Origin of the sequence: Reyranella sp., from assembly GCF_050185545.1 — a bacterium.
In the GTDB taxonomy this organism is placed as follows: domain Bacteria; phylum Pseudomonadota; class Alphaproteobacteria; order Reyranellales; family Reyranellaceae; genus Reyranella.
The window spans coordinates 1-55,600 of sequence record NZ_JBFWZI010000018.1 but is presented as its reverse complement, the minus strand read 5'-3'; the positions used below and the strand labels follow the sequence as shown (position 1 = coordinate 55,600).

Sequence of the window (55,600 nt, the reverse complement as noted above, 5' to 3'; positions counted from 1 at the left end):
TGCCAGCGCGCTGCGATCAAGTGGCGATTCTCGCCGGTGCCTTCGTAGATGTCGAAGATTCGGGCGCCATCGAGCTTCGAGACGCGGCAGCCGATCGTTCGTGGCGCATTCATATACGCCGCTCAGGAGCGCATCACGTCGCCGCCATGGCCGGCAGCCATTGGGCGATTTCCGGCCACACCGACAGCACCACCAGCATCAGCATCATGGTGAGGACGAAGGGCGCGGCGCCGATGATCACGTCGTCGATGCGGCCGCGCTTGCGCAGTCCCTGGACGACGTAGAGGTTGATGCCGACCGGCGGCGTGATCATCGCCAGCTCCATGAGGATGATGATGACGATGCCGAACCACACCGGGTCGTAGCCGGCCTTGAACATGATCGGGGCGATGATCGGCACGGTCGCCACCATCATCGACAGCGTTTCCATGAACATGCCGAGGATGAAATAGAAGATCACCACGACGACCAGCAGCTCGAGCTTGCCGAGTCCGAGGCTGGTGATGAAGCCGTTGACACGGCCGGTGAGGCCGATCGAGGTGATGACGAAGTTGAGGAAATACGCGGCGAGCAGGATCGCCATGATCATGGCGGTCGTGCGCATCGTGCCCTCGAAGGCGTTGAGCAGGGTATGCAGGGTGAGCCGACGGTGCCAGGCGGCAATGGCGACGGCAGCGATGACGCCAAGCGCTGCCGACTCCGTGGCGGTCGCCCATCCGGCATAGATCGAGCCGATCACTGCCAGGAAGATGATGAGAGGCGGCAACAGATCCGGCAAAGCGGCCAGGCGCTGCTGCCAAGTCGCCGACGTTGGCGCGCCGCCGAGCCTGGGCCGCGCCACGCAGATCACCACCACCGTCAGGCTGAACAGCGCAGCGAGGACGAGGCCGGGAACGAAACCCGCGAGATAGAGCTTGGGGATCGAGGTGTCCGTCAGCACGCCGTAGACGATCATGTTGATCGACGGCGGGATGAGGATGCCGAGCGTGCCGCCGGCGGCGATGGTGCCGAGGAACAGCCGTTCGGAATAGCCGCGCTTCTCCACCTCGCCGAGCGCCACGGTGCCGATGGTCGCCGCGGTCGCCACACTCGAGCCCGAGGTCGCGGCGAACATGGCGCAGGCGGCGATGTTGGAATGCATCAGCCCGCCGGGCAGCCACGGCACCCACAGCACCAGGGCGTTGTACATGCGCTCGGCCATACCCGAGCGCAGCAGGATCTCGCCCAGCAGCACGAAGAACGGGATCGCCACCAGCAGGAAGTTGTTCGACGTCCCCCAGGCGATCTCGCCCATGGCCAGCGACAGCGGCAGCTTCGAGTAGATCGCCGACAGCGTGAGGCCGAGCACGCCCAGCCCGGCGGCCACCGGCACGGCGAGGGCGAGCAGGCCGATCAGGATCGCGAGCGTGATGCCGAGCACGGGGTTAGCCGCCGCTCTCGCGGGCCTGGCGCTGCTGGAGGTCGCGGATCTCGTCCTCGACCTCTTCCTCCGCCGACCGGGTGCTGATCAGGCGGGCGGCGCCCGACAGGTCCCCGGCCGCCATCAGCCGGAACGCCTGCACCAGTAGCGCAACACCCACGGCGATGAACGCCACGAGACCCGCGATCCACAGGCTGAGCGGAATCACCGTCGGCGTCTCCAATGCCGACTGGCTGCGCGAGTCAGAGGTCCAGGATTGCGCCAGGACGCCCCAGCCGTGCCACAGCACCAGGGCGAAGAAGCCGAGCAGCATGACCATGGCCGCGAGGTCGAGGGACAAGCGAACCTTCTGGGCGAACAGCACGTACAGCGAATCGATGCGGATGTGCGCCCGGTCGAGCAGAGCCGCACCCAGTCCCCACGCTGTGCCGATCGCCAGGGCGTAGCCCGCCAACTCGTCCGCGCCACCGATCGACAGGGCGAGGAACTTGCGCAGGAGCACGTCGATGCCGATCAGGAACGCGGACAACAGGACCAGCGAGCCGCCGAACCACAGACCCCACCGGGCGATGCGCCGCACGCCGCTCACGGTCGTTCGTTCCCTGGCGACACGGTCAACTGCTGTTTCGCTTCCAAAGCGAGGCTAGGGCGTCGGCGCCTTGAGATCGAGTGCCTTGCCGACCGTGTCGTTCCACTCCTTGGCGCAGGCAGCGCCGCAGCGCTTGGCCCAGCCGGCCAGCACGGCGCCCTCGACCAGCTTCTTGTGGGTGGCCGCTTCCTCGGTCTTGACCGGCACGATGGTGGTCTTGGCGAGCTTGCCCATCGTGCAGGGCTGCTTGCCGGTGTTGCAGTTCTCGGCCTCGGCCGTGGTGGTCTTGATGGTCCGCCACATCTTGTCTTCGTAGGTCTTGAACTGCTCGAGCAGGAAAGCCTGAGTCTTGGGATCGAGGCGCTTCCAGCTGGCGAGGTTGACCGCCAGCACGTTGATGCTCCAGCCGAGCGACATCGGGTAGATCGACTTCGTCACCTCAGTCCAGCCGGCGGTGTTGCCCGACAGGCTGCCGGTGACGCCGCAATCGACGACGCCGTTGTTCAGGGCCGGCACGACCTCGGCGAAGGCCATGCTGACGGATGTCGCGCCGAGGCCGGCCAGGAAATCGCGCATGGTGTTGTTGAACACGCGCACCTTCTTGCCCTTCAGGGAGTCGAGCCCGCCTATCACGTCGCGGCACCAGAACACCTGGGGCGTGTTGCCGCCGTATGCGAGCAGCTTGGCATTCCAGTTCTTCTGCATCTGGCGATCGATAACGTCGCGATAGGCGGCACAGGCGGCGCGCGCCTTGTCGGGATCGAGCGTCAGGCCAGCGAGGTCGCAGGCTTCGAAGCGCGGGTCGTCGCCGGCCATCTTGGAGATGTCCATCGCCGCGAAGTCCATGACGCCGAGCTTCAGCAGGCGCAGCATGGTCTTGTCGTCGATGCCCATCTGGTCGAGCGGCGTGATGTCGGCGGTGATCGCGCCCCTCGACGCCTCGGGAATGGTCTTGCGCCAGAATGGTATCTCGTCGTGGATCGACACCGGCGTCGGGCTGTTGAGGCCAATCACCTTGAATTGGCTTTTGGGCAGATCCTGCGCGATGGCTGCGGATGCAATCGCCGTCGCCAACGCGACCCCCGTCAGTAAGCGCTGCAGCATGACCCTTCGCCTTCCCCTGTTGGCTCTGGAATGCTCGATGCAGGATGCATGCCGCGAGCAATCGTGTCCAGTCACCCAACGCCTGGTTCGGCGTATGCCGACCATGGCTTCTGGAGCACGTTCTGCTCGGCTGCAATCGCGCGAGTGGATCGTCGTGCTCCAGACACTGAAAATTCTAGAGCAGCCTGGGCGGAGGCGGTCGTGGGGCGCCGGCGCAGCGCGCGGCTCATGAGTTCGGCTTGGGCAGTGCCGTCGGGACGATCCGCAGGATCTTGTAGCCACGTTCGCCGAGCTTCACGGCCTCCGCTTGTGCCTCTGCCAGGCTCGAATAGCCCAAGCCCACCTCCGCCGTACCGCCGGGAGCGACCGTCCAGACCATGTGCTTGCCGAAAACCTGCTGTGCCATGACCACCTTATAGCGATTTCGTGGCCCGGCGCGAGCATTGGTTCTCGGAGTTGCCTAAACCGTGATCGATTTCCAGTCGTGGCTCGTCTCGAAGGCGTCGGCGGCGCGGTAGATCGTCGACTCGTTCCAGTGCTTGCCGACCAGCATCATGCCGGCGGGCAGACCCTCGCTCATGCCGCAGGGCAGGGTGATCGCCGGATGGCCGGTGACGTCGAACGGCGCTGTGTTGGGCAGCATCTCGAAGGCGCGACTGATGGCGTCCATGCGCGGGCCGGCCGGATCGGGAATCTTTGTGGCACGCAGCGGCAGGGTCGGCATCAGCAGCAGGTCGTAGTTGGCGAGAGCCGTGTCGTAGGCGGCGCGCAGCCTGCGCGCCAGGTTCTGCGCCTTGGCATAGTAGTGGCCGCGATACTTGTCGAGTGCGTACTTGCCGAACAGGATCGTGGTCTTGAGCGTGTCCGACAGCTCGTCGGCGCGCTGGCGCCAGGCCGAATGCGCGTCGACCAGGCTGGTGACATAGAGGCCCTTCCAGTTGAAGCCGTAGCCGTTGCCCAGCATCATCTGCCAAGTGGCGCCCTCGAGGGCGATTGCCGACCACACCGCCATGCCGGTGAGATGCCACGGGATCGAGATCTCCTCGACCGTGGCGCCGAGCTTGGTGAAGCGTGCAGCCGCTCCCTTCACCAGGTCGTCGACCACCTTCTCCGATTGCGGATGACCGAAGCCTTCCTTGACGATGCCGATCTTGAGTCCGGCGGCGCTGCCGCCCAGCGCTTTGGTGTAGGCATCGACGGTGCAGCCCATCTGCCGCGGGTCGAGCCCGTCGGGCCCGGCGATGACCTCGAGCATCAGCGCGTTGTCGGCGACCGTGCCGGTCATCGGCCCAGTGTGATCGAGTGTGAGCTCGATCGGCATGATGCCGGTGTAGGGCACCAGGCCCCAGGTCGGCTTCAGCCCGACGATGCCGCAATAGGCCGACGGGATGCGGATCGAGCCGCCCTGGTCGCCGCCGATCGCCAGGTCGGCCTCGCCGGCGACGATGGCGGCGGCGCTGCCCGACGACGAACCGCCGGCCGAGTAGCCGGGCTTGCGCGGATTGTGGACTGGTCCCGGCGAGGAGGTGTGGCTGCCGCCCGAGAAGCAGAAATACTCGCAATGGACCTTGCCCAGCACGGTGGCGCCGGCGTCGAGCAGGCGGGTCACCACGGTGGCATCGACGTCGGGCACGTAGCCTTCGAGCGTCGAGGCGCCGTTCATCATCGGCAGGCCGGCGACGCAGACATTGTCCTTGAGGACGGCACGCTTGCCCTTGAGCTTGCCGCGCGAGGCACCCTTGATCTCGCTCTTGCAGGACCAGAGATTGTACTTGTTCTCCTCGCCCTCCGGCCGGTAGCCGGGCGTGCGCGGGTACTTCACCAGGGGCAGATTGTCGGGCAGCGATTCGAGCAGGTTGTAGGCCGCGACGTTGCCGCCCATCGTCTCGAGGAAGAACGCGACGTCTGCCTCGGACAGGTTCATGCCGAGATCGGCGCCGACCTTGGACAGCTCGGCGGGTGTCGGCAGTTTGACGCTTGCCATGGGACTCCTCCCTCCTGGGTGTTGAGGCTAGCGGGTGCTCATGCCGACGAACTCGGCGACGAGTGCATCATCGCCCAGATGGTCGGGCGGGATCTCGCCGGTCATGCGGCCCTTCTGGATGATCAGCACGCGGTCGGACAGCCGGCGGATGAACTCGAGGTTCTGCTCGACCAGCACGATGGTGAGGCCGCGCTTGCCCTTGAGGCTCAGCAGGATGTCGATGATCTCGTCGATGATCGAGGGTTGGATGCCCTCGGTCGGCTCGTCGAGCAGGATGAGCTTTGGTTGGCCGCACAGGCAGCGGGCGAGCGCCAGGATCTGCTGCTCGCCGCCCGACAGCACGCCGCCGGCGCGGCCCAGGATCGGCTTCAGGCGCGGCAGCGCCTCGATCACCTCGTCGAGCCCCTCGTCGCCCAGGCCGGCGCTGGCCGCGCCTATGCGCAGGTTGTCGAGCGCCGACAGCCCGGGAAAGATCTGCCGCCCTTGCGGCACGTAGCCGATGCCGAGCCGGGCGCGGCGATGCGACGGCAGGCCCTCGATCGCCTGGCCGTCGAAGCGGATCGTGCCGGCAGTCGCCGGAATCTGCCCGACCACGGTCCGGAGCAGCGTGGTCTTGCCCATGCCGTTGTGCCCCAGGATGCCGACGAACTCGCCGGCCGCGACCTCGAGGCTGACGCCCTGGATGATCGGGATCTTCTGATAGCCCGAAGCGAGGCCGTGGATTTCCAAGAGGGCGGTCATGGGCGTCTCTTCTCCTGCCCAGCTCCGCTGGGGAGGTGCCCCGTCATACGGGGCGGAGGGGTCATGAGTCTCATGGCTGGGAGCGCGCCACTCCCGTGGCGCTCATGGGGTGTGTGATCCACAAGAAGAGCGCCACTGGAGTGGCGCGCTTAGTGGCGCGCTCCCAGCCATGACCCCTCCGTCGCCGTATGACGGCGACGCCTCCCCACGCGAAGCGTGGGGAGGAGCGCTTGAGTGATGACGTCGACGCCATCACGCCGCCTGCTTGCCCAGATACACGTCGCGCACGCGCTCGTCGGTCATGATCCGCGCGACGTCGCCTTCGATCAGGACGGCGCCCTGGTGGAACACGGTGACGGTGCGAGCGATGCGGCGGATGAACTGCATGTCGTGCTCGACCACGACCAGGGCATGGCGCCGGTTGAGCTCGCCGATCAGGCCGACCAGGCGGTCGACCTCCTCGTCGGTCATGCCGGCGGCGGGCTCGTCGAGCAGGATCAGGTCGGGCTCGGGCGCGATCACCATGGCAAGCTCGACCAGCTGGCGCTGGCCGTGGGCGAGCTGGCCGACGATGCGGTCGGCGATGCCCGCGATGCCGACCCGCTCCATGGCCTGATCGGTGCGCTGGTCGGCGATGCGGCCGGGCGCCACCCGCGCCGCCGCCGTCCATATGTTGTCGCGCGCCGAGAGACCATCGAACACGTTGGGCACCTGGGTCTTGATGCCGACTCCCAGGCGGGCGATGGCATGGCTGCCGATGCCGGCGATCGGCGCGCCGCGGAACAGCACGTCGCCGGCGCTCGGCCGCAGCTGGCCGGTCAGGCACTTGAAGAAAGTGCTCTTGCCCGCGCCGTTGGGGCCGATGACGCAGCGCAGCTCGGCTTCCTGCAGGGCGAAGTCGACGCCGTCGACAGCGACCACGCCACCGAAGCGCATGGTGAGGCCGCGAGTCTGCAGGAGCGGCTCGCTCATGGGTTGGAGGCCCGTTCCTGCGCCGGCTGCGCCGCCGGCGGCGGCTGGCGCCCGGCGAGGCCGGCCAGGCGCCGCCAGGCGTCGGTGGCGAGCCCGGTCAGGCCGCGCGGCACCAGCAGCACGAAGACAACCAGCAGGACGCCCAGCACCAGGTTGGGATCGACCCAGGCGAAGCCCTTCACCTGGTTCAAGGTGCCGAGCTGGTTGGTCAGGACCTGCATCAGGATGCAGCCGATCAGCGGGCCGATCAGCGTGCCCAGCCCGCCGATGATCACCCAGATGATGATCTGCCCGCTCACCGGCAGGCTGAACATGGTCGGGCTGACGAACACCGAGTTGGCGAACAGCAGGCCCGACAGGGCGGCGAGCGCGCCGCCGACCATGAAGACGGCGAGCTTGTAGAGCCGCACGTCGTAGCCCAGCAGCTCGGCCCGCGTCTCGTTCTCGCGGATCGCCACGATGATGCGGCCGAAGCGCGTGGCGAGCAGGATCTTGCAGGCGAAATAGGCGATCAGCAGCATGCCGACCGTCAGGCTGAAGATGTCCTCGGGGGCGAGCTGGTCGCCCGGCCGACCCGGCCAGTTGAGGATCGGCGTCGCCGGGATGCCGTTGAACCCGCCGAGCGGCGCGTCGCCGATGTTCCACTGCTCGCCCGCCGTCTGGTTGACGAAGCGGTAGAGGATCAATGACACGGTCAGCGTGATGACGCCGAGATAGACGTCGCTGATCCGGCCCCAGAACATGAAGTAACCGAGCAGCGCGGCGAAGATGGTGGGCAGCAGCACGGCCAGCGCCGCCGCCGCGGTGGTTTCGCCGAAATTGATGGCGGCGACGGCGTAGGTGTAGCCGCCCAGGCCGAAGAAGGCGGCCTGGCCGAAGCACAGGATGCCGGCATAGCCCCAGATCAGCGCCAGCGAGAGGGCGAGGATGGCGAAGGCGGCGAAGATCGTCGCGTTGATGATCAGGTAGGTCTCGGCAAGGGCCGGCAGGCCGAACAGCACGCCGAGCCCCGCGATCAGCACGGCGAGGTTGCCGAGATGGGAGGCCCAGCGCTTCACGCGCTCCTCCGACTCATGGGCCCCTTCGGGATCACAGCAGAGCATTCGCATATGGCAAGAGACTGCGTCATCCCGACCGGAGCCGAGCGAAGCGAGGCGTAGTGGAGGGACCTTTCTTCTTGCAGCATTGGCAAGAAAGGTCCCCCGACTGCGCCGCCCTTCGGGCGGCTCCGCTCGGGATGACGGCATTTTTTTCCATATGCGAATGCCCTGCGATTCACAGGGCTCTCCGGAAGAAGCGGCCGGTGATGCCCTGCGGCAGCAGGCGCAGCAGCACCACGGCGGCGGCGAGCAGGGCCACCTCGCCCAGCACCGAGGTGAAGGCGAAGGTGGTGAGCGTGTTGATCGCGCCGAGCAGCGCCGAGGCGATGGCCGTGCCCGACAGGATGGCGGCGCCGCCGCTGATCACCGTGATAAAGGCCTTGGCGATGTAGGCCGCGCCGATCGTCGGCACCACGCCCGACAGCGGCGCCAGCAGGCCGCCGGCGAGGCCGGTGAGCGCCGATCCGACGGCGAAGGTCACGGCATAGACGGCCGAGGGATTGGTTCCCAGCGCCGCCGCCATGGCGGCGTTCTGCATGGTGCCACGGGCGATCAGGCCGAGCCGCGTGTAGCGCAGAACCAGCCAGCCCGCGACCAGCAGCAGCGCCGCGACGCCGATCAGGAAAACCTCGTAGCGGCCGGTGCGGTAGCCGCCGATCGACAGGCTGCCGAGCGGCGCGGAGATGCCCGACACCGTGTTGCCGAACACCACGGTGACGAAGCCGATCATGGCGAGGCTCAGCCCCCAGGTTGCCAGCATGGTGTCGATCAGTCGGCCGTAGAGGTGACGAATCACCAGCCGCTCGACCAGCGCGCCGAAGAGGCCGACGGTGAGCGGCGCCACCACCAGCATCGCGATCCAGAGGTTGACGCCCTTGTTGTGCGCGGTGATGGCGGCATAGCCGCCCAGCATCAGGAACTCGCCATGCGCGAGGTTGATCACCCGCATCATGCCGAAGATCACCGCGAGCCCGATGCTGAGCAGCACCAGGCCCGCGATGGCGCTGCCGATCTGCAGCAGGAGGATGACGACGTAGTCCAATGGGTGCGCCTGTTGCGAATTGAACCTTCTTCCCCAGCTCTGCTGGGGAGGTGTCGCCGTCATACGGCGACGGAGGGGTCATGAGCTATGCGGACCGCGGGCGTCCCGCCCGCTCATGCTCATGATCTCGAGCGGGCGACACGCCCGCGCGATCCAGGATGAGCATGACCCCTCCGTCCGCGATGACGCGGACACTTCCCCTTCGCGATGACGCGAAGGGGAGGAAGTGAACTTTACGTCTTGACGTCGATCACATACTGCTTGTTCTCGTTCGGGTTCTTCTTGAGATCGCACACCGCCGCCGTGTCGGCCGGCGTCTGCTGCAGGAACTTCTCGACGACCACGAACTTCTTGTCCCTCGCCTCGCCGATATAGACGTCGAGGACGGTGTGATGGGTCTTGGGATCGATCGTCGTCTTGCCGGCCGGTCCGTCGTAGGAAGCGCCGCCCTCGAGCGCCTCGATCACCTTCATGCGGTCGAGGCTGTTCGCCTTCTTCACCGCGTCGGCCCACAGGTGCACGCCGTGATAGGTCATGGTGGCGAGCTCGGTCATGTGCGGGATGCCGTACTTGCCGTGCACGATCTCGACGAACTTCTTGTTGGCCGGCGTCTCGATGCCCTCGAGATAGCCGAACGCCACGATGTAGCCGTTGTGCTCCTCGGGCGTGGTGATGACGATCTCGTTGCCGAACGTCGTCGAGGCGAGGGGGATCTGCTTGTTCATGCCGGCCGCCGCCCATTGCCGGTAGAACGAGATGTGCGCCGCGCCGACCAGCGCCGACATTACGAGATCGGGCTTGGCCGTCTGGATCTTCTTGATGGTCGGCCCGAAGTCGGTGACGTCGAGCGGGAAGAAGTCGGTCTGCACGACCTCGCCGCCATTGTCCTGGGCGTACTTCTTGACCCACTTGGCGGTTATCTGGCCGTAATTGTAGTCGGCCGCGATGGTGTAGATCTTCTTGCCCCACTTCTTCTGCACGTAGGGCACCAGCTTCTCGACCGTCTGCGCCGGCGTCGAGCCGGTGCAGAAGATGTTGCGGTCGCACACGCCGCCCTCGTAGAGCGTGTTGTAGAAGTAGAGTGTGTTGAAGCGCTTGAGCAGCGGCCGGATCGCCTCACGAGAGGCCGACGTGATGCCGCCATGCACCACCGCGACCTTCTCCTTGGTCGCCGCCTCGGTGGCGTACTGGGTGTAGAATTGGATGTTCGACTGCGGATCGTAGTTGATCAGCTGGATCTTGCGGCCGAGCACGCCGCCCTGGGCGTTGATCTCGTTGATTGCCAGATCCATCGTGGCGACCATCTGTTTGCCGTAGATGTCGAGACCGCCCGACGTGTCGTGGATGCCGGCAACCTTGACGACGGCCTGCGCATGAAGATCGCGAATGACGAACGGCCCGGCCGCGCCCGCAACGGCGCCCGCGGCCGTCGAGGCAAGAAGCTTGCGACGATTGAGGAACATGCGAACACCCCTCTGCTGCTGGAGAAGAACGCAGCAAGAAAAGTGCCAGAGATGGCGCTTGTGCGAAAGCGAGCGGCGCCGGATTATTTGCGACGGCCCTGGCCGCTCTTCATTGCCTGCTCGCGATGCGTGTAGGCGCGTGCGAGCCGCACCACGCGCTCCTCCGACGAAGTGAAGAGATCGGGGGTTCCATCGCCGCTGCTCTCGAGCAGGATCTCCTCGATCGAATTGTGGGACATCTGCCCGCCGTCGGCCAGCAGGTGGTCGATGGCCACGCCGCGCTCGGCCAGGCGGCGCGAGACCAGGACGGTGCGATGGCAATCGAGCGGATCCTTCTCGGCGCACATCAGGCCGAGCGTGGTGTCGGCCGCAGCCGCGATCAGGCGCGACAGTGCGTCCGTGAACTCCGGCCTGGCGGCGAGCGCCGCGTAGTTCTCGCCGCCTTTCGGCTTGCCGCCGAGTGCAGCGCCCTCGTAGCGATAGAGGATGCCACGGCTCGCCAGGCTCTGCGTCAGCCGCTCGCGCCCGAACTGCGGGAAGCGGCGGGAATAGGGAACCGAGCGGACATCGACCACCGCTTCGACGGCGCCGCCCTCGAGCAGCTCGAGGAAGCGCTCGATGGGATGATTGGAATGACCGATCGTCTTGATCCGGCGCATCGGGATGCACTCCTCGGTTTTCCTCCCCAGCTTCGCTGTCAGCTTCGCTGGGGAGGTGTCGCCGTCTTACGGCGACGGAGGGGTCATTGTCTTCCGGACCGCGGGCGTCCCGCCCGCTCATGCTTGAGTCTTCTGGACCGCGAGCGTCTCGCTCGTTCAGAGTCATGAGCGAGCGAGACGCTCGCGGTCTGGAAGAACACGATCATGAGCGGGCGGGACGCCCGCGGTCCGCATGAGCCATGACCCCTCCGTCCGTGAGGACGCGGACACCTCCTCAGCAAAGCTTGGGAGGAGCATGAGAAATGCTACGCCATCCGGCGCACGAGATCGACAAAGCCCAGCGTCGCCGCCGAGCGTTCGTCGGCGCGGCAGGCCAGGTTGAGCGGCACCTTGAGGGCGGGCTTGCCGACCAGCGGGCGGTAGCGCACGCCTTCAAGCGGCAGGCGGCTCAACGAGGCCGGAACGATGGTGATGCCGAGCCCGGCGGCGACGAGATTGAGTGTCGACACGATGCGCGGGGCGTCCTGGCCGACCTGCGGGCTGAAGCCCGCCTCGGCGCAGGCGGCGATGATCACGTCGTAGAGGCCGCGCCCATCCGGCCGGCGATAGAGGATGAAGGTCTCCTCCGCCAGGTCCCTGAGCACGAGTCGCGGGCGGCGCGCCAGGCGATGGCGCACCGGCAGGGCTGCCATCATGTCCTCCTGCAGCAGCGCGTGGACGGCGAGGCCGGCCGGATCGGCGAGGCCGGAGCGGATGAAGGCGACGTCCAGTCGCTCGCTGCGCAGGCCGGCCACGAGATCGCCCGAGCTGCTTTCCTCGAGCACGAAGGAGACGTTCGGCCGGCTGGCGCGGAACTCGCGGATGGCGCGCGCCACCAGGGGATGGAACGGCGCCGAGGTGGTGAAGCCGACGGCGATGCGCCCGCTCTCGCCCCGCGCCGTTCGCCGTGCGTGATCGGCGGCGCGAGCCACCGAGGCCAGCACCGCCTCGGCGTCGGCGAGGAAGGCGCGCCCGGCGTCGGTCAGCGTCACGCCGCGCGGATGGCGGACGAGCAGCGCCGCGCCGATCTCGCGCTCGAGGTCCTTGATCTGCTGCGACAGCGGTGGCTGGGCGATGTGCAGCCGCTCGGCTGCCCGCGTGATGTGGCCCTCCTGGGCGACCGCGACGAAGTAACGGAGGTGGCGCAGTTCCAAGGGGTGGCTCCCTCATGCTCTTCCGGACCGCGGGCGTCTCGCGCGCTCATGATCATGATCATGAGCATGAGCATGAGCGGGCGAGACGCCCGCGGTCCGGAAGAGCACGAGCTCGCGGTCAGAGTCATATTCAGAAGATATCATATTGCCATCTATCATATATTTGAAGTGTCGATAGCAGAGTCCGATGGTGAGCCACCTTTCGGGGGATACCACCATGTCCGTCGCGCTCGCTCTCAGCCTTTCCCTTCTCATGATCTGCACGTCGCTGCTGTCGGGGGTCTTCGGCATGGCCGGCGGCCTGATCCTGGTCGGCGTGTTACTGGTCGTCATGCCGCTGCCGCAGGCCATGGTCCTGCATGCGGTGACGCAGATGGCGTCCAACGGCTGGCGCGCCCTGTTGTGGCGCCAGCACATCGTCTGGAAGCTGACGCTCGCCAACCTCGTCGGCAGCGTGCTCTCGGTCGGCTTGTGGTCGATCTGGCTCTACGTCCCGGACAAGGCGGTGGCGCTGCTGTTGCTCGGCCTCTCGCCGTTCGTCGTCCGGACGATCCCCGAGAGTGTCCTGCCGCGCCGGCTCGATACCGGCCAGATGCTGGGCGGCAGTGCGGTGTGCATGATGCTGATGCTGACCAGCGGCGTCACCGGCCCGCTGCTCGACACGCTGTTTCTGAGGTCAAACCTCGGCCGGAAGGAGATCATCGCCACCAAGGCCGCCTGCCAGCTGTTCAACCACGGCCTGAAGCTGGTCTATTTCGGCTTGCTAGTCGAGCAGTCGGGGTCGGTCGAGCCGTGGTTCCTCGGCGTGGCGATCGCAGCATCGATGCTCGGCACGTCGCTCGGCAAGCTGCTGCTCGAGCGGCTCTCCGACACCCAGTTCCGGGCCTGGTCGAACCGCATCATCACGGTGCTCGCCACCTACTATGTCGGCTACGGCCTGGCGCTGCTGACGAACCTCGCGTGAAGACTGATCGAAGGTCGGTCGCTGTGCTCGGGATGGTCCTCTGGCAATCTCGTGCCCAGCGACCAACTGTCTCGCCATACGAGGGCCCGCCATACGAGGCCCCGCCATACGAGGGCCCGCCATGCGAGGGCCCGTCATAGGAGGGAGATTCCCGTCATTTCTCCCGGACCAGCAGCCCGCACGCCACGGCCCGGTCGGTCGGAGTCACATGGGTATAGCAATAGTCCAATGTGTCGGCGTTAACCACGGTGCCATTGAACGTCCCGTCCTGGTCCGCGATAACGAAGCGCTTGCCATCCACCGATATGGCCCCGATGAACTTCTCGGACACTTTGGCCGACGACAGGACTCCCCAGAATTTGCGGCCTTCTTGCCCCTCGAAACGGAAGACGAACTTCGAGCTGTGCGTTCGATGCGTGTCGACACCCCCCGCGGCCGCGGTGGTTCCGCTGTCGCGATGTCGACTCGGTCCGTCGACGATGTGAACGCCCTGAGTAGGGATCCACGTTCCCTTCAAGTTCACGATCTCCTGCGCCATGGCGGCTTCCGCTCCAGCCAACAGGATCACGAGTCCGCCGATTGCATGTAGATGTCGCATTCCCAGGTCCTCACTCTCTACGCCTTCTGCTCGACTATAGTGTCGACGCTGGATGGCTGTATACGGCCGCGCTGGAAAGCATCCCTCTGCCGACGGTGACGCATGGTGGAGACTCGTTTCACGACGTGTCTCGAGGTTGTCAGCTGGAGACGATCGCGGAGAGTCCGAGGATTCGCCCTGCGCGCAAGATTTCCCGCTGGTCCTCGGGAAGGGACCAGTCGAGAATTCGCGGGCATGGCTGACGCTGCGCGATGGAGGGTGCCGAGCTCGATGCGTGAAAGAACGTCCGGTCCGCCCGACGGTTTTCGCCAGTTGACCGAAGCCACCGGCTTCGCTGCCGTCAACGGACCATGGTTCGAGAAGATCGAGGATGGTCGCCTGGTGCGCGGCTTCCTGCCGGGGCCGCAGCACGCCAATGCGCTGGGCATCGTGCATGGCGGCATGCTGGCGGCGTTTCTCGATTCGGCGATGGGCTCGACGGTGATGCATGTCCTGCAACGGCGCGCCGTCACCGCCCGCCTGTCGATCGATTATCTCGGGCCGGGCCGCGTCGGCGACTGGCTGCAGGCCGAGGCCGAGGTGATCGGCCACGACGAGCATGTGGCGCAGGTGCGGGGCCGTCTCTATGGTCCGCGCCACGATGTGCTGGCGGGGCTCGGCGCCTTCGCCCTGCTGAGCCGCCAGCGACCGCTCAAGACCCGGAGTTAGATTTGCCCGACCACAGCCAGGCTCGCGACAACCCGCCGGAGGGATTCCGGCGCATCGACTTCGACCGCGACCGCCCCGACCCCACCTTCAACAGCCATATCGGCAACCTCTACGCCAAGCGTGGCGCCAAGGGCACGCGCGACGAATTCGTGCTGGGCTTTCGCGTCCACCAGCACATGTGCAACCCGGCCGGTGGCCTGCACGGCGGCATGATGATGACGGTGGCGGATCTCGTGGGCACGATGGGAGGCGGCACGCTCGTCGGCCTGCGCAAGTTCCTTCCCACCGTCAGCATGACGTTCGACTTCGTGGCCCCCGCCAGGGTCGGCGACTGGGTCGAGGGCAGGGCCGAGGTGGTGCGACAGACGCGCTCCCTGCTGTTCACCGACATCTCCCTGACGGTCGGCGAGGAACGATTCCTGCGCGCCTCGCAGATCGCCAAGATCCCCTCCGGCGACGGGCTCGCCTTCGGCAAGGCGCGGCTGGTGCGCGACGAGAAGGCGGCGGTCGCTTCATCACCGCCGCCACAAGGCTGACCTCAGTGCCGGACGCGACGCCTCGCGCCGGGCCGCTCGCCGCCCTCCTCGCCGAGGGGCCCGGCCATCGCTTCGTCGTCTACGGCGATTCGTGCTCCGGCATTGCCGGGGCGCCGCACGAGCGGACCTTCGCCTCGGTCAACGGCATCGTCCGCCGCCTCGAACCGGCACCGGAGTTCGTGCTGTTCCTCGGCGACGAGATTGCCGGCCTCAGCGCCGATCCGGACGAGCTGCGCACCCAATGGCGCTACTGGCTGGAGCACGAGATGGGCTGGCTCGACCGCAGCGCCATTCCGCTGTGGAACTGCACCAGCAATCACACGACCTACGACACGATGAGCGAGGCCGTGTTCCGCGAGATGCTGGGCCATCTGCCGCGCAACGGACCGCCTGGCCAGGAAGGTCTCTCCTACTGGGTGCGACGCGGCGATCTGTTGCTGGTCTTCGTCCACACGCAATGGTCCGGCCTGGGCGGCGAGGGCCGTGTCGAGACGGCGTGGCTCAGCGACGTGCTCGGCCGGCACACCGATGCGCGGCACAAGCTGGTGATCGGCCATCATCCCGTGCATCCGGTCAACGGCTTCTCCGGCGCCTATCAGCGCGAGATCGGCCCCGAGCATGCCGGCGACTTCTGGGACGCGCTGGTCGACAACGGCGTGCTTGCCTACCTGTGCAGCCACATCCTGGCCTTCGACGTGCAGGTCCATCGCGGCGTGCTGCAGGTCTGCACGGCCGGTGCGGGGACGGCCCATCGCATGCCCGAGGGCATCGAGTATCTCCATTGCGTGCAGGCCGCGCTCGATGCCGGCGGGCTGCGTTACCAGGTGCTCGATACCGAAGGCCATGTGCGCGAACGATTGCATTGGCCGTTGCGCCTGCCCGGGATCGAGCGATGGCAGGATCTCGCGACCGGCGAGCAAGCAGCGCCTTTCGGCGGCGCGCCCTGCGCGAATCGGATCGCCGCACTTCGGTTCGTCGGCCGCGCCGCGCCGGCGGGCGACGGCGCGCCGCAAACGCTGATGTCGGCATTCCAGCCCGGCCTCCTGCCGGCGCTGTGGATCGGCCTCGGCGGTCCCGAGCAGCTTCTGACCGTGATCATCGGACGCGAGCCGCGGCGCAGCCCGTACTACTGGCACGGTCCCGCGCTCGCGCCGGATGCGGTCTTCGATGTGCGGCTTGTCCTGCACGCCGGCATGGGACCCGGCGGAGTGATCTCCTGCACCGGCGCTGACGCGCGCTGGTCGTCGCTCGGTGCCGCATCGCCATGGGGCGCCGAGCGCCTTCACTGGCCGGCGCGCTGGTCGATCGGCCAGGCGCCGCGCGGTAGCGGCGACCAACCGTTCCGCGGATCGGCGCTGCAGGCTTCGTTCTGCCTGGTCGATGTCGGCTCGTCAGAGCGCCGCGCCGAAATGGCTGCCGAGGGCGCGTCGTCCTGAATCTGTGAGCCGCACGGTACGGCTGCGCCGCAATCGCTCGGCCCAGCCGCGTCGAAAGAAGGTATCGGCGATGGCCGCGCCGAGGGCGCCCGAGATGTGTGGCCGCCGTTCGCTCCAGTCGAGGCACTGACGCGCGAAGTGACGGCTGCCGGCGCGTCGGGCGCCGGCGACATCGACGCCGATGCGCCGGCAGAACAGGTCGCCACCTTCGGTGAGCTTCCAGTCGCGCGCGCCCTGCGGCTCGATGTGGCCGGCCCGCGTCAGCGCGTCGGTCACGGCAATGCCGACCTGGCCCGCGAGATGATCGTAGCAGGTGCGGCAGAAGCGCAGGTCGGGATCGCGCCGCCACGCGGCGTTGGCCGAGGCCGGCGGCGCGCGCATGCCGGCGACGTTCATCAGCGATTCGATGGCATGCGCGACCTCGGGCGAGGCCAGGCGATAGAAGCGGTTGCGGCCCTGCGCGCGGGCGGCGAGCAGGTTGCCGGCGATCATGCGCGACAGGTGTCCGCTCGCGGTCTGGGCGGTGATGCCGGCAGTGAGCGCGAGCTCCGACGCGGTATGGGCGCGGCCGTCCATCAGCAGCGACAGCATGGCGGCACGCGCCGGGTCGCCCATCAGGGCGGCCACCTCGGACATGGCATTGATGGTTGTCATGCGGAGACTCTAGTCGCGCGCGCGAGGCCTCGCCATAGTCAATAGTTCGGTGACAACCGAAGGATCATGCTCTTCCGGACCGCGGGCGGGACGCCCGCTCATCAGGCTTCACTAGCGATACGCTCGCGGTCGAGAAGGGCGTGATCATGAGCGGGCGGGACGCCCGCGGTCCGGAAGAGCATGACGTCGCCTCGCTACCGCCACTTCGGATTGGCGATGGCGATCTTGTCGGCGATCGTCGCCTCCAGGTGCGCCATCAGCTCCGTGTCGCGCTCGTCGCGCTCGCCGGTACGCAGTTGGCGGGCGAGCTCGCGGTTGAGGTCCTCGAGCGCGCCGTCGCGCTGCAGCAGCGTCCTGAGGCGGGCATGCTCGCGCGCGTCGGCGGCGCCGCCGAGACGCGCCTCGCGTTCGAGAATGGCGAGCGAGTTGGCGGCGACGCGCATCTGGAAGCCGAGCCGCGGCTCGGCGCGGTCGAGCGCCGGCGTTGCCTCCTCCCTGAGGAAGTCGGCGACGGCGGCCAGCAGCTCGGCGGCGGTTGGACGATCTTGCGCCATGTCAGGCCTGCACCATGTCACGCGCCTTCCTTCATGAGTTGCAGCAGATCGACTTCGGTCTCGACGGCGCGGCGGCCGATCGAGGCGAGCTCCATCGATTTCACCGCGCCGGAAAGATGGCGCCACGCCTGGTTGTGGCAGATGATACCCCAGCGCGCCGTGCCCAGGACTTCCCACCAATGGGCACGCGCCGGGTCGACCGTGGCGCCGCCGGCACGCTCGTAGGCGGCCCACAGCTCGGCACGGCTGCCGAAGCCGCCGGCCGGCTTGTCGACCGCGCCGAAGCGCCAGCTCTTGACGCACAGCCAGCCGAGATCCTCGACCGGATCGCCGAGATGGGCGCCCTCCCAATCGAGGATCGCCGTCACGCCGGTCTCGTCGACCAGATAGTTGCCGGTGCGGTAGTCGCCATGCACCAGCAGCGGCCGGTCGATCGGCGCAGGCTTGCGCCGGTCGAGCCACGACAGCGCCAGCTCGAACACCGGCTGCGGCGTGCCCAGCTGGTCGAGCGACTGGCGCAGGCTGGCGACCTGGTCGGCGGCCTGGCGCGCGACCAGCGGCGGCAGGGTCGCGAGGTCGGTGGCATGGATGCGCGCCAGGATTTCGCCCAGCTGGCCGGTGATGCGGCCGCGCGCCGCGGCGTAGGGCGGATCGCGCAGAAGCTTGCGGGCGATCGCCGTGCCGCCGACCCGGCGCATGACATAGGCCTCGCCCAGCCCGTCCTCGGGCTGCATCTCGAACAGCACCTCGGGCGCGCGCACGCCGGCCTTCCAGGCGGCGGCGATGACGCGGAACTCGGTGGCGCGGTCGAGCGAGCTCGAGCGCTCGCCGCCGGGCCGGCCGCGCAGCGGCGGATCGCGCCGCAGGATCAGGCCATGGCGTTCGCCGTTCACGCGGGCGTCGAAGCTCCAGGTCTGGCGCGAGGCTCCGCCCGATTCCTGGCCGAGATTGTCGATGGTCGCTTCGCCGCCAAAGTGTCGACCGGCGGCCCGGGCGAGGGCGGCCGCGACGATTTGAGGCTCGGACGTCATATGAACGGTCATTCAGCGGACTGTGGCACAGGCCTCGCTGCGTGGTAAGAGGGCGCCCGCCATTGGGGGAGATCGAGCGACTGTGAGCAAAGCCTTCGCGGCCATGAACGGCCTTTTCCTCGAAGATCTGAAGCCGGGCATGTCGGCGATGTTCGGCAAGACGGTAACCGAGGCCGACATCATGGCGTTCGCCGGTGTGTCCGGCGACACCAACCCGATCCATCTGCACGACGGCTTCGCCCGCACCACGCGCTTCGGCCAGCGCATCGCCCACGGCATGCTGAGCTCGAGCTTCATCTCGACGGTGATCGGCACCAAGCTGCCCGGCCCGGGCGCGGTCTACATCTCGCAGAGTCTCAGCTTCATGGCGCCGGTGCTGATCGGCGAGACCATCACGGCCATCGCCACCATCACCGCCATCGACACCACCCGACGGCGGGTGACGCTCAAGACCCAGTGCCTGAACGGCGACAAGGTGGTGATCGACGGCGAGGCGGTGGTGCTGGTGCCACGGCGCGACGCGGCATGATCCCGGCGTTCGACGACTGGCGCAGCCTGCCCGCCGCCTGGCAAGGCGGCGTCGTGGCCTTGGGCAATTTCGACGGCGTGCATCGCGGCCACCAGGCCCTGCTGGCGCATGCCGGCGAGCACGCGCGCCGACTCGGCGTGCCGCTTGTGGTGCTCACCTTCGAGCCGCATCCGCGTCGTTTCTTCGTGCCCGACACCGGCCCGTTCCGCCTGACCCTGCTGCCGGCCAAGCTGCGCCTGCTCGGAGGGTGCGGCGTCGAGGCCGTGCTGGCGCAGCGCTTCGACCAGGCGTTCGCCGCGCTGTCCTCCGATGCCTTCATCGACGAGGTTCTGCTGCAGGGCATGGGCGCGCGCCATGTGGTGTGCGGCTACGATTTCACCTTCGGCGCGCGGCGCAGCGGCAATGTCGAGAAGCTGCGCAAGCAGGGCATGGCCAAGGGCTTCGGCGTCAGCGTGCTCGATCCGGTGATGCGCGAGGGCGAGATCTACTCCTCGACGCGCATCCGCGAGTCGCTGCGCGCCGGTTGGGTGAGCGAGGCAACCGAGCTGCTGGGCCATGACTGGGAGATCGAGGGCGCGGTCGAGCTGGGCGACCAGCGCGGCCGCACCATCGGCTTTCCGACCGCCAACGTGGCGCTGGGCGAGCATCTCAGGCCGCGCTTCGGCGTCTATGCCGTCCGTGCGTTGGTCGACGGGACGTGGCGCGACGCCGTGGCCAATCTCGGCCGCCGCCCCACGTTCGGCAAGATCCAGGAGAATTTCGAGGCCCACCTGTTCGACTTCGCGGGCGACCTCTACGGCAGGACGCTGCGCGTGGCCTTGGTCGATTTCATCCGCCCCGAGATGAAGTTCGCCGGCCTCGACCAGCTCAAGGCGCAGATTGCCGCCGACGGCGAATCGGCGCGGCGGATATTGCGGAACGGTCGTGGGTAGCAGCGTTCGAGTGGCCCCTGTGAGATGCGCCGGAGTGCGCCACTTATAGGCGCTGACATTCCCGTCGACATCGCCTCTTTGCTGGGAGCGCGCCACTCCGATGGCGCTCATGGGATATGTACTCATCAAGAAGAACGCCGTCGGAGTGGCGCACTCCCAGCGCGTGACGCCCACTCTCAACAAAGTGGCGCTCATGTTCTTCCGGACCGCGGGCCTCCCGCCCGCTCATGAAATTTCATGGATGACTCATGAGCGGACGGGACGCCCGCGGTCCGCATGAGCGCCGTGTTGTACCGCATGGGACCTCGGCCGGGCTTACGCGCGCACCAGCGCCGCGCCACGTTGCAACACCGCTGCCGCGTCGTCGATGATGCGCTCGATCAGATCGCGTGCGGAAGGGATGTCACGCACCAGGTCGACGCTCTCTCCGGCCCAGACGACGCGCTGGCTGAGATCATCGGGTGCGGTGGCCGAGTAGCGGGCGTCGATCTCCTTCTGCCGCTCAGTCAATGCCTCTTCCTTGCCGTGCCACCGCTCGAAGAAGTCGTTGCGCAACGCGCGCCCGGGATAGATCGCGGGCCACGCAGCGGCGCGCACGATGTCGAAGACGCGGGTCTGCGCGGTCTGATCGCCGCCCGATGCGACCGTCTTGTCCTTCATGGCCTGACTCCACAGCGATTCGCGGGTCGCGGTGAAGCGTGTCCCCATCGACACGCCGGCGGCACCCAGCGACAGGGCGGCGGCCAGGCCTCGACCGTCGGCGATACCGCCCGCCGCGACCACGGGGATCGGCCCGACGGCATCGACCACGGCGGGAACGAGCCCGATGGTGCCGCGCGTCGTCCCGGAATGTCCGCCGGCGTCGCGCCCCTGGGCGATGATCACGTCGGCACCGGCGTCGGCGGCTTGTCTCGCTTGGTCGAGTGTCTGCACCTGGCAGATGATCTTGCAGCCGGTCGCGTGTATGCGACCGGTGTAGGGCGCGGGGTCGCCGAACGACAGCATGATCGCCGCCGGCCTGGCATCCAGCGCCACGTCAAGGGCCGCCGGGTTCTTGTCGAGCGCCCACAAGATGAAGCCGATGCCGACGCGTGCATTGCCTGCTTCGGAGAGCTCGCGTCGGATGGCGTTTTCGTCGGCATAGCCCGATCCGAGCAAGCCGAGTCCGCCAGCGTGGGTCACGGCCGCCGCCAGCTTGCCGCCGGCGGCTGAGCCCATCGGGGCGAGCAGGATCGGATGTCGAATCCCCAGGAGGCGGGTCAGCGCGGTTTCGATTGTTGCCACGAGTTCCTCTTCTGGACCGCGGGTGCCTGTCTCGAGCTTGTCGAACGATCTCGCCCGCTCATCATGGCATCATGAGCGGGCGAGACGGCCACGGTCCAGAAGAGCATGAAAGTGCCGGCGCTCCTACATCGGGCGGTGATCCTCGGCGTCGATGTAGGTGATCGGCGGCGTGTGCTTCTTGAAGAGCTTGCGGGTGTCGGGCTGCAGGCTGCGGAACACCGCCGGGGTCACGGCGAGGCCGGTGCTGGGCAGCGCGGCGGCGATATTCACCGTGCGGCCGTACACGTCGATGATCTCCTCGCCCGGGCTGCCGACGCGGCCGACTGCGACAGGTCCGATGTGCAGCTTGGCGAGAATGGCCGTCTTGAAGCCGCGCTCGCCCAGCCAGTCGCGGCCGATTGCCTGCAGCGCGCGTACCGCCTGGATGCCAGCGTCGGTGTGGTCGGCGGGGAAGGCGACCAGGCCGGCATCGCCCAATGTCTTGATCAGCCGGCCGCCGGCGTCGGCGACAATCTTCCCGGTGCAGGCGAAATAGCCGGTCATGAGATCGAGCAGCGGCCGCGGCTCGGTCGCTTCGGCGTAGCGCATATAGCCGCGCACATCATAGAAGCCTACGAGGAGCTCGTGCTCCGACGGCAGGCGCAGGTCCGTCCAGAAGGACATGGCTGTCTTCGTGTTGTTGCCGTGTGCGCAGGCGGCCTGGGTTCGCCCGGAGGCGGTCCGCCAGTGAGAGGAGAAAATCGCCGGCCCGATGTCCGGCAGTGGCGGAATTATCGGGAGTCGGGCCGGAGCCGGTCAAGGTCGGCCCCGGGACGATGGTACTGACGATGGCGGCTTGGCTCCGGGTCCGGCTCCGGCTGGCCGGCTCGGCCTCGAACCGGGCCGCCTTGACCCTCCGCACCCCCGTCCCTAGATTGCCGGCCCTATGTCTACCGGGGCCCTGCAGGAGCGAATTATCCGCCCGGTCCGCTGACGGCGGCCGGGTCGTCCAGCCTTCCTGTGACTGCCTTCCGGCGGTCGCTCCACGCTCCTCTTCCGTAATCGAGTTGCCCGTGACAACCGACTATAAATCCAGCGTTTTCCTGCCCAAGACCGACTTTCCCATGCGCGCCGGCCTGCCCAAGAAGGAGCCGGAGCTGCTGAAGCGGTGGGCCGAGATGGGTCTTTATGACCGGCTGCGCGCCGAGAGCAAGGGGCGGCCGAAGTTCGTGCTGCACGACGGACCGCCCTATGCCAACGGCAACCTCCATATCGGCCATGCGCTCAACAAGATCCTCAAGGACCTGGTGAGCCGCACCCAGCAGATGCTGGGCAAGGACAGCCATTACGTCCCCGGTTGGGACTGCCACGGCCTGCCGATCGAATGGAAGATCGAGGAGGAGTACCGCGCCCGCAAGCAGGACAAGGACACGGTGCCGGTCGGCGAGTTCCGCCGCCAGTGCCGCGCCTTCGCCGACCATTGGATCACCGTGCAGCGCGAGGAGTTCAAGCGGCTCGGCGTCGACGGCGACTGGGACAAGTACTACTCGACCATGGCCTACGATTCCGAGGCCACCATCGTGGGCGAGCTCGGCAAGTTCCTGATGAATGGCGGCCTCTACAAGGGCTCCAAGGCGGTGCTTTGGTCGGTGGTCGAGAAGACCGCCCTGGCCGAGGCCGAGATCGAGTATCACGACCATACGTCGGATACCGTGCATGTCCGCTTCCCGGTGGTGACGTCGAAGGGCGGCGCGCTGGACGGCGCGGCCGTGGTGATCTGGACGACCACGCCGTGGACCATCCCTGGCAATCGCGCGCTCGCCTACGGGCCGGACATCGCCTACGCGCTGATTGAGGTCGCCGCGGTGGGCGAAGGCAGCCGTGCCATCGCCGGCGAGAAGCTGATCGTGGCGCGCGAGCTGGTCGGCGCCGTGGCGGAAGAGTGCAAGTTCACGCCGCGCCTGGTGCGCGATGTCGGGGCCGACGAATTCGACGGCCTCCTCGCCAGCCACCCGCTGCGCGGCCAGGGCTACGAGTTCGACGTGCGCCTGCTGCCCGGCGGCTTCGTCACCGCCGACGCGGGCACGGGCTACGTGCACATCGCGCCCGGTCATGGCGCCGACGACTACGACCTCGGCGTGGCGCACGGCGTCGAGGTCCCCGACACGGTCGCCGAGGACGGCAGCTACTATCCGCACGTGCCGCTGTTCGCCGGCCTGCAGGTCTATACCTCGGTGGGCAAGAAGGGCCCGGCCAACAAGGCGGTGATCGAGGCGCTCGACAAGGCCGGCAAGCTCCTGGCGTCGGGGCGCATCACCCATTCCTATCCGCATTCGTGGCGCTCCAAGGCGCCGGTGATCTTCCGCAACGCTCCGCAATGGTTCATCGCCATGGACCAGCCGATCGCCGAGATCGGCGGCACGCTCCGCGAGAAGGCGCTGGCGGCGATCGACGCCACCCGGTTCGTGCCGCGCGCCGGCTACAACCGACTGCGCAGCATGATCGAGCAGCGTCCCGACTGGTGCGTGTCGCGCCAGCGCGCCTGGGGCGTGCCGATCGCGGTGTTCGTCGACAAGCAGACCGGCGAGCCGTTGCGCGATCCCGAGGTGATGGGGCGCGTCGTCGAGGCGTTCCGGAGCGAGGGCGCCGATGCCTGGTTCGAGAGCCCGCCCGAGCGTTTCCTCGGCAACAAGTACAAGGCGCAGGATTTCGAGCAGGTGAAGGACATCCTCGATGTCTGGTTCGATTCAGGCTCGACCCACGTCTTCACGCTCGAGGGCAATCCCGACCTCAAATGGCCGGCCGACCTTTATCTCGAGGGCTCCGACCAGCATCGCGGCTGGTTCCATTCATCGCTGCTCGAGAGCTGCGGCACGCGCGGCCGCGCACCCTATGACGGCGTGCTGACACACGGCTTCACGCTCGACGAGCAGGGCCGCAAGATGTCGAAGTCGCTGGGCAACATCACTGCGCCGCAAGCGGTGTGCGACCAGTACGGCGCCGACATCCTGCGCCTGTGGGTGGTCGGCACCGACTACACCGAGGACCAGCGCATCGGCCCCGACATCCTGAAGCACCAGGCCGAAGCGTATCGCCGGCTGCGCAATACGCTGCGCTACCTGCTGGGCAGCCTCGACGGCTATAGTGCGGCGGAGACCGTGGCCTATGCCGACATGCCCGAGCTCGAGCGCTGGGTGCTGCATCGCCTGGCCGAGCTCGATGCGATCTTCCGGCCGGCAGTCGACGACTACGACTTCCACAGGATCGCCACCGAGTTGCACAATTTCTGCGCGGTCGACCTCTCGGCCTTCTACTTCGACATCCGCAAGGATGCGATCTACTGCGACGCCGCCTCGGCGCTGCGCCGGCGCGCCGCGCGCACGGTGATGGCCGAGCTGTTCTCCTTCCTCACTGCCTGGCTGGCGCCGATCGTCTGCTTCACGGCGGAGGAGGCATGGTTGGCGCGACCCAGCGACATGCCCGATGGCGAGCGCGAGAGCGTGCATCTGCGGCTCTATCCGACCATCCCCGACATCTGGCTCAATGCCGCGCTGAGTGAGAAGTGGCGGACGGTGCGCAACCTGCGCCGCGTGGTGACGGGCGCGCTCGAGCTCGAACGCGCCGAGAAGCGCATTGGCTCCAGCTTGCAGGCGGCGCCGCGGGTCCATGTTGCGCCCGAGTATCGCACCGCCCTGGCCGGCCTCGACCTCGCCGAGATCTGCATCACCTCGGGCGGCGAGCTGGTCGAGGGTGCCGCCCCGGCGGGCGCCTTCGCCCTTGCCGACGTGGCCGGCGTCGCCGTCGAGCCGGCGCTAGCCCTTGGCAACAAATGCGCGCGCTGCTGGCAGGTGCTCGAGGAAGTCGGCAAGTCCGCCAGGCACGCCCTGCTCTGCCACCGCTGCGAAGCCGCGGTGGATGCGTGATGCGGGACAGCCTCTCAAGGTCTCCTCCCCAGCTTTGCTGGGGGGGTGCCCCGTCTTACGGGGCGGAGGGGTCATGCTCTTCCGGACCGCGGGCGTCTCGCCCGCTCATTTGTCTGATCGCGCCAGAGCTGAGTGGTCGAGGACTCATGACCCCTCCGTCGCCGTATGACGGCGACACCTCCCCAGCGACGCTGGGGAGGAGGACTCCATCATGAGGCCCATCGACCGCCAGGCGATGGCCCTGGTCGTGATCACGCTGGTGGCCGACCAGGCGTCCAAGCAGCTGCTGCTCGGCTATCTCAAGCAGGCCGGCGCCGTGGTGCCGGTGATCGACGGCTTCTTCCGGCTGGTCATCGTGTGGAACCAGGGGGTTAGCTTTGGCCTGCTGGGCGGCGAGGGCGCACTGCCGCCCTGGGTCCTGTCGGCGGTGGCCATCGCCGTCTGCATCGGGCTTTTCGTCTGGTTGCGACGAACCGATCGCGCGCTCACCGCGTGGGGCATCGGTCTTGTCATGGGGGGCGCCATCGGTAATGTTATCGACCGCGCCCGGTGGGGAGCGGTGTTCGATTTCGCCGATTTCCATATCGGACGCTGGCATTGGCCGGCGTTCAACGTCGCCGATTCGGCGATCGTTGTCGGCGTCGGCCTGATGCTCATCGATTCCCTGATCGGCGACCGGCGGCGCGCGCCCTGAAGTGGCCATGATCGACGGACAAAAAATGAAATCCGAAGGACGAACGATGCAACGGACGACCTTTACCTCCTCGAGTCTCCTGCCTTTTGCAGCCGTCCTGTGCGGCCTCGCGTTGAGTGGTTGCGACGCCTTCGCCAACATTGGCGGTGGCAAGAAGGTGTCGCCCGACGAGTTCAAGATCGTGTCGCACTCGCCGCTCACCATGCCGCCCAATGCCGAGCTGCGCCCGCCGCGGCCGGGCGAGCCCAGGCCGCAGGAGATGACCCCGGCCGACCAGGCCAAGGAAGCCCTGTCGCCGGCGCTGGCCGGACGCGTGCAGCAGCGCACCGCCGCCGGCGGCGGTGCTGCCCCCGCGTCGCGTGGAACCAGCTCGGAGCAGGCGCTGGTCCAGCGCGCCGGGCAGGGTGGCATCGATCCCAACATCCGCAGCCGGGTCAACCAGGACACCAGGACGATCAACGACAGCGACAAGGGCTTCATCGACGGTCTGATCTTCTGGCAGGAACCGCTGCCGGCCGGCGTCGTCGTCGATCCGACCAAGGAGCAGCAGCGCATCCGCGATGCCCAGGCGGCCGGCCAGCCCGCGACGGGGAACACACCGACCATCACTCGGCGCAAGCGCGGCATCCTCGAAGGCATCTTCTGACGCCGTTCGCCAAGATCGGTCGCCGGGCCCTGCTCGGCGGTCTCGCCGCTACCGCGGCGCTGGCGCCGGCGTGGCCGGCGAGTGCCAAGCTGTTCTCCGTCGGGCGGCGCCGGGTCGATTCCTTCGCCCTGGTTAACGGTCTCCAGGTGGTCGTTCTGCCGTCGTCGCGCGCGCCGATCGTCACCCAGCTCGTGGTCTACAAGGTCGGCAGCGCCGACGAGGTGCCCGGCAAGACCGGCCTCGCCCATTTCCTCGAGCACATGATGTTCAAGGGCACCGACACGGTGGCGCCCTCGGAATTCTCGCGCGTCGTGTCGAAGAACGGCGGTCGCGACAACGCCTACACGACCTACGATTCGACCGGCTACTACCAGACCGTCTCGCCCGAGCGGCTCGAGCTCGTGATGCGCATGGAGGCCGATCGCATGGCCAACTTGCGCACGACCGAGAAGGAGCTGGTGCCCGAGCGCCAGGTCGTGCTCGAGGAAAGGCGCATGCGGATCGACAATTCGCCGTCCGCTCTGCTCGACGAGGTCGTGAACGAGCGGCTGTATGGACGAGGGCAGCCCTACGGCATGCCGATCAGCGGCACCGTGGCCGATGTCGAGGCGCTCACGCTGGCCGATCTGAGGGATTTCTATCGCCAGCACTATATGCCCAACAACGCGATCCTGATCGTCGGCGGCGACACCACTGCCGAGCAGGTGCGCGCACTTGCGGAAAAGTATTACGGGGCGATCCCCGCCCGGCCGGTCGCGCCGCGCCGACGTCCCGATCATGGCGCCGCCGACCTGCCGCAGACCGTCAGTCGGGCCGACCCGCGCGTGATCGAGCCGCGCTGGTCGCGCCACTACCTGGCGCCGTCCTTCAGCAAGGGCGAGTCGCAATACGCCTATGCCCTGCAGGTGCTGGCCCAGCTGCTGGGCGGCACCGAGACCAGCCGACTGTGGCGCGCCCTGGTGGTCGACAGCAAGCGGGCGCTCTCGGCGTGGGCCGGCTACCGCCCGAACAGCCTTGGCCTCGCGAGCTTCGAGGTCGGCGTCCATCCGGCGTCGTCGGTGACCATGGCCGATGTCGAAAGTGCGGTGGCGGCCGAGCTCAGCCGGCTGATCGACGGCGGCGTCAGCACGGACGAGCTCGAGCGGGCGCAGAACCAGTTGCTCGCCGCGGCGATCTACTCGCAGGATTCCCTGCAGAGCGGGCCACGCATCTTCGGTGGCGCGCTCAGCACCGGCAGCACCGTCGCCGACGTCGCCGCCTGGCCGGAGCGCATCTCGGCCGTCCGGCCGGACGAGGTGGTCGCTGCGGCACGGCATGTGTGCCAGCCGCAGCGCCTGGTGACGTCGCTGCTCACGCCGCCCCCAGGAAGCCGATGACGGCCAGCCGATGACGACCCGCCGTCGCCTTCTCGGGACCGCGCTCGCGTCGACCTTGCTGGGGCTGCCGAGGGCGGCCGGCGCGGTCGACATCAACGTGGTGACGACGCGGCTCGGGCAAAGAGTTTGGCTGGTGCGGGACGAGAGCGCGCCGACGCTGTCCGTGTCTTTCTCGGTGCCCGGCGGCACGGCTTCCGATCCCGCCGGCCAGTCGGGCGTCACCAATCTCATGGCCACGCTGTTGACCGACGGCGCGGGTTGGCTCGGTGCCCAGGCGTTTCGCCAGAGCCTCGAGGAGGCCGCCGCTTCCCTGAAGTTTGGCGCGTCGCTCGATCGGCTGGGCGGGTCGTTGCGCGTCCTGACCGCGACCCGCGACGAGGGTTTCGAGCTGTTGCGCCTCGCGCTCAATCAGGCGCGCTTCGAACCCGACATGATCGAACAGCGGCGCATGCAGACCATCGCCAGCCTGAACCAGGCGAGCCAGCGGCCGTCGTCGGTTGCCGCGCGGACCCTGATGGCGACCGTGTTCGAGGCCTATCCCTACGCGGCCAATCCCGACGGCACGGCCGACGATCTCCGGAAGCTCACCACCCAGGACTTCGAGAAGCGCGCCGCGGCCATGCTGGAACGGCGTGGCTTGGTGATCGCCGTCGTGGGCGACATCGCGTCCTATGATCTGGCCCGTCAGCTCGACCACGCGTTCGGCGGCCTGCCTGCAGGGACCCTGCCGCCAGCCCTGCCCGAGTGGAAGCCGCCCGCTCGGCCGCGCACCGTCGTGGTCGAGCGGCCGGTGCCGCAGAGCACGGCGCTGCTCGCACTGCCGGGCGTCCTGCGTAACGACCCCGACTGGTATGCCGCGGTCGCCCTCAACCACATCCTGGGCGGTGGCGGCCAGCAGTCGCGGCTATTCACCGAGGTGCGCGAGAAGCGCGGCTTGGCCTATGGCGCCTCGAGCAGCTTGCGCGCCTATCACAAGGCCGGCCTGATCGTGATCTCGACCGCGAGCGCCAACGAGCGCATCGCCGAGGCGCTCGCTGTAGTGCGCAACGTGCTGGCGCGTCTCAGGGCCGATGGTCCGACCGAGCGGGAGCTGGCCGATGCCAAGACCTATCTCGGCGGCGCGCTGTCGCTGTCGCTCGATTCGTCGCCGGCGATCGCCGGCCTGCTGCTGTCGATGCAGGTCGACAACCTCTCGCCCGATCATCTGACGCGACGCGACAGGCTGATCGAGGCGGTGACCATCGACGATGTGCGCCGGCTCGCCCGTCGTTTGCTGAACGACGAGCTCCTGACCACCGTCGTCGTCGGCAAGCCTGCAGGAATCGTCACGGACCCCTGACGAGGTTTCGCATGCTGTACGAGCAGACCATCGACGGCGCCCTCGAGGATGCGGTCGGCAAGGCGGGGTTGTCGCGTGCCTCGCTGACGCGCGAGCTCGATCGCGCCGGCGCCGCACTCGACAAGATCCGGCGCTGGAAGGAGGACGGCGCCCTGCCGCTGCTCAACCTGCCGGCCCGGCGCGACGATCTCGTGGCGCTCCGGCCGCACGCCGAACGCTTTGCCCGCTTCGAGCATGTCGTCGTCATGGGCATGGGCGGCTCCAGCATGAGCGGCAAGGCGCTGGTCGCGCTGGCCGACAAGGGTTTCGGTCCCGCGCCGGGCCGGCCCAAGCTCTGGTTCATGGACAATGTCGATCCGGCGACCTATGCCGAGCTGCTGTCGCGCCTGCCGCTCGAGCGCACCGGTTTCATCGCCATCTCGAAATCCGGCGGCACGCCCGAGACGCTGGTCCAGCTGTTCGCCGTCCTGGAAGGCGTGGAGGCGAAGGTCGGCAAGACCCGGGTGGGCGACCATCTGATCGTCATCACCGAGGCGACCGACAATCCGCTGCGCCGGCTGGCGACGCGGCTCGGCGCCACCATCCTCGAGCACGATCCCAAAATCGGCGGGCGCTACTCCTCGCTGTCGCTGGTTGGCATGCTGCCGGCGATGATCGCCGGTCTCGATTGCGCCGCCATTCGCGAAGGGGCGGCAAGCGTGCTCGACCCGACGCTGATGGCCAACGACATGGCGGGCCTTGCGCCGGCGATCGGCGCGGCGCTGTCGGTCGGGCTGGCCAACGAGCGTGGCATCAACGTCACCGTGCTGATGCCCTACGTCGATCGCCTCGACAGCTTTGCCTTCTGGTATCGCCAGCTGTGGGCCGAGAGCCTCGGCAAGGATGGCAAGGGCACCACGCCGGTCCGCGCGATGGGCACGATCGACCAGCACAGCCAGACTCAGCTCTATCTCGGTGGGCCGATCGACAAGATGCTGACGCTCCTGATCCAGGACACGGCCGGGGAGGGCAGCCTGGTCTCGCCGCAGAGGGTCGCGGGCGACACGTCGCTGGCCTACCTGGAGGGCCATCGCATGGGCGACCTGCTGCTGGCCGAGGCCGACGCCACGGTGGCGACCCTGGTCAAGAACGGCCGACCCACGCGCGTCATCAGGATCGCCACGCTCGACGAGAAGGTAATGGGCGCCCTGATGATGCATTACATGCTGGAAACCATGTTCGCCGCACAGTTGTGGGGCGTCGACGCCTTCGACCAGCCGGCTGTGGAAGAGAGCAAGATCGTCACTCGCCAGTATCTTTCCTCAAGGCGGCGGACGTAAAATCGGCGCTTCATGAGTGTGCGACCCCAACAAGCCCTGAGGCGTCTTCCGTCGACCCTGGTCAACCGCATCGCCGCCGGCGAGGTGGTCGAGCGGCCGGCCAGCGCGGCCAAGGAGCTGGTCGAGAACGCCATCGACGCCGGCGCGCATCGCATCGTCGTCAGCCTGAAGGAGGGCGGCCGCACCTTCCTGTCGGTGGTGGACGACGGCGTCGGCATGACCCGCGACGAGCTCGAGCTCGCGGTCGAGCGGCATTGCACCTCCAAGCTGCCCGACGACGATCTTGACGACATCCGCACCCTGGGATTCCGCGGCGAGGCCCTGCCGTCGATCGCCTCGGTGAGCCGCATGACGGTCACCTCGCGCCCGGCCGGCGCGGAGACGGCATGGTCCCTGGAGATCGACGGCGGCGCCAGGGGCGAGCCGCGGCCGGCGGCGCATCCGTTCGGCACGCGGGTCGAGGTGCGCGATCTCTTCTTCGCCACGCCGGCGCGGCTGAAGTTCCTCAAGGAGCCGCGCACCGAATCGGGCCACGTTGCCGATGCGCTGCGCCGTCTGGCGATGGCCCATCCCGCCATTGGTTTCCGTCTCGACAGCGACGAGCGCACCCTGATCGACCTGCCGCCGGCGGCGCCGTCGCTGATCGAGAAAAAGGACGCGAATGGGCGGGACGCGGGCCGCCTGGCTCGTCTCGGCGCCATCATGGGCCGCGAGTTTGCCGACAACACGGTCGCTATCGACGCCAACCGCGAGGGCTTCCGGCTCACCGGCTTCGCCGGCCTGCCGACGCTCAACCGGCCGACCAGCCAGCACCAGTACCTGTTCGTCAATGGCCGGCCGGTGCGCGACAAGCTCCTGGTCGGCGCGGTGCGCGGCGCCTATCAGGACTTCCTGGCGCGCGATCGCCATCCCTTGGTGGCGCTGTTCCTCGAGGCGCCGACCGGGATGGTCGACGTCAACGTCCATCCCGCCAAGACCGAGGTGCGTTTCCGCGACGCCGGCATCGTGCGCGGCCTGATCGTCGGTGCGCTGCGCACGGCGCTGGCGGCGGCCGGCCATCGCGCCAGCACGACGGTGGCCGATGCCGCGCTCGGCGCCTTCCGCCCGCACACCGGCCAGGCGCTGGCGCTGCCGATGGGCGCCAGCCGGTCGGTATCCCTGCCGCCGCGCGGTCTCGCCGAGGCAGCGGCGCAATTCATGGCGCCGCTCGGACAGCCCTCGGCGCGGATCGAACCGGCGGCCGAGCAAGCCGCCAACGGCAACGGGGCCGCCTATCCGTTGGGCGTGGCGCGCGCCCAGCTGCACGAGACCTATATCGTGGCCCAGACTGCCGAAGGCGTGGTGATCGTCGACCAGCACGCCGCGCACGAGCGGCTGATGCACGAGCGCCTGAAGGACCAGCTCGAGACCGACGGCATCAAGCGCCAGGCGCTGCTGCTGCCCGAGGTCGTCGAGGTGGGCGAGGACGGCGTGCGACGACTGGCCGGCCGGATGGGCGAGCTCGCCGACATGGGCCTGGTGCTGGAGCCCTTTGGCGTCGGCGCCGTGGTGGTGCGCGAGACACCTGCCGTGCTGGGCGAGCTCGATGTCCAGGGCTTGGTGCGCGATCTCGCCGACGAGCTCGCCGAGCTGGGTGACCACCTGTCGCTCAAGGAAAAGGTCGAGGAGGTCTGCGGCACGCTTGCCTGCCACACCTCGGTGCGCGCCGGCCGGCGGCTCAGCGTCGAGGAGATGAACGCACTCTTGCGCCAGATGGAGGCGACGCCGCATTCGGGCCAGTGCAATCACGGCCGGCCGACCTACGTCGAGCTGAAGCTCGCCGACATCGAGCGCCTGTTCGGCAGACGATGAAGCGCCTTCTTGCCGTGGTGCTGCTGCTGGCGGGCGCCGTCACGGCCAATGCCCAGACGCGACCGGCCACGGCGCCGCCGGCGGCAACCTCGCCCGACGGGACGGCGGCACCGGTTTCGCCGCTCGACGGCCAGTGGCGCGGCCGGAGCGATGGCGGCTCGTGCAACGCCCCGCTCGATTTCGTGCTCACCATCGAGAACGGCTTCGTCGACGGCTCGGCCTACGACACCACCGCGCACGGCCCCGTGCCCAACCAGCGCAAGGGGCCGCCGCCGGCGCCGACGCCCAGCCTGTGGCAGATCCACGGCCTCGCCAAGAGCTCGGGGTCGTTCTCGCTGGTCACCGTCGCCTCGGTGAAGGCCGCCGACCGCCGTTCGGGCAAGCTCACCGTCCGCAGCGAGGGCGGCGGCCTGGTGATCAGCGAAACCACCGGCTGCCGCCGCACGGCCCGGCTGGCGCGGGGATAGCATCAGACGATTTCAATGACCTGCGAGGAATCGCCTTCCAATCCTGGAGCTGGACCTAGCCGCGTTCGTCACCAGGCCGGGGTGGCTGTGTGCCGGCGCGGCGCAGGATCGAGAGGCCGCGCTTCGCGTTGCTCAGCTCGCCACGCTCTTGGAAGAAGGCGGCCGCGGAAAGGCTGCCGATCTTTTCGACAACCGCCGCGGCCATCCACGCGCTCTCACTGACTCCATCTTCACGCGCCAGTGCCGACACCCGCCTCTTTATGGAGATTGGCAGGGTGATCGAGACGCGTCCCTTGCCTTTGTTGGTCACAGTCATCTTCGTTGTCTCCGTTCGATCTCTCGAAGCACCTCGCGCGGTACGGCAATCTTCAGCTCATTGAAACGATTGTGAGCAGGCGCGAAGTGTCTTGCATTGAAGGTTGCCAGAATGTCGGCCTGACCGTTCACGGCCGCTTCCAGGACCATTTCGTCGGCGGCGTCAGCCAGTGTCGGCCGCCACAGGAAATGGATCTCGACCGGCTCGATAGCGCTGGCAAGATCCGTAAAGAGATTTGTCATCTCTCCCTTGTTCAGGGCCGCGAGGGCCAGGATGTCCGGTCGAAAGGCAACGGACTCGTATTCCAGGAACAGTGCCACCGATGCCAAGAGCGTAAGGCGATCCTCGAAGGCCAGTTCGAGCAGACGGCGGCTCGCCCCAGTCGGGCTTATCAAACCTGCAATGACGACATCCGTGTCGAGGACAACGCGCATGCACTACTACGCATCATGCATGCAGCATGTCAAGGTGCGGCATATATGCAGCCACTGAAACAGTCTCCCCAAAGCCGCAGCGGTCCTAGTGACTGATCGCGAGGGTCGCTTCGGCGCGCTCCTCCGGAGTGAGGAACAGGCGCAGCCGTCGCGCCGCGAGGCCCAGGGTGCGGCGGCTGGAGAGGACCGCGAGCGGCACCGATAACAGCAAGCCGATGACCACGGGAAGGATCCACGGCACGTAGTCGGGCACGATCGCGCCGAGCGCGACCAGCGCGGCGAGGCCGAACAGCACGTGGCCAATGTGGCGTGTGAGTGCCTGGCGCCAGTCCATGCCGCGATCGCCGCGCGCCTGCGGCGGCCAGCCCACGGCACTGCCGGCCAGGATGCGGATCAGGAAGGTGGTGTGGAACAGCATCATCACCGGGGCGAGCAGCGTGGAAAAGCAGGTCTCGGCCACGAAGCTCAGCATCAGGGCGATGCGGCCGCCGAAGCGGCGCGCGCTGCGCGTCGAGCCGAAGCGCAGGATCAGCGCCAGGAGCTTGGGGCCCAGCAGCAGGCCGATCGTCAGGCCGAGCAGCCCGTGGATCTCCGGCCAGTGATACTGCGGCCATTGGGGAAAGAGCGTGCGCGTCGGCCCGAAGAAGATGTCGCCGGTTATCCGCTGGTCGACCACCATGGCCGAGCTCAGCATCAGCATGGCGAGCCACAGCGGCGAGGCAAGATAGGCGAAGATGCCCAGGCCGAGATGCAGGCGGCTCATCGGATGCAGGCCGGGCTTGCCGATCAGCCGGGCATGCTGGAGGTTGCCCTGCATCCAGCGGCGGTCGCGCACGGCATAGTCGAGCAGGTTGGTCGGCAGCTCCTCGTAGCTGCCGCGCAGCTCGGGCAGCATCCAGCAATACCAGCCGCCGCGGCGCAGGAAGGCCGCCTCGACGAAGTCATGGCTCAGGATCTCGCCGCCCAGCGGCGGCCGTCCCGACAGCACCGGCAGCCGGCAGCACTCGGCAAAGGCCTTCACCCGCAGGATGGCGTTGTGGCCGAAGTAGTTCGATTCGCTGGTCTGCCAGAAGCTGAAGCCCATCGACAGCAGAACGCCGACGAGCCGGGAGGAGAATTGCAGCGCCCGGGCGAACAGGGTCTCGCGCCCGGCCGGCACAGTGTGGGTCTGGATGAGGCCGGTGTGGGGATTGGCCTGCATCAGGGCCGCCAGCCGCACCATCGTGTCGCCGTGCAGGAGGCTGTCGGCGTCGAGCACGATCATGAAGGCGTAGGCGTGCCCGCGCGTCTCGACCCATTCGGCGACGTTGCCGGCCTTCTTGCCGGTGTTGCTGGGTCGCCGGCGATAGAACAGGCGCGGGCCGGCGTCGAGCCGCTCGCGCAGGCCTGCGTAGGTGCTCTCCTCCTCGCGCGCCAGATCGGCCTTGTTGGTGTCGCTCAGGATGAAGAAGTCGAACGTGTCGAGATGGCCCGTGTCCTGCAGCGAGCGGTACATGACGGAGATGCGCCCCGACACTTCCTCCGCATCCTCGTTGTAGACCGGGATCAGGATGGCGGTGCGCTCCGTGAGCGGCGGGATCGGGCCGTCGGCCGGACCGTGCCGCCTCAGGGTCACCGGGTGGCGCCGCAACAGGCCGAGCAGGAAGCCCAGGAAGCCGCTCCAGAAGGAGAGCGCGATCCAGGCGAAGAGTAGCGCGAAGCAGGGCAGGAAGATCGGCTTCAGGATGTCGGGCCCGCGCGCCGCCACGATGCGCCACATCAGAGCGAGCCCGACAGCGGTGGTTGCCAGCACCAGGATGAGCACCAGCCGACGCCGCCAGCGTGCCCGGCCGGCAAAGCGGTCGAGCTGCCACGCCGCGGTTGCGCTCGAATTCGCATGCTCTTCTGGACCGCGGGCGTCTCGCCCGCTCAAGGTCGTGAGCGGGCGTGTCGCCCGCGGTACAGAAGAGCGTCCCCGCATGGCCCGTCCCGCACGGCCGGTACTGGGTGGGCCAGGTTTCGGTGAGGCGGGCGCCCTGCAAGGTCAGCGCGGCGCGTATGTCGACCGGATTCTTGCCCTCCGGCTCGAAGTCGATGAACAGGCGCCAGCTTCTTTTCCATGGCAGGGCTTCGACGTAGGTCCGGCTGACCTTGGCGTTTGTCAGCGCGACGTCGGACGCCAGCGGTTGTTGCGGCCCCAACGCCCCGAGCCTGCCGCCGGCGAACTCGATCACCATGCGGCGCTGCTTGGGTGCGGAGGGCACGAGGCCCGTGCGGGTGGCGACGACGCGGCCGGCAGGCGACAGGGCGGTGTCGTCCGTGAGGGAGGTCAGCCGGTAGGCGTAGTCCCTGCGATCGCCCTTGCGCGCGGGCTGCCGCGCCACCCAGAACGCCGCGATGTTGTCGTTGGTTTCCGCCTGGCTAGGGATCTCGACCAGCCGCACCTCACCGTCGCCCCAGTCGCCCATCGGCTCGACCCACAGGCTCGGCCGCGCCTCGAGCTGGGTGCCGGTGTCCTGATAGCGGTCGAAATTGCGCTCGCGCTGCATCAGGCCGAAGCCCTTGGGATTGCGATCCTGGTAGGCGGAGACAGCCAAGGCGCCGGGATTGCTCAACGGCCGCCAGATGCGCTCGTCCTTGCCGGTCGACAGGTACAGCCCGTCGGCATCGTGGATTTCCGGCCGGTAGTCGTCGCGCGTCGGCTGCGCCTTGCCGGAGAAGTACATCGAAGTGAGCGGCGCGATGCCCAGCACCTGCACGTCATTGCGCATGTAGAGGATGGACCTTGTCTCGATCACCGTGCGGGCGCCCGGCCGGATCGTGAAGGAGAAGGCTCCCGCCGCGCCGGGCGAATCGAGCAGCGCCCACACCGTGAGCTCCTTGGCGTCGGGCGCGGGCTTGAGCAGCCAGAAGATGCGGAACAGCGGGAACTCCTCGGGTTTGCCGCCGATGCCGGTGTCGATGGCAAGCCCGCGCGCCGAGCTGCCGTAGACCTGGCCTCGCCCGATGGCGCGAAAGTAGCTCGCGCCCAGGAAAGCCGCGACCTCGTCGAACTTGTCGGCGCGGTTGAGTGGATGCAGCAGGCGAAAGCCCGCCAGTTCAAGCTTGCGCGGCGGCTCCTTCAGGCCAGTGTCCGAGAAATCGAACTGGTCGGGTCCGATCGCCAGCGGCGTGACCTTGTCACCGTCGACCATGACGATCTGCACGGGCTTTTCGTAGATGAAGCCGGCCGGAAAGAATTCCACGCGGAACGGGCTCTCGACGTCCTGCCACAGCGCCCTGCCGGGCCTGGCCCTGAGCGCGCGGTAGCGGTCGTAGTCGAGACGCCGCATGTCGCCCTCGATCGATGCCGGCTCCTTGTACGGCTCGGCGGCGAGCTTGGCGGCCATCTTCTCGACGCCCTCGAAGGACGACGGCATGCCCTGGCCGGATGCCGCAGACCAGATCGATGACAGGAGGAAGAAGAAGAGGAGAAGGGGGAAGGGACGTGCCGGCCGCATGCTGGCGGAAGAACGAGGTTCGTCGACGACGGTTGCACGGCTTGGAGATGCCTGCGCGCTCGGGCCGCGGCCCCAATGAGTGCTCGCTTTGGCCTCACCCTGAGGAGCCGCGCCCGGCGCGGCGTCTCGAAGGGTGGGCAACACCATCGACGCTGCGATCCGACTCGTTTCACGATGATCCTGTGCGGTCCATCCTTCGAGAAGGCCGCTACGCGGCCTCCTCAGGATCAGGACGTTGTCGAGACCCAGCTTGTTGGTTGGCGCTCCGGGCCAGGGGCCCCCACCACGTTGGTGCGTTGCACGGAAAGATCACAGCGCGTCCAGACCAGTCACGCCAGCGAAGCCGACCGAGGCGGCTCGACCAGTCATCCGCAGACGATGCGGTCCTCGCGGCCGGCGAGCAGGCGGAAGAAGGCGTCCTGCGGCTTCTCCAGGACGAACATCGCCCGGGCGTCGAGGCCGAGATTGAGGCCGCGCAGGACGGCACCGCTGACGCCGTGACCGACGATCACCGTGCGCACGCCGGAGGCGGCGATCTCGGCCAGCACGGCGGCCGAGCGGGCGCGCAGCTCGGCGTGGGTCTCGCCACCGGGCGGGCAGTAGCCGTGCGGGTCGGCGCGCCAGTCGGCCAGCGCCGTCGGATGGCTGATCTCGATATCCTTCCAGCTGAGGCCTTCCCAGTCGCCGTAGCCCAGCTCGACGAGACGCGGGTCGTCGCGCCATTGGCCGGCGTCGAGGCCGATCTCACGGCCGATGATCTCGGCGGTTTCGCACGCCCGGCCGAGCGGGCTGCGCAGAAATACCGTCGGCCCCGTGGCGCCCTCGAGCTCGCGCCCGAGGGAGCGGCCCATCGCCTCCGCCTGCAGGCGTCCGCGCTCGGTCAGCTTGGAATCGCGCAGGCCCTGCATGCGCCGCTCGGTATTCCAGGCGGTCTCGCCGTGACGCAGCACGTAAAGCGGAATGGTCAGGCTCATGACGTCTTTCGCAGGATCACGATCTTTGCCGCACCATAGCGGCGTTCGTCGATTGCTTCGAAGCCCGGCGGCGCCTCGAAATCCTCATTGTGCGCCAGCTCGATCGTGGCGATGGCCCCGGGGGAGAGCCAGCCTGCGGCGTCGAGGGCGGCGAGCGCCGGCGTGGCCTGGCCCGAGCGATAGGGCGGGTCGAGGAAGACGAGATCGCAGGCAGCCTGCGCCGGCGGTGGGCGCGTGGCATCGCCACGCACGACCCTGGCGGCGCCGGTCTCGCCGAGCTTGTGCAGGTTCTCGCCGATCGCGCGGATCGCCCCGGCATCCTTGTCGAGGAAGGTGGCATGGGCCGCGCCTCGGGACAGCGCCTCGATGCCGAGCGCGCCGGATCCGGCAAAGGCATCGAGCACGCGCGCGTCGATCAGGGGCGATGTGCCGCGCCAGCTGGCGTGCATCAGGATGTTGAACAGCGATTCGCGGGCGCGGCTCGCGGTCGGGCGCACGCTCTGCCCCTCCGGTGTCGACAGAGGCCGGCCGCGATGCTTGCCGCCGATGACGCGCAGCATCAGGCCCGCCGCTTCTTCGCCTTGGTCGCGGCCTTGGGTTTCGCCCAGCCCTGCTTGCGCCGCGGCGGCTCGAGGCCCAGCAGATTGTCGAGCGCCTGCGGCGGCACCTCTTCCACCTGCTCGCGTTCGAGCTCACCCAGGTAAAACGGCCCGAAGGCGACACGGATCAAACGCATCACCGGCAGGTCGAGATGGGCGAGCACGCGGCGCACCTCGCGGTTCTTGCCTTCGGTGAGGGCGATCTCGAGCCACGCATTGGTGCGCTGCTGGCGCTCGAGGCGGGCCTGGATGGCGCCGTAGCGCACGCCCTCGAGGGTGATGCCGTTGGCCAGCCCGGCAAGCCGCGCCGGATCGACTGTGCCGTGCACGCGCGCGCGATAGCGCCGGATCCAGCCGTTGGCCGGCAGCTCCAGCCGGCGCGCCAGGCCGCCATCGTTGGTCAGCAGCAGCAGGCCCTCCGACATGAAATCGAGGCGGCCCACCGTGACCACGCGCGGCAGGGTCTTGGGCAGCGAGTCGAAGATGGTTCGCCGTCCCGCGGGATCGCGCGCCGTCACCAGCTCGCCGGGCGGCTTGTGGTAGCGCCACAGGCGGGCGCGGTCGGCGTCGGGCAGCGTCTTGCCGTCGACCTCGATCACGTTGCGATCGGTGACGGTGAAGGCGGGCGTCTCGAGCACCTTGCCGTCGACCTTGACGCGGCCGGCGGCGATCCAGCGTTCGGCGTCGCGCCGCGAGCACAGGCCGGCGCGGGCCAGGCGCTTGGCGATTCGTTCCGGCTCGCTCACGTCGCCGCGGCCGCCCCCAGGAAGGCGCGAAACAGCCGGGCATCGCCTTCGGAGATCAGGAACTCGGGATGCCACTGCACGCCGATGCAGAAACGATAGCGCGGCGCCTCGATGCCCTCGATCACGCCGTCGGGGGCGGTGGCGTTGACCACGATCCCGGCGGGCGAATCGGCCGCCGCCTGGTGATGGGCACTGTTCACCTCGAGCTCGTCGGCGCCGACGATGCCGTGCAGCCGGGTGCCGCGCGCCACCGTCACCAGGTGGCCCGGCTCGTTGCGCGGATTGGGCTGCTCGTGCGCCAGCGCGTCGGCCACCGCGTCGGGGATGTGCTGGATCAGCTTGCCGCCCAGCACGACGTGCAGCAGCTGCTGGCCGCCGCAGATGCCGAGCACCGGCATGTTGCGGTCGAGCGCCCCCCGTGTGACGGCGAACTCGAAGGCGGTGCGGCGATCCTTTGTGACGACGGTGGCGTGGGCCGGTCCGCCGCCATAATAGGACGGGTCGACGTCGAAGGCGCCGCCGGTCACCACCAGCGCATCGAGGCGCTCGAGATAGTCGCCGACGCGGTCGGGCTCGTGCGGCAGCGCGACCGCCAGGCCGCCGGCAGCGTCGATCGCGTCGAGATAGTTCTGGCGCAGCGCATACCAGGGAAATTTCGAGTAGCCCCCCGGCTTTTCCGCATCCAGGGTGACTCCTATGAGGGGACGAGGCATCCGCTCAAGATACGCGCGCCGGACCGCGCGCGCCACTCATGGTCTTCCGGACCGCGGGCGTCCCGCCCGCTCATGTTCTTCTGGACCGTGGGCGTCCCGCCCGCTCATGCACTCCCAGATCGCGGGCGTCCCGCCCGCTCATGCACTTCCGGATCGCGGGCGTCCCGCCCGCTCATTGTCAATGATTCATGAGCAGGCGAGACGCCCGCGGTCCGGAAGATCATGAAGTCGACACGATGTTCCGCGGCACGTCGCGGAACGGCTTGTCGGTGTCGACGCTGGGCTCCTTGGGCATCTTGAGCACGCGCTCGGAGATGATGTTGCGCTGGATCTCGTCGGTGCCGCCGGCGATCGAGGTGGCGGGGACGGAGACCAGGATCTCGGCGATGACGCCCTCCATCGGGCTGTCCTTGCCGCGCAGCAGGGCGTCGGCGCCGGTGATGTAGGTGTGGACGCGCGCCGCCTGGCGAGCGACGTGGCTCGACACCAGCTTGCCGAGCGAGCCCTCGGGGCCCTGCGGGCGACCCTGCTCCTGGGCGGCGCGGGCGCGCCGGGCGGTCCATTCGGCCGTCTTCGACATGATGAGCAGCTTGGCGATCTCCTGGCGCACCACCGGATCATCGATCTTGCCGGTCTCCCGGGCGCGCGCGAGCACCAAGTCGACGCGGCCGGCGCGCTGCGGGTACCACTTGTAGGGCTCCATGGTCGTGGCGACCTCGGCCCGTTCCTCCTCGTAGATGCGGCCCTTGCGGTCCGAACCGGTCGCCCAGCTGCGCAGGCCGTCGGCGCCGCGCCGCTCGTGCATCAGGGTGGTGGTCGCCACCGTCCAGCCGTCGCCCACGTCGCACACCATCATCTCGGGCTCGACGATGGCGTCGGTGAAGAACACCTGGTTGAACGAGGCGTGGCCGTTCATCTGCTTAAGCGGATGGACCTGCACGCCGGGCTGCTTCATGTCGAGGACGAAGTAGGCGAGGCCCTTGTGCTTGGGCACGTCCCAGTTGGCGCGCGCCAGCAAGAGCCCCCAGTGCGCCTTGTGGGCGCTGGTGGTCCACACTTTCTGGCCGTTGATCACCCACTGGTTGCCGCGCCGGTCGGCGCGTGTCACGGCGCCCGCCATGTCCGAGCCGCTGCCCGGCTCGGAGAACAGCTGGCACCAGGTGTCCTCGCCCGTCAGGATCCGGCGCAGGAACTTCTCCTTATGGAAGTCGGTGCCGTGCGCCAGGATGGTCGCGGCGGCGAGCGTGCGGATGCCCGCCTTGGCGACACCGACCGCGCCCACGCGGGCGAACTCCTCGTCCACCACGGCGTTCATCGCCACCGGCAGGTCGCGGCCGTACCACTGTTTGGGCCAGTGCGGTGCTCCCCAGCCCGATTCGATCAGCTTGGTGCGCCATTCGATCAGCCCGTACTCGGGGTTCCAGTTGGCTTCCAGCCACGCGCGGACCTCGGCGCGGACCTGGGCTTCGTCGTGTTCGCTCATGGTCCTGTTCCTCAGTGCTTCCAGTGCCGCATCATCTGCTCGCGATGCCAGTTGGCGTCGCCGAACAGGATCTCCGAGCTCTTGGCCCGCTTGAACCAGAGATGCGTGTCGTTGTCCCAGGTGAAGCCGATGCCGCCATGCATCTGCACGGCATGGATCGCGGTCTGCAGGTACGCTTCCGAGGCCGACGCCTTGGCCAGCGCCGCAAGCGCCGGCAGCTCGTCGTCGCCTTCGTCGAGCGCGGCGGCCGCGTAGTAGGCCGCCGACTTCGCCATCTCGACGTCGACCAGCATGTCGGCCGCCTTGTGCTTGGTGACCTGGAAGGAGGCGATCGAGCGGCCGAACTGCATGCGCATCTTGGTGTAGTCGAGCGCGTCCTGGCGCAGCCGGTCGGCGCCCCCCACCATCTCGTTGGCGAGGCAGATCACCGCCTGCTGCATCGTCCTGTCGAAGGCGGCGGCTGCCTTGCCCGGCTCGCCGAGCGGTTGGGCCTCGACCGAGGCGAACTGCAGGCGCGCGAGCTTGCGGGTCTCGTCCATCGTGTCGAGTCGTTGGCGCGACAGGCCGGCCGCATCACCCGGCACCGTGAAGAAGGCCAGGCCGTCCTCGCCCTTGGTGCCCGCCAGGCGCGCCAGCGCGACGATCAGATCGGCGGTGTGACCGTCGAGCACGAAGCTCTTGGTGCCGACCAGCCGCCAGACGCCACCGGATTGCGTCGCCGTCATCGCCACGCCGGCGGCGTCGTTGCGTCCACTGGCGCCGCTGACCGCGAGCGTCGCGGTCTTGCTGCCGTCGGCGAGGGCCGGCAGCAGGGCGCGCTTCTGCTCCTCGCTGCCGGCGTTCTGGATGGCCATGGCGGCCAGCGCCGTCGACAGGAACGGCGCGCAGAGCAGGCTGCGGCCCATCTCCTCGAGCACGATGCCGAGCTCACCGAAGCCGAAGCCTTGGCCGCCAAATTCCTCGGGGATTTGGATCGCCGTCAGGCCGAGCTCCGTATTTAGCCGCTGCCAGCTGTCGCGCTCCCAGCCCGCATCGGTCGCCATCAGGCGGCGCACCTCCTTGGTGGGCGAGCGGGCTTCGAGCGCGCGGCGCAGGCCGGCGCGGAACTCCTCCTGCTCGGGCGTGAAGCTGAATCGCATGGCATACTCCTCCCACTCGTGTTGACGCCATTTTCCTCCTTATGACCGGCCCGACAAGACCGTCGCCCATGGAACGCGCGCTCGCCGCGGCGCGTGCAGCCGCTGTGCGGGGGGAGGTTCCGGTCGGCGCCGTGATCGTCGGTCCCGACGGCGCCGTGCTCGCCGAGGCGGGCAATCGGACCGAGGAGGATCGCGACCCGACTGCCCATGCGGAGATGCTGGCAATCCGTCGGGCGGCGGCGATGCTCGGCGCGCCGCGCCTGGTCGATTGCGATCTCTACGTTACCCTCGAGCCCTGTCCGATGTGCGCCCAGGCGATTTCCTTCGCCCGCATCCGGCGACTTTATTGGGGCGCCGGCGATCCCAAGGGTGGCGGCGTCGAGCACGGCCCGCGCCTGTTCGACCAGCCCTCGTGCCATCACCGGCCGGAGCTCTATCCCGGTCTCGGCGAGAGCGAGGCAGCGGAGCTGTTGCGCGAGTTCTTCAGGGAACGGCGGTGACATGCTGCCCGCGATCTGCTGGCTCTGCTGGCCGCTGGCGCGGAGCTGGCAGCTCGTCGGCTTGGCGCTTGTGACGGCGAGGGCCTCATCCGGACCGCGGGCATCTTGCCGCTCATGATTCTGAGCGGGCAAGATGCCCGCGGTCCAGAAGAGGTCGCTCACAACCGGGAGCCGCCCCTTTGCCACCCGCCCTCAAGGGCGATCGCGCTCTCCGAGGTCACGCTGAACCTCCACCAAGGCCTGCGGATCGACCAGCAGGCCTTGTCGCTCGTAGCGCTTGCGGGTGCGGCTGAAGCGGACGACGACTGCGCACTTGGCGCTTTTCGCCTTGACGCGGCGTGTCAACAGCGCATCGCCCGCCGCCAGGAATTCCAGATCATCGAGACCCATTCAGCGCAAACACGCCGGTCCGGCATTCTCCATGATCAGCATGCCACCGCCATTGCCGCAGCGGTGACAGGTCCAATCGCTGTTCCAGGGCAGGATCACGACCAGCTCGGGCGCCTTGCTCGCTTTCTCCGCCAGACGCTCACGCTTCCTCTCCGAAAGGACCTTCGATACCCAGTGTGTCCTGTAGGGTCTCTCGATCGTCGGGTCGCCGTTCTGGCTGAAGCGCAGAGTCTGGCGTTGCGATGTGCGCGCAATGTAATGGGTCTCGCTGGGGAACAATCCCTTCGCGGTGGCCCACGACCGGAAGGCCTTCATCGCCTCGGAGATGCGCGGCAGATTGCTCTGGACGACGCGCTCGAGGCAGGGGACCCGCCCGAGCCGCCAGAGCTTGACCGCTCCCGGATCGAGCCAACCCATGCGGACGAGGACGTCGATGGCGCTCACATAGTGCTGGGCGGCCAAGGCGGCCCCGGCAGCCTCGGCGACGCGGTCGGCGAGAGGACGGCGGTTCTTCCGGCTCATGGCGACATGATGCGCCGGTCCGCCGAAGCCGCAAGACCGTTCATCGCAGGCTGCTTCACGCGGCAGCCAGCCATTCGGCGCGCACTTCGGGGTTCCGCTCGTGGCTCGAATGCCGCCGATCGGCAACCTGATCCGGCGCGAGCCGCGCCAGCGCCCAAACCGCCGCGCCGCGCACCAGGGGGGAGGGGTCCTCGAGCAGCCGCTCGATCGCCGGCAGGGCGATTGCCGGCGCGGCGCTGTTGCCCAGCGCATAGGCGACGTTGCGGACGAAGCGGTCGCGGCCGATGCGCTTGATGGCGGTGCCGGCGAAGCGGCGGCGGAAGGTCTCGTCGTCGAGCATCGCCAGCTCGACGAGCGACGGCGCGTCCAAGGCTGCGCGCGGCGCGAGCGCGGCCTCGCGCGCCAGATGCGCATACTTGTTCCACGGGCACACGGCCAGGCAATCGTCGCAGCCATAGATGCGATTGCCGAGCAGCGGGCGCAGTTCTCGATCGATCGGGCCTTCGTGCTCGATCGTCAGGTAGGAGATGCAGCGCCGGGCATCCAGTCGATAGGGCGCCGGAAAGGCGCGCGTCGGGCAGATGTCGAGGCAGGCATGGCAGCTGCCACAATGGTCCGTCTCGGGCGCGTCGGCCGGCAGCTCGACCGAGAGCAGGATCTCGCCCAGGAACAGCCACGAGCCGAACCGGCGCGACACCAGGTTGGTGTGCTTGCCCTGCCAGCCCAGGCCGGCCGCCTCGGCCATGGGCTTTTCCATCAGGGGCGCGGTATCGACGAAGACCTTCAGCTCGTGCTGGTAGGTGTCCCAGATGAATCGCCCGAGCGCCTTGAGCTTGCTCTTCAGGACCTCGTGATAGTCGCGCCCCTGGGCGTAGACGGAGATGGCCGCGCGCTCGCGCGACTCGAGAACCGCCAGCGGGTCGACCGCGGGGGCGTAGTTCACGGCGAGCGATACCACCGTCCTGGCGTCGCGCCACAAGGTCTGCGGATCGCCGCGCGCCGCCGTGCGCTCGCCGAGCCAGCCCATGTCGCCCTGCCATCCGGCATCGACGAAGTCGGTGAGACGCTGCAGGCGCAGGCGCCGCGCATTCTCCGTCAGGGCAGCCGGCGCGAAGCCGATGGCGTCGAAGCCCAGCCGCGAGGCCTCGGTGCGGATCGCATCGCGCAGTTCGACCGGCGTTGCCGGGCGCGGCAGGCGTTTGGGCCTGGGCGGAGTGCGTGTCATCCTCGCCCGCGATACGGCGCCACGCCCTGGTCGGGCAGCCACAATCCCTTGGGCGGCTCGGCGGTCTGCCAGAACACGTCGATCGGCATGCCGCCGCGCGGATACCAGTAGCCGCCGATGCGCAGCCAGCGCGGCGCCAGAACCTTGGCGAGGCGCCGTCCGATCGCCAGCGTGCAGCCCTCGTGAAAGTCGGCATGGTTGCGGAAGCTGCCGAGGAAAAGCTTCAGCGACTTGCTCTCCATCAGCCTGGCCCGCGGCGCATAGTCGATGACGAGATGGGCGAAGTCGGGCTGGCCCGTCATCGGGCAGAGGGTGGTGAACTCGGGCGCCGTGAAGCGCACGAGATAAAGCTCCCGTGGCATTGGATTGGGCACCGTCTCGAGCACCGCCTTGTCCGGCGATTCGGGGAGCTTTGCCGGCCGGCCGAGCTGGCGAAGATGTGGGTATCTGGACATGGCGCCATCATATGCTAAGCGGGCCGCCATGACTTACCGCGTCGCCGTCATCGGCGCCGGCCCGTCGGGCTTGTATGCCGTCGACGGGTTGTTGCGCGCCAATCCGGATCTGCATGTGGACATCATCGAGCGTCTGCCGACGCCGTTCGGCCTGGTGCGCGCCGGCGTGGCGCCCGACCATCAGGGCACCAAGGCGGTGGTCCGCCAGTTCGATCGCCTGCTGGCGCTGCCCGACGTGCGCTTCGCCGGCAATGTCGAGGTCGGCCGCGACATCACGTGGGACGAGGCGTGCGAGGCCTACGACGCGGTGATCGTCGCCACGGGCCGGGCGATCGATCGCAAGCTCGGCATCCCGGGCGAGGATCTGCAGCAGCCGTGGGGCCCGCTTGTCTGGGGGTCCTGGCGCTTCGTCGCGTGGCTGAACGGTCATCCCGATTTCCGCGTTGGTCCCGATCTCTCCCAGGTCAGATCGGTGGCCGTGATCGGCAACGGCAATGTCGCGCTCGACGTTGCACGGGTGCTGGCGAAAAGCGCGGACGAAATGGCCAGGAGCGACATCGTGCCCGAGGCTGCGGCCGCGATTGCCGCCGCACCGCTCGGCGACATCCATGTCATCGGCCGACGCGGCCCCGAGCATGCCTCGTTCACCGGCAACGAGCTCGCCGAGATGGGCCGACTGGCGCGCGTCGTGGCGGTGACCGATCCGACTGACCTGAACGTCGCACCACCAAGCTCCGACCCAACCCCCGAGCGTCTGCGCAAAGCCAGGAACCTCGAGATCCTGAAGGGCTTCGCCACGCACCAGCCTGGATCGAAGCCGATCACTCTGCACTTTCGGTTCAACGCCGTGCCGCTCGCCTTCCGGCCGGGCGAGGTCGAACTTGCGACCGCCGGCACGCTGCCGGCCGACCTGGTCGTGACCTGCATCGGCTACGACGGCGAAGCGTTCCCGCGGCAGGAGGGCGTCTTCCCCGTTGGCTGGGCGCGGCGCGGGCCGACCGGCACCATCCCGACCAATCGGACTGAGGGTCACGCGGTGGCCAAGGAGGTCTTGGCGTGGCTCGAGGGGCGCGATCCCAAGAGCGGTCCCGACATCCTGCCGGCGGCGATCGACGTCGCCGGCTGGCACCGCATCGACAAGCACGAGATCGCGGCCGGGGCGCCGCTCGGCCGGCCTCGCGTGAAGTTGACGGACTGGGCAGCGCTGTTGGCAGTCGCGCAAGGCGACTGATCGCTCTATTGTCGCTCCAGTCCGGGGGGACTGGAGGGATTTCATGGTGTTTCCGAGTCGTCGTGCCGTTCTCACGCTTGCCGCCGCGCTGGCCTTCGCCGCGCCGGCCGCTGCGCAACAGACGCTCAGGGTGGCGTTGCATTCGGATCTCAAGATCGTCGATCCGGTGTGGACCACGGCGCTGATCTCCACCCATCACGGCTACATGATCTACGACACGCTGTTCGCGCTCGACGAGAAACTCGAGGTCAAGCCGCAGATGGTCGACAAGTGGGAGGTCTCGCCCGACAAGCTCACCTGGACCTTCACCCTGCGCGACGGGCTGGAATGGCACGACGGCAAGCCGGTGACGGCCGAGGATTGCGTCGCCTCGATCAAGCGCTGGGGCGCCAAGGATTCGATGGGCCAGAAGCTCATGGGCGTCGTCGCCGACCTCTCCGCGCCCGACGCCAGGACCATCAAGATGGTGCTGAAGCAACCCTACGGACTGGTGCTGCAGACCCTCGGCAAGTCGAGCTCGAACGTGCCGTTCATGATGCCGAAGGCTGTCGCCAGCACCGATCCCAACACCCAGATCACCGAGTCGATCGGCTCGGGCCCGTTCATCTTCAAGAAGGACGAGTGGAAGGCGGGCGAGAAGGCGGTCTACGTCAAGAATCCGAAGTACAAGCCGCGTGCGGAGCCCGCCTCCGGCCTCGCCGGCGGCAAAGTCGCCAAAGTCGATCGCGTCGAATGGATCACTATTCCAGACCAGCAGACCCAGGTGAATGCGCTGCTCGGCGGCGAGGTCGACCTGGTCGAGATCGTACCCCCCGACCTGCTGCCGCTGCTGGCCAAGGAAAAGAACATCAAGACGACGATCGTCAACAAGGCGGGCCGCCAGTACGACATGCGGTTCAACACGCTCACCAAGCCGTTCGACAATGCCAAGGTGCGCCAGGCCGTACTCTATGCGCTGTCGCAAAAGGAGTTCCTCGAGGCCAATGTCGGCAATTCCGAATTCTATCGCGAGTGCAAGTCGGTGTTCCCGTGCGGCTCGCCGCTCGAATCGACCAAGGGCTGGGATGACAAGCTCACGGGCAACGTCGCCAAGGCCAAGGAACTGCTCGCCGCCTCGGGTTACGACGGCACGCCTGCGGTGCTCCTGCACCAGACCGACACGGCCGGTCACAACAACCTCGCCACCGTTGGAAAGGCCCAGCTCGAGAAGATCGGGCTCAAGGTCGACCTGCAGCCGATGGACTGGCAGACCCTGGTGACCCGACGCGCCAAGAGGGATCCGCTCGACAAGGGCGGCTGGAGCGTCTTCTTCACGTCGTGGGGCGCTCCCGACATCCTCAATCCGGTGTCGGCCGCCTACATCAACGCCTCGTGCGACAAAGCCACCTTCGGCTGGCCCTGCGACGAGACGATCGAGAAACTGCGTGACGCCTTTGCGACCGAATCCGATCCGGCCAAACAGAAGGCGATCGCCGAGCAGGTCCAGCTTCGCCTGCTCGAGTATCCGACTTTCGTGCCGCTCGGCCAGTTCACCACGCCGACCGCGCACCGCGCCAACCTCTCGGGCCTCCTGCACACGCCGTCGCTGGCGCTGTGGAACATCGAGAAGAAGTAGTCTCATCGGACCGCGGGCGTCTCGCCCCCTCATGTCTCTGAGCGGGCGAGAAGCCCGCGGTCCGGAAGACGTCAGTCCAGCCTGACTGCGATGCCTTCCAGCCCGGGCTTGGACACCGGGAAGCGCTTCATCACCTCGGCATCGTGGCCGGGGATCACCATCTCGACGCGGCCGTCGGCGAGCTTCTGGAGCTTGTCGTAGCCCGCCAGCATGTCGGCGACGGAGTAGACGATCGCGAACAGCTTCCTGTCCCGGATGCCCCAGTAGTAATGGCTGGCGTCGGAAGCCAGCACCAGCCAGCCGTTGCGTGTCATCACCCGCACCGACTGCATGCCCAACGTATGGCCGCCGATCAGGTGCACGGAGAGGCCGGGCTGGATCTCCTCGTCGCCGTCGTGGAATACCACGCGCTGGCCATAGACCGCGCGCACCATGCCGACGATGTCCTCGACCTCGAAGGCGTGGCGGAACGGGCCGTGGCAGACGTGCCGACCGGTGGCGAACTGCATCTCCTTGTCCTGGAGATGGAAGCGCGCCTTGGGGAAGCGGTCCCAGTTGCCGACATGGTCGTAGTGCAGATGGGTGATGACGACGTCCTCGACAGTCCTGGCGTCGATGTCGAGATGGCCGAGCAGGTCGGCCGGATTGGTCTTCACCTCGCGGCCGCGCTTCTGGCCGACCTGGGCGTTGAAGCCGGTGTCGATGACCACCGGCTTGCCGCCGATCGCGCGGTTGCCGCTCTCGTCGAGCGGGATCGCCACCCAGACGAAGTAGTCCATCGGAAAGTCTGCGTCGTGCGGGTCCGGCGTGATCTGCACTTCCCAAGCCTTGCGCGGCAGGTGGGCATATTTGATCGCATGCACCTCATAGATGGGTGTCGAACGCATTAATGTTTCCTTCCCGATGGGTATGACGCGGGAGGGTAGCAAGAAGGCCGGCCGCCACGCTATAGTACGTGGATGGCCCCACGGGACCTCCTTGGCCGGCGAATTAGCACCCCGGTTTGCCCTGCAAACCGGACCGTCGCTGTTCGCCTGTCCTCAAGGGAGTCGTTTCATGGCCGCCGCGCCTTCAACCGCCGTTCTGGCGCTCAAGCGTAATCACTCCACCATCCGCTACTGCTTCGAAGCCGACGCCGAGCCCGCCGTGCTGCCGCGCGCGCTCGAGCTGCTCGCCAAGCGCGGCCTCGTGCCGGCGCGCGTCTTCGCCCAGGCCGATGACGATCTTCTGTCGGTCGAGATCGAGGTCGAAGGCCTCGCCACCGATGTCGCCGACCATGTCGGCCGCTGCCTGTCGCAGATCGTCGGGGTGAGGCAGGTGTTCTAGTCTTCCGGATCGCGGGCGTCTCGCCCGCTCTTCATCATGAGCGGGCGAGACGCCCGCTGTCCGGAAGATGTTCCATCTCGCCGTCACCGGCTCATCAGCCGGTCGACGATGGCCTCGATATGCAGCCGCGCCACGTCGATCGCGGGGAATCCGGCATTCGCCTCGTCGAAGATCACGGCGAGGTCGGTGCCGGCGAGCAGGATCGCCTCGACGCCGTCGCGCCGCTGCAGGTCGGCCGCGATGCGGCGCAGGCCCGCGGTGTCCGCGTCGTCGCCCTGCTGGGTGTCGAGCAGGCGCTGGTAGGCTTTGCCGACGAAGGCGATCTCGTCGGGCTGCGGCTTCACGATCTCGACGTCGGGAGCATGCCTGGCGAGCTGCCCCCACAGGCTGCCTTCCATGGTGAAGGTCGTGCCGAACAGCGCCACGCGGCGAAGCCGGCGCGCGCCGAGCTCGGCGCCGATCGTCGCCACGATGTCGATCATCGGCAGGGCCGAGCGGGCGACGATGCGGTCGATGCAGATGTGCGGTGTCACGGCGGGCAGCGCCGCGGCCGTGGCGCCGGCGCGCGCCAGCCGCTCGATGAAGCCCAGCAGGTAATCGGCCAGAGCATCGAGCTGGCCCGCGCGCACGAAGCCCTGGCCCCTGTCGACGTCGGCGTGGACGAACACGAGATCGGGCACCACGCTCAGCGCTTTGCACCGCGCAGTGATGCGTTCGTAGTAGTCGACCGTGGCGCCGACGCCGAGCCCGCCGACGATGCCGACACACGCCATGATATTGCTCCCCCTCGCGGGTTTCAGGCCGGGAAGTTGCGCTTCCAGACCTCGGCGAGCTCGGGCACGTGGTCGATGCGACGGGCGATGGCGAACAGGTGAGGTGCCTCGCTCTCGAACCAGCCGCGCTTGGGCCGCCAGCGCGTCATGATGCCGATGTAGATGTCGAGGGCGGAGAAGCGCTCGCCCAGGAACCACGGGCTTCCCGCCTCGCCATCGACCTGGTGCCACAGGCGCAGCGCATAGGCGTCGACGGCGGCGCGGAACGGTTCGCGCCCCGCCTCGACCGCGACGAACCGCGACGGGTCGTCGGCGTAAGTGAAGGTCGGATAGACGTTGGCCACCAGGAACACCAGCCAGCGCAGGAACTTCGCCCGTTCCGGCGCCTGCGGCGGCGGCACCAGCGAGTCCTTGCCGGTGATGTCGGCGAGCAGCAGCGTGATCGCCGCGCTCTCGCTCATCACGCTGCCGTCGGGCATCACCAGGGTCGGCACCTGGGCCAGCGGATTGACCTTCTCGAGCCGGGCGCGCGCGTCCGGCGACTTGAACAGATCGTCGACCGGCTCGAAGGTGAAGGGCAGCCCGTACCACGCGAGCTGGGCCTCGACGATGGCCGACCCCCAGCCAGCCCGGCCGTAGAGCTTGTAGGTCATGTCACGCCCTTTGCAGCAGGTCTATCAGGCTGCACGTATCCCAGCGATTGCCGCCGCGCGCCTGGACGCGGGCGTAGAACTGGTCGACCAGCGCGACCAGCGGCACCTGCGCCTTGGCGCGGTTGGCCTCGGCGATGGCGATGCCGAGATCCTTGCGCATCCAGTCGACGGCGAAGCCGAACTCGAACTTGCCCTCGACCATGGCCTTCCAGCGGTTCTCCATCTGCCAGCTCTGCGCCGCGCCCTTGGAGATGGCGCTCATCGCCTTGTCGAGGTCGAGGCCGCTCCGCTGGCCGAGATTGATCGCCTCGGCGAGACCCTGGACGATGCCGGCGATGCACATCTGGTTCATCATCTTGGTGAGCTGGCCGGTGCCCGGCCCGCCGATCAGGGTGATGGCACGCGAATAGGCGTCGGCCACCGGCCTGGCCTTGTCGAACGGCGCCTGCTCGCCGCCGCACATCACGGTGAGCTGGCCGTTCTCCGCGCCCGCCTGGCCGCCCGATACCGGCGCGTCGATGAAGTCGATGCCGCGCTTCTTGCCTTCGGCATGCAGCTCGCGGGCGATGTCGGCCGAGGCCGTGGTATTGTCGAACAGGATCGCGCCGGGCGCCATGCCGGCGAAAGCGCCGTTCTCGCCCAGCACGACGGCGCGCACGTCGTTGTCGTTGCCGACGCAGGAGAACACGATCTCGCGGCCGGCCGCCGCCTCCTTCGGAGTCCGGGCCGCCGTTCCCCTGTGCTTGGCCGTCCACGCCTCGGCCTTGGCGAAGGTCCTGTTGTAGACCACGACGTCGTGCCCCTTGGCGGCCAGATGCCCCGCCATCGGAAAGCCCATCACGCCCAGACCGAGAAATGCCACCTTGGCCATTTGTCCTCTCCCGCGAAGATGATTTAGCCGCGGATCATAGGGCCAATCCGGCGCGATGCCAGCGCAGCGACTCATGCCTTCCTCCCCAGCTTTCGCTGGGGAGGTGTCGCGGTCATACGGCGACCTGCCTTCGCCGAAGCGAAGCCGCTTCGGCTTCGGGCAGGCAGGCGGAGGGGTCATGAATCATGCGGACCGCGGGCGTCCCGCCCGATCATCATCAGCATCGTCGTCGTGATTCATGAGCGGGCGGGACGCCCGCGGTCCGGAAGAGCCATGACCCTCCGTCCCGCGATGACGCGGGACACCTCCCCAGCGATGACGCTGGGGAGGAGGATGAGCTAACTCACGAAGCTCAACCCCGGCACGACGCTCTTCAGCCAGTCCTGCGTGCCCGACACGCGCGCGAAGAAGGACTGCGAGCCATAGGTGTCGCCGGTACCGTTTGCGTTGACGCCGGCGATCGCCCACAGGCCACCCACCAGCAGCCACGCCGAGCCGCCGCTGTCGCCCGAGCCGAGGATGCCGTCGAGCCGTCCGGCGCCTTCGTCCTCGCGGCGCAGGGAGACGGCGAGCCAGTTGCCGGCATCGGCGTCGGCGGGCGGTGGCTGGACGGCCTCCATCACCTCGGCCACGATGTTCTCGGCGGCGGCCTTGCCGGGCAGGCCGTCGTAGATCGCATCCTCGCCGGCCGAGCCGATGCCGCGGCCGCCGAAGCCCACCATGACGATGCGCTGGCCCCGCTCGTGCCGGCCGCCATAGAGGCTGGGCGGCGCGCCGCCGTCGCCGATCGGGCCGTCGAGCCCCACGACCGCCATGTCGTAGCCGGTGCGCTCCTCGTTGTCCCAGGTGAACAGCGGATGAAAGACGATGCCGGTGCCGTGGCGCACCGCGCCGCCCGGCGTGCGATAGACATACTGCTCGGCCGAGCCGCCGCGCTCGAAAACGTGGGCCGCGGTCAGGATCTGCGCGCGGTCGCCGACATTGCCGAGCCAGGTGCCGGAGGCTGCGCCCCAGGTCTCGCCCTCATCGTCCGACAGGGCGATGACGCCGGCGAATTGCGGCTGGCTGCCCAGCGCCACATGGGCGCGAAAGCCCGCGCTTTCCTTGTCGGGACCGCCGCCCTCGGCCTGCCATGTGCTGTCGAGGATGATGACGGCGCCGGCCGGCCGAACCAGGAAGGCGGGCAACGGTGCAGCGAGGAGGCCGCCGAGGGCGCGACGACGGGACAGTCTCATGGGCGTACCGGGAGGATCAGGCCAGGAGGATCAGAATTGCGCCGACACCCGTCGACAGGGCGGGCAGCGCGAGCGGCCAGGCGCGGCGATAGAGCTCGGCGTCCGACGTGGCAAGGGCGAGCAGGGCGGCGCCCATCGAGACGCGGATCGGCGACAGCATGGTGAGGTTGGCGCAGACGCTGTTCTGGACCGCGGCGATCCACGCCGGGTCGACGGCAACGGCGCGGGCGAGCGCGGTCACCATCGGCATCAGCATGGCATTGGCCGCCGCGGCGCCGCCCGTGAGGAAGCCGCCGACGCCGGCGAACAGCGGCACGGCAGCGACGGCGTCGCGTCCCGCCGTGGCGCGCAGCGCCTCGGCGATTGCCTGGGCCATGCCGGTGCCGACATAGAACTCGGCCATGACGACGAACAGCAGGGTGACGAAGCATGACCGCCACGCGGCGCGCGCCGTCTCGCCGAGCACGCGGCCGAGCGGTGCGCGCGCCAGCACCACCACGACGAGCCCGATCGAGACCAGCCAGAAGCTGGGGGCATAGAGCGGCGCGAAGGCGGGCTGGTTGTCGAACGGGCGGATCGCCCACAGGGGCTTCAGCACGTCGCGCAGCGGCGGTACCAGGCGCGTGGCGCAGAGCGCCAGGGTGAGCGCGACATAGGGCGCCTGGGCGCGGAGCGTGGCGGCGAGCCGCGCGCCGTCGGGCCGTTCGTCGCGCCAGAAGCGCAGCGCCAGCAGCACCGCCGTCGCGGCGGCGCCGGCGATTTCGACGTCGCTGTAGAAGTTGAACAGCCAGACCAGGGCGAGCAGCAGCGCCGTCCACAGCGCGTCGTCGACCTTCTGAAAGAGGGGCACCGCGACGCCCGCGTCGCGCGCGAAGCGCCAGTAGAGCACCAGGTAGAAGACGTGGATCGGCACCTGCAGCACGGCCGAGCCGAGGCCGAGCTGGTTGGGCGTGAGCCCGGCCAGGGCGGCGCCGACCGTGGTGCCGATGGCGAGCGCGCCCCACGGCACCAGCGACTGGCTGTAGAGGCCGAGGACCAGGGCTGGCAGGCCGCCCAGCCCGAGGCGGCGCAGCGCCACCAGCGCGAGGATGTAGCCGATGCCGAACCCGGTCACCGCCTCGGCGAATGGCGCCAGCAGGAAGCACACCGACCACAGCCGGCGCGGATTGGCCGGCAGGGCGGCGCCGTTGGCCGCCGCACCGCGCGCCTGCAGGCAGCGGTGGAAGAACATGCCCGAGGCGATGATGGCGATCACGTGCCACGACAGCCACAGCCCGGCCGAGGTCTCGCGCACGAACAGCACCCCGATCTCGCCGCCGCGTCCGGCGTCGGTCAGCAGGGTGACCGAGGCGGCGAGGGTGGCCGACAGTCCAGCCAGCCCGGCGACCAGCGCGCTCGCCCGGCCCGACGCCAGGAGGCCGATGACGATCAGGAGCGGCAGCAGAGCGAGCAGGGTGGTCATGGGGCGCGCACTCTATCGCGCACCGCCGCGAGATGATCTCGCCCGAGCCACGAGTTTTTCCTATCCTCGCCCGCAACGATCCGCGCCCTCGTGGCCGGTTCGTGACAGGGACTTGGTGGCTCCGGAGGCCCTCCCGGGCGGGCCAGATCGCCGCTTGCGCGAGAGGGGTCTTTCCCCTAGAACCCGCGCCGTGCCCCGATAGCTCAGCTGGTAGAGCACGTCATTCGTAATGATGGGGTCGGCGGTTCGATTCCGTCTCGGGGCACCATATTCCCTACAATCGATATCCCAGACCGTCAGGCAAAGTCCGGACGGTTTAAGTATTACAGGAATTTTTCCCGACGTGCCTTCCGGGGACGGCCTAGGAAATCC

Annotated in this window: 55 protein-coding genes, 1 tRNA gene and 1 pseudogene; 19 read left to right on the top strand and 38 right to left on the bottom strand. The window is 68.2% G+C overall.

Going from position 1 to position 55,600, the window contains the following annotated elements; genetic code table 11:
- Positions 1 to 133 precede the first annotated feature (133 nt).
- From AB7O82_RS07485 to AB7O82_RS07430, 12 genes are all read right to left on the bottom strand, one after another.
- Positions 134 to 1,420, bottom strand: a complete 1,287-nt coding sequence (locus AB7O82_RS07485; protein WP_428542586.1) for a TRAP transporter large permease — start codon at positions 1,418 to 1,420, stop codon at positions 134 to 136.
- A 4-nt stretch (positions 1,421 to 1,424) separates the two neighbouring features.
- Positions 1,425 to 2,009 (bottom strand): TRAP transporter small permease subunit, encoded by a 585-nt coding sequence (locus AB7O82_RS07480; protein ID WP_428542583.1) that lies wholly within the window; start codon positions 2,007 to 2,009, stop codon positions 1,425 to 1,427.
- 54 nt (positions 2,010 to 2,063) lie between these two features.
- A complete protein-coding gene (locus AB7O82_RS07475) occupies positions 2,064 to 3,113 on the bottom strand; it encodes a TRAP transporter substrate-binding protein (RefSeq protein WP_428542580.1) in 1,050 nt (349 codons plus the stop codon).
- Positions 3,114 to 3,339: 226 nt separating this feature from the next.
- Positions 3,340 to 3,519 carry a hypothetical protein gene (locus AB7O82_RS07470; RefSeq protein WP_428542577.1) on the bottom strand — a complete coding sequence of 60 codons (180 nt, stop codon included), beginning with the start codon at positions 3,517 to 3,519 and terminating at the stop codon, positions 3,340 to 3,342.
- Positions 3,520 to 3,573: 54 nt separating this feature from the next.
- Complete coding sequence (locus AB7O82_RS07465) at positions 3,574 to 5,097, bottom strand: amidase (RefSeq protein ID WP_428542574.1); 1,524 nt, start codon at positions 5,095 to 5,097, stop codon at positions 3,574 to 3,576.
- A gap of 27 nt (positions 5,098 to 5,124) precedes the next feature.
- The gene (locus AB7O82_RS07460) at positions 5,125 to 5,838 is read right to left on the bottom strand and encodes an ABC transporter ATP-binding protein (protein WP_428542571.1); all 714 of its coding nucleotides are present in this window, start codon (positions 5,836 to 5,838) and stop codon (positions 5,125 to 5,127) included.
- 252 nt (positions 5,839 to 6,090) lie between these two features.
- Positions 6,091 to 6,810 (bottom strand): ATP-binding cassette domain-containing protein, encoded by a 720-nt coding sequence (locus AB7O82_RS07455; protein ID WP_428542569.1) that lies wholly within the window; start codon positions 6,808 to 6,810, stop codon positions 6,091 to 6,093.
- Entirely contained in the window at positions 6,807 to 7,868 is a 1,062-nt protein-coding gene (locus AB7O82_RS07450) for a branched-chain amino acid ABC transporter permease (protein WP_428542566.1), read from the bottom strand. Before AB7O82_RS07450 ends, AB7O82_RS07455 begins: the two co-directional genes overlap by 4 nt.
- Positions 7,869 to 8,085: 217 nt before the next feature.
- A complete protein-coding gene (locus tag AB7O82_RS07445; protein WP_428542563.1) occupies positions 8,086 to 8,952 on the bottom strand; it encodes a branched-chain amino acid ABC transporter permease in 867 nt (288 codons plus the stop codon).
- A gap of 233 nt (positions 8,953 to 9,185) precedes the next feature.
- The gene (locus AB7O82_RS07440) at positions 9,186 to 10,415 is read right to left on the bottom strand and encodes an urea ABC transporter substrate-binding protein (RefSeq protein ID WP_428542560.1); all 1,230 of its coding nucleotides are present in this window, start codon (positions 10,413 to 10,415) and stop codon (positions 9,186 to 9,188) included.
- A gap of 83 nt (positions 10,416 to 10,498) precedes the next feature.
- On the bottom strand, positions 10,499 to 11,074 hold the full coding sequence (locus AB7O82_RS07435; RefSeq protein ID WP_428542557.1) for a DUF488 family protein: 576 nt from the start codon (positions 11,072 to 11,074) through the stop codon (positions 10,499 to 10,501).
- A 305-nt stretch (positions 11,075 to 11,379) separates the two neighbouring features.
- Entirely contained in the window at positions 11,380 to 12,267 is an 888-nt protein-coding gene (locus AB7O82_RS07430) for a LysR family transcriptional regulator (protein ID WP_428619033.1), read from the bottom strand.
- 217 nt (positions 12,268 to 12,484) lie between these two features.
- Between AB7O82_RS07430 and AB7O82_RS07425 the strand changes: the two genes are divergently transcribed.
- Entirely contained in the window at positions 12,485 to 13,231 is a 747-nt protein-coding gene (locus AB7O82_RS07425) for a TSUP family transporter (RefSeq protein WP_428542551.1), read from the top strand.
- A gap of 154 nt (positions 13,232 to 13,385) precedes the next feature.
- On the opposite strand, the gene AB7O82_RS07420 is transcribed toward AB7O82_RS07425, so the two are convergent.
- Positions 13,386 to 13,769 (bottom strand): hypothetical protein, encoded by a 384-nt coding sequence (locus AB7O82_RS07420; protein ID WP_428542548.1) that lies wholly within the window; start codon positions 13,767 to 13,769, stop codon positions 13,386 to 13,388.
- A gap of 330 nt (positions 13,770 to 14,099) precedes the next feature.
- On the opposite strand from AB7O82_RS07420, the gene AB7O82_RS07415 reads away from it, so the two are divergent.
- The 3 genes from AB7O82_RS07415 to AB7O82_RS07405 are packed head-to-tail and all read left to right on the top strand — an operon-like array spanning position 14,100 to position 16,509.
- Entirely contained in the window at positions 14,100 to 14,537 is a 438-nt protein-coding gene (locus tag AB7O82_RS07415) for a PaaI family thioesterase (protein ID WP_428542545.1), read from the top strand.
- 2 nt (positions 14,538 to 14,539) lie between these two features.
- Positions 14,540 to 15,073 (top strand): PaaI family thioesterase, encoded by a 534-nt coding sequence (locus AB7O82_RS07410; RefSeq protein WP_428542542.1) that lies wholly within the window; start codon positions 14,540 to 14,542, stop codon positions 15,071 to 15,073.
- Between the two features lie 5 nt (positions 15,074 to 15,078).
- The gene (locus AB7O82_RS07405; RefSeq protein ID WP_428542539.1) at positions 15,079 to 16,509 is read left to right on the top strand and encodes a metallophosphoesterase family protein; all 1,431 of its coding nucleotides are present in this window, start codon (positions 15,079 to 15,081) and stop codon (positions 16,507 to 16,509) included.
- Here the strand turns inward: AB7O82_RS07405 and AB7O82_RS07400 are convergent.
- The 3 genes from AB7O82_RS07400 to AB7O82_RS07390 form a co-directional block, all read right to left on the bottom strand.
- On the bottom strand, positions 16,465 to 17,163 hold the full coding sequence (locus AB7O82_RS07400; RefSeq protein ID WP_428542536.1) for an ArsR/SmtB family transcription factor: 699 nt from the start codon (positions 17,161 to 17,163) through the stop codon (positions 16,465 to 16,467). The genes AB7O82_RS07405 and AB7O82_RS07400 overlap by 45 nt on opposite strands.
- 194 nt (positions 17,164 to 17,357) lie before the next feature.
- Positions 17,358 to 17,717 carry a DUF6285 domain-containing protein gene (locus AB7O82_RS07395; RefSeq protein WP_428619030.1) on the bottom strand — a complete coding sequence of 120 codons (360 nt, stop codon included), beginning with the start codon at positions 17,715 to 17,717 and terminating at the stop codon, positions 17,358 to 17,360.
- 17 nt (positions 17,718 to 17,734) lie between these two features.
- Entirely contained in the window at positions 17,735 to 18,748 is a 1,014-nt protein-coding gene (locus AB7O82_RS07390; protein WP_428542530.1) for a phosphotransferase family protein, read from the bottom strand.
- Between the two features lie 82 nt (positions 18,749 to 18,830).
- On the opposite strand from AB7O82_RS07390, the gene AB7O82_RS07385 reads away from it, so the two are divergent.
- Together AB7O82_RS07385 and AB7O82_RS07380 are read left to right on the top strand one after the other, a co-directional pair.
- Complete coding sequence (locus tag AB7O82_RS07385) at positions 18,831 to 19,277, top strand: MaoC family dehydratase (RefSeq protein ID WP_428542527.1); 447 nt, start codon at positions 18,831 to 18,833, stop codon at positions 19,275 to 19,277.
- Complete coding sequence (locus AB7O82_RS07380; RefSeq protein ID WP_428542524.1) at positions 19,274 to 20,209, top strand: bifunctional riboflavin kinase/FAD synthetase; 936 nt, start codon at positions 19,274 to 19,276, stop codon at positions 20,207 to 20,209. Before AB7O82_RS07385 ends, AB7O82_RS07380 begins: the two co-directional genes overlap by 4 nt.
- 315 nt (positions 20,210 to 20,524) lie before the next feature.
- Here the strand turns inward: AB7O82_RS07380 and AB7O82_RS07375 are convergent, their stop codons facing one another.
- Positions 20,525 to 21,493, bottom strand: coding sequence for an NAD(P)H-dependent flavin oxidoreductase (locus tag AB7O82_RS07375; protein ID WP_428542521.1), 969 nt, complete (start codon positions 21,491 to 21,493; stop codon positions 20,525 to 20,527).
- 123 nt (positions 21,494 to 21,616) lie between these two features.
- Positions 21,617 to 22,156, bottom strand: a complete 540-nt coding sequence (locus tag AB7O82_RS07370; protein ID WP_428542518.1) for an adenylate/guanylate cyclase domain-containing protein — start codon at positions 22,154 to 22,156, stop codon at positions 21,617 to 21,619.
- Between the two features lie 440 nt (positions 22,157 to 22,596).
- Here AB7O82_RS07370 and ileS point away from each other — a divergent pair, with 440 nt between their 5' ends.
- The 8 genes from ileS (at position 22,597) to AB7O82_RS07330 (ending at position 33,087) form a co-directional block, all read left to right on the top strand.
- Complete coding sequence (gene ileS / locus AB7O82_RS07365; protein WP_428542604.1) at positions 22,597 to 25,395, top strand: isoleucine--tRNA ligase; 2,799 nt, start codon at positions 22,597 to 22,599, stop codon at positions 25,393 to 25,395.
- Positions 25,396 to 25,606: 211 nt separating this feature from the next.
- A complete protein-coding gene (gene lspA / locus AB7O82_RS07360) occupies positions 25,607 to 26,089 on the top strand; it encodes a signal peptidase II (protein ID WP_428542515.1) in 483 nt (160 codons plus the stop codon).
- A 46-nt stretch (positions 26,090 to 26,135) separates the two neighbouring features.
- Positions 26,136 to 26,735, top strand: coding sequence for a DUF3035 domain-containing protein (locus tag AB7O82_RS07355; protein WP_428542512.1), 600 nt, complete (start codon positions 26,136 to 26,138; stop codon positions 26,733 to 26,735).
- Between the two features lie 146 nt (positions 26,736 to 26,881).
- Entirely contained in the window at positions 26,882 to 28,111 is a 1,230-nt protein-coding gene (locus tag AB7O82_RS07350) for a M16 family metallopeptidase (RefSeq protein ID WP_428542509.1), read from the top strand.
- A gap of 10 nt (positions 28,112 to 28,121) precedes the next feature.
- Positions 28,122 to 29,450, top strand: coding sequence for a M16 family metallopeptidase (locus AB7O82_RS07345; protein ID WP_428542506.1), 1,329 nt, complete (start codon positions 28,122 to 28,124; stop codon positions 29,448 to 29,450).
- 11 nt (positions 29,451 to 29,461) lie between these two features.
- Positions 29,462 to 30,769: a glucose-6-phosphate isomerase gene (locus tag AB7O82_RS07340; RefSeq protein ID WP_428619027.1), complete on the top strand. Its 1,308-nt coding sequence runs from the start codon at positions 29,462 to 29,464 to the stop codon at positions 30,767 to 30,769.
- A gap of 12 nt (positions 30,770 to 30,781) precedes the next feature.
- Positions 30,782 to 32,620, top strand: a complete 1,839-nt coding sequence (gene mutL / locus AB7O82_RS07335; protein ID WP_428556209.1) for a DNA mismatch repair endonuclease MutL — start codon at positions 30,782 to 30,784, stop codon at positions 32,618 to 32,620.
- A complete protein-coding gene (locus AB7O82_RS07330; RefSeq protein ID WP_428556206.1) occupies positions 32,617 to 33,087 on the top strand; it encodes a hypothetical protein in 471 nt (156 codons plus the stop codon). Before mutL ends, AB7O82_RS07330 begins: the two co-directional genes overlap by 4 nt.
- Before the next feature lie 55 nt (positions 33,088 to 33,142).
- Here AB7O82_RS07330 and AB7O82_RS07325 read toward each other — a convergent pair whose 3' ends face one another.
- The 10 genes and pseudogenes from AB7O82_RS07325 to AB7O82_RS07280 all read right to left on the bottom strand — a co-directional run bounded on the left by AB7O82_RS07325 (position 33,143) and on the right by AB7O82_RS07280 (position 42,970).
- Complete coding sequence (locus tag AB7O82_RS07325) at positions 33,143 to 33,403, bottom strand: pilus assembly protein HicB (RefSeq protein WP_428619024.1); 261 nt, start codon at positions 33,401 to 33,403, stop codon at positions 33,143 to 33,145.
- Positions 33,400 to 33,837, bottom strand: a complete 438-nt coding sequence (locus AB7O82_RS07320; protein ID WP_428619022.1) for a putative toxin-antitoxin system toxin component, PIN family — start codon at positions 33,835 to 33,837, stop codon at positions 33,400 to 33,402. The genes AB7O82_RS07325 and AB7O82_RS07320 overlap by 4 nt, the downstream gene beginning before the upstream one ends.
- A gap of 85 nt (positions 33,838 to 33,922) precedes the next feature.
- Positions 33,923 to 35,797 (bottom strand): glucans biosynthesis glucosyltransferase MdoH, encoded by a 1,875-nt coding sequence (mdoH, locus tag AB7O82_RS07315; RefSeq protein WP_428619020.1) that lies wholly within the window; start codon positions 35,795 to 35,797, stop codon positions 33,923 to 33,925.
- Between the two features lie 82 nt (positions 35,798 to 35,879).
- Positions 35,880 to 37,205, bottom strand: a pseudogene (locus AB7O82_RS07310) (glucan biosynthesis protein); the annotation flags it as partial.
- A 476-nt stretch (positions 37,206 to 37,681) separates the two neighbouring features.
- The gene (locus tag AB7O82_RS07305; protein WP_428548093.1) at positions 37,682 to 38,290 is read right to left on the bottom strand and encodes a histidine phosphatase family protein; all 609 of its coding nucleotides are present in this window, start codon (positions 38,288 to 38,290) and stop codon (positions 37,682 to 37,684) included.
- Positions 38,287 to 38,850, bottom strand: coding sequence for a 16S rRNA (guanine(966)-N(2))-methyltransferase RsmD (gene rsmD / locus AB7O82_RS07300; protein WP_428548096.1), 564 nt, complete (start codon positions 38,848 to 38,850; stop codon positions 38,287 to 38,289). The genes AB7O82_RS07305 and rsmD overlap by 4 nt, the downstream gene beginning before the upstream one ends.
- Entirely contained in the window at positions 38,850 to 39,635 is a 786-nt protein-coding gene (locus AB7O82_RS07295; protein WP_428548099.1) for a pseudouridine synthase, read from the bottom strand. The genes rsmD and AB7O82_RS07295 overlap by 1 nt, the downstream gene beginning before the upstream one ends.
- Positions 39,632 to 40,348, bottom strand: a complete 717-nt coding sequence (locus AB7O82_RS07290; protein ID WP_428548102.1) for a gamma-glutamyl-gamma-aminobutyrate hydrolase family protein — start codon at positions 40,346 to 40,348, stop codon at positions 39,632 to 39,634. The genes AB7O82_RS07295 and AB7O82_RS07290 overlap by 4 nt, the downstream gene beginning before the upstream one ends.
- A 220-nt stretch (positions 40,349 to 40,568) precedes the next feature.
- Entirely contained in the window at positions 40,569 to 41,831 is a 1,263-nt protein-coding gene (locus AB7O82_RS07285; protein ID WP_428548105.1) for an acyl-CoA dehydrogenase family protein, read from the bottom strand.
- An 11-nt stretch (positions 41,832 to 41,842) separates the two neighbouring features.
- A complete protein-coding gene (locus AB7O82_RS07280) occupies positions 41,843 to 42,970 on the bottom strand; it encodes an acyl-CoA dehydrogenase family protein (RefSeq protein ID WP_428548108.1) in 1,128 nt (375 codons plus the stop codon).
- 68 nt (positions 42,971 to 43,038) lie between these two features.
- On the opposite strand from AB7O82_RS07280, the gene AB7O82_RS07275 reads away from it, so the two are divergent.
- Positions 43,039 to 43,470: a nucleoside deaminase gene (locus tag AB7O82_RS07275; RefSeq protein WP_428548111.1), complete on the top strand. Its 432-nt coding sequence runs from the start codon at positions 43,039 to 43,041 to the stop codon at positions 43,468 to 43,470.
- A gap of 192 nt (positions 43,471 to 43,662) precedes the next feature.
- On the opposite strand, the gene AB7O82_RS07270 is transcribed toward AB7O82_RS07275, so the two are convergent.
- The 4 genes from AB7O82_RS07270 to queF are packed head-to-tail and all read right to left on the bottom strand — an operon-like array spanning position 43,663 to position 46,062.
- Positions 43,663 to 43,860, bottom strand: coding sequence for a hypothetical protein (locus AB7O82_RS07270; RefSeq protein ID WP_428548114.1), 198 nt, complete (start codon positions 43,858 to 43,860; stop codon positions 43,663 to 43,665).
- Complete coding sequence (locus AB7O82_RS07265; protein WP_428548117.1) at positions 43,861 to 44,382, bottom strand: hypothetical protein; 522 nt, start codon at positions 44,380 to 44,382, stop codon at positions 43,861 to 43,863.
- Between the two features lie 55 nt (positions 44,383 to 44,437).
- Positions 44,438 to 45,607: a tRNA epoxyqueuosine(34) reductase QueG gene (queG, locus tag AB7O82_RS07260; protein ID WP_428548119.1), complete on the bottom strand. Its 1,170-nt coding sequence runs from the start codon at positions 45,605 to 45,607 to the stop codon at positions 44,438 to 44,440.
- Positions 45,604 to 46,062, bottom strand: coding sequence for a preQ(1) synthase (gene queF, locus AB7O82_RS07255; RefSeq protein WP_428548122.1), 459 nt, complete (start codon positions 46,060 to 46,062; stop codon positions 45,604 to 45,606). Before queF ends, queG begins: the two co-directional genes overlap by 4 nt.
- Before the next feature lie 28 nt (positions 46,063 to 46,090).
- Between queF and AB7O82_RS07250 the strand changes: the two genes are divergently transcribed.
- Both AB7O82_RS07250 and AB7O82_RS07245 read left to right on the top strand, forming a co-directional pair.
- Complete coding sequence (locus AB7O82_RS07250) at positions 46,091 to 47,293, top strand: FAD-dependent oxidoreductase (protein WP_428619017.1); 1,203 nt, start codon at positions 46,091 to 46,093, stop codon at positions 47,291 to 47,293.
- 43 nt (positions 47,294 to 47,336) lie between these two features.
- Positions 47,337 to 48,908: an ABC transporter substrate-binding protein gene (locus AB7O82_RS07245; protein WP_428548128.1), complete on the top strand. Its 1,572-nt coding sequence runs from the start codon at positions 47,337 to 47,339 to the stop codon at positions 48,906 to 48,908.
- 71 nt (positions 48,909 to 48,979) lie between these two features.
- Here the strand turns inward: AB7O82_RS07245 and AB7O82_RS07240 are convergent, their stop codons facing one another.
- Positions 48,980 to 49,795 (bottom strand): N-acyl homoserine lactonase family protein, encoded by an 816-nt coding sequence (locus AB7O82_RS07240; RefSeq protein ID WP_428548131.1) that lies wholly within the window; start codon positions 49,793 to 49,795, stop codon positions 48,980 to 48,982.
- Between the two features lie 169 nt (positions 49,796 to 49,964).
- Between AB7O82_RS07240 and AB7O82_RS07235 the strand changes: the two genes are divergently transcribed.
- Positions 49,965 to 50,234, top strand: a complete 270-nt coding sequence (locus AB7O82_RS07235) for a hypothetical protein (protein WP_428548134.1) — start codon at positions 49,965 to 49,967, stop codon at positions 50,232 to 50,234.
- An 83-nt stretch (positions 50,235 to 50,317) separates the two neighbouring features.
- On the opposite strand, the gene AB7O82_RS07230 is transcribed toward AB7O82_RS07235, so the two are convergent.
- The 5 genes from AB7O82_RS07230 to AB7O82_RS07210 all read right to left on the bottom strand — a co-directional run bounded on the left by AB7O82_RS07230 (position 50,318) and on the right by AB7O82_RS07210 (position 55,228).
- On the bottom strand, positions 50,318 to 51,007 hold the full coding sequence (locus tag AB7O82_RS07230) for an aspartate/glutamate racemase family protein (RefSeq protein ID WP_428548137.1): 690 nt from the start codon (positions 51,005 to 51,007) through the stop codon (positions 50,318 to 50,320).
- A 23-nt stretch (positions 51,008 to 51,030) separates the two neighbouring features.
- Positions 51,031 to 51,660 (bottom strand): glutathione S-transferase family protein, encoded by a 630-nt coding sequence (locus AB7O82_RS07225; RefSeq protein WP_428548140.1) that lies wholly within the window; start codon positions 51,658 to 51,660, stop codon positions 51,031 to 51,033.
- Position 51,661: 1 nt separating this feature from the next.
- A complete protein-coding gene (locus AB7O82_RS07220; protein ID WP_428548143.1) occupies positions 51,662 to 52,531 on the bottom strand; it encodes an NAD(P)-dependent oxidoreductase in 870 nt (289 codons plus the stop codon).
- A gap of 338 nt (positions 52,532 to 52,869) precedes the next feature.
- On the bottom strand, positions 52,870 to 53,766 hold the full coding sequence (locus AB7O82_RS07215; RefSeq protein ID WP_428548146.1) for a hypothetical protein: 897 nt from the start codon (positions 53,764 to 53,766) through the stop codon (positions 52,870 to 52,872).
- A 16-nt stretch (positions 53,767 to 53,782) separates the two neighbouring features.
- Positions 53,783 to 55,228, bottom strand: coding sequence for an L-lactate permease (locus tag AB7O82_RS07210; RefSeq protein ID WP_428548149.1), 1,446 nt, complete (start codon positions 55,226 to 55,228; stop codon positions 53,783 to 53,785).
- Positions 55,229 to 55,420: 192 nt separating this feature from the next.
- Between AB7O82_RS07210 and AB7O82_RS07205 the strand changes: the two genes are divergently transcribed.
- Positions 55,421 to 55,496, top strand: a tRNA-Thr gene (locus tag AB7O82_RS07205).
- The last annotated feature ends 104 nt before the right edge of the window (positions 55,497 to 55,600 follow it).

Coding starts and splice junctions, on each gene's coding strand:
- AB7O82_RS07475 (WP_428542580.1), bottom strand. CDS start 3,113: ATGCTGCAGCGCTTACTGACGGGGGTCGCGTTGGCGACGGCGATTGCA.
- AB7O82_RS07470 (WP_428542577.1), bottom strand. CDS start 3,519: ATGGCACAGCAGGTTTTCGGCAAGCACATGGTCTGGACGGTCGCTCCC.
- AB7O82_RS07465 (WP_428542574.1), bottom strand. CDS start 5,097: ATGGCAAGCGTCAAACTGCCGACACCCGCCGAGCTGTCCAAGGTCGGC.
- AB7O82_RS07460 (WP_428542571.1), bottom strand. CDS start 5,838: ATGACCGCCCTCTTGGAAATCCACGGCCTCGCTTCGGGCTATCAGAAG.
- AB7O82_RS07455 (WP_428542569.1), bottom strand. CDS start 6,810: ATGAGCGAGCCGCTCCTGCAGACTCGCGGCCTCACCATGCGCTTCGGT.
- AB7O82_RS07440 (WP_428542560.1), bottom strand. CDS start 10,415: ATGTTCCTCAATCGTCGCAAGCTTCTTGCCTCGACGGCCGCGGGCGCC.
- AB7O82_RS07435 (WP_428542557.1), bottom strand. CDS start 11,074: ATGCGCCGGATCAAGACGATCGGTCATTCCAATCATCCCATCGAGCGC.
- AB7O82_RS07425 (WP_428542551.1), top strand. CDS start 12,485: ATGTCCGTCGCGCTCGCTCTCAGCCTTTCCCTTCTCATGATCTGCACG.
- AB7O82_RS07420 (WP_428542548.1), bottom strand. CDS start 13,769: ATGGCGCAGGAGATCGTGAACTTGAAGGGAACGTGGATCCCTACTCAG.
- AB7O82_RS07415 (WP_428542545.1), top strand. CDS start 14,100: ATGCGTGAAAGAACGTCCGGTCCGCCCGACGGTTTTCGCCAGTTGACC.
- AB7O82_RS07400 (WP_428542536.1), bottom strand. CDS start 17,163: ATGACAACCATCAATGCCATGTCCGAGGTGGCCGCCCTGATGGGCGAC.
- AB7O82_RS07395 (WP_428619030.1), bottom strand. CDS start 17,717: ATGGCGCAAGATCGTCCAACCGCCGCCGAGCTGCTGGCCGCCGTCGCC.
- AB7O82_RS07390 (WP_428542530.1), bottom strand. CDS start 18,748: ATGACGTCCGAGCCTCAAATCGTCGCGGCCGCCCTCGCCCGGGCCGCC.
- AB7O82_RS07380 (WP_428542524.1), top strand. CDS start 19,274: ATGATCCCGGCGTTCGACGACTGGCGCAGCCTGCCCGCCGCCTGGCAA.
- AB7O82_RS07370 (WP_428542518.1), bottom strand. CDS start 22,156: ATGTCCTTCTGGACGGACCTGCGCCTGCCGTCGGAGCACGAGCTCCTC.
- ileS (WP_428542604.1), top strand. CDS start 22,597: ATGCGCGCCGGCCTGCCCAAGAAGGAGCCGGAGCTGCTGAAGCGGTGG.
- lspA (WP_428542515.1), top strand. CDS start 25,607: ATGAGGCCCATCGACCGCCAGGCGATGGCCCTGGTCGTGATCACGCTG.
- AB7O82_RS07355 (WP_428542512.1), top strand. CDS start 26,136: ATGCAACGGACGACCTTTACCTCCTCGAGTCTCCTGCCTTTTGCAGCC.
- AB7O82_RS07345 (WP_428542506.1), top strand. CDS start 28,122: ATGACGACCCGCCGTCGCCTTCTCGGGACCGCGCTCGCGTCGACCTTG.
- AB7O82_RS07340 (WP_428619027.1), top strand. CDS start 29,462: ATGCTGTACGAGCAGACCATCGACGGCGCCCTCGAGGATGCGGTCGGC.
- mutL (WP_428556209.1), top strand. CDS start 30,782: ATGAGTGTGCGACCCCAACAAGCCCTGAGGCGTCTTCCGTCGACCCTG.
- AB7O82_RS07330 (WP_428556206.1), top strand. CDS start 32,617: ATGAAGCGCCTTCTTGCCGTGGTGCTGCTGCTGGCGGGCGCCGTCACG.
- AB7O82_RS07325 (WP_428619024.1), bottom strand. CDS start 33,403: ATGACTGTGACCAACAAAGGCAAGGGACGCGTCTCGATCACCCTGCCA.
- AB7O82_RS07320 (WP_428619022.1), bottom strand. CDS start 33,837: ATGCGCGTTGTCCTCGACACGGATGTCGTCATTGCAGGTTTGATAAGC.
- mdoH (WP_428619020.1), bottom strand. CDS start 35,797: ATGCGGGGACGCTCTTCTGTACCGCGGGCGACACGCCCGCTCACGACC.
- AB7O82_RS07305 (WP_428548093.1), bottom strand. CDS start 38,290: ATGAGCCTGACCATTCCGCTTTACGTGCTGCGTCACGGCGAGACCGCC.
- rsmD (WP_428548096.1), bottom strand. CDS start 38,850: ATGCTGCGCGTCATCGGCGGCAAGCATCGCGGCCGGCCTCTGTCGACA.
- AB7O82_RS07290 (WP_428548102.1), bottom strand. CDS start 40,348: ATGCCTCGTCCCCTCATAGGAGTCACCCTGGATGCGGAAAAGCCGGGG.
- AB7O82_RS07285 (WP_428548105.1), bottom strand. CDS start 41,831: ATGAGCGAACACGACGAAGCCCAGGTCCGCGCCGAGGTCCGCGCGTGG.
- AB7O82_RS07280 (WP_428548108.1), bottom strand. CDS start 42,970: ATGCGATTCAGCTTCACGCCCGAGCAGGAGGAGTTCCGCGCCGGCCTG.
- AB7O82_RS07275 (WP_428548111.1), top strand. CDS start 43,039: ATGGAACGCGCGCTCGCCGCGGCGCGTGCAGCCGCTGTGCGGGGGGAG.
- AB7O82_RS07270 (WP_428548114.1), bottom strand. CDS start 43,860: ATGGGTCTCGATGATCTGGAATTCCTGGCGGCGGGCGATGCGCTGTTG.
- AB7O82_RS07265 (WP_428548117.1), bottom strand. CDS start 44,382: ATGAGCCGGAAGAACCGCCGTCCTCTCGCCGACCGCGTCGCCGAGGCT.
- queG (WP_428548119.1), bottom strand. CDS start 45,607: ATGACACGCACTCCGCCCAGGCCCAAACGCCTGCCGCGCCCGGCAACG.
- queF (WP_428548122.1), bottom strand. CDS start 46,062: ATGTCCAGATACCCACATCTTCGCCAGCTCGGCCGGCCGGCAAAGCTC.
- AB7O82_RS07250 (WP_428619017.1), top strand. CDS start 46,091: ATGACTTACCGCGTCGCCGTCATCGGCGCCGGCCCGTCGGGCTTGTAT.
- AB7O82_RS07245 (WP_428548128.1), top strand. CDS start 47,337: ATGGTGTTTCCGAGTCGTCGTGCCGTTCTCACGCTTGCCGCCGCGCTG.
- AB7O82_RS07240 (WP_428548131.1), bottom strand. CDS start 49,795: ATGCGTTCGACACCCATCTATGAGGTGCATGCGATCAAATATGCCCAC.
- AB7O82_RS07235 (WP_428548134.1), top strand. CDS start 49,965: ATGGCCGCCGCGCCTTCAACCGCCGTTCTGGCGCTCAAGCGTAATCAC.
- AB7O82_RS07230 (WP_428548137.1), bottom strand. CDS start 51,007: ATGGCGTGTGTCGGCATCGTCGGCGGGCTCGGCGTCGGCGCCACGGTC.
- AB7O82_RS07225 (WP_428548140.1), bottom strand. CDS start 51,660: ATGACCTACAAGCTCTACGGCCGGGCTGGCTGGGGGTCGGCCATCGTC.
- AB7O82_RS07220 (WP_428548143.1), bottom strand. CDS start 52,531: ATGGCCAAGGTGGCATTTCTCGGTCTGGGCGTGATGGGCTTTCCGATG.
- AB7O82_RS07215 (WP_428548146.1), bottom strand. CDS start 53,766: ATGAGACTGTCCCGTCGTCGCGCCCTCGGCGGCCTCCTCGCTGCACCG.
- AB7O82_RS07210 (WP_428548149.1), bottom strand. CDS start 55,228: ATGACCACCCTGCTCGCTCTGCTGCCGCTCCTGATCGTCATCGGCCTC.